General features: G+C 55.9%; 41 protein-coding genes and 1 tRNA gene (1 of these 42 running past the window's edge). 22 read left to right on the plus strand and 20 right to left on the minus strand.

Annotated elements, in window-relative coordinates; translation table 11 throughout:
- The first annotated feature begins 201 nt into the window (after nt 1-201).
- Nucleotides 202-765, plus strand: a complete 564-nt coding sequence (locus C5Y96_RS20500) for a hypothetical protein (RefSeq protein ID WP_105357261.1) — start codon at nt 202-204, stop codon at nt 763-765.
- Between the two features lie 130 nt (nt 766-895).
- Nucleotides 896-1,843 carry a methyltransferase domain-containing protein gene (locus tag C5Y96_RS20505; RefSeq protein WP_105357264.1) on the plus strand — a complete coding sequence of 316 codons (948 nt, stop codon included), beginning with the start codon at nt 896-898 and terminating at the stop codon, nt 1,841-1,843.
- Here C5Y96_RS20505 and C5Y96_RS20510 read toward each other — a convergent pair.
- Nucleotides 1,840-2,097: a hypothetical protein gene (locus C5Y96_RS20510; RefSeq protein WP_105357267.1), complete on the minus strand. Its 258-nt coding sequence runs from the start codon at nt 2,095-2,097 to the stop codon at nt 1,840-1,842. The genes C5Y96_RS20505 and C5Y96_RS20510 overlap by 4 nt on opposite strands.
- 25 nt (nt 2,098-2,122) lie before the next feature.
- On the minus strand, nt 2,123-2,779 hold the full coding sequence (locus C5Y96_RS20515) for a nucleoside triphosphate pyrophosphatase (RefSeq protein ID WP_315850663.1): 657 nt from the start codon (nt 2,777-2,779) through the stop codon (nt 2,123-2,125).
- Between C5Y96_RS20515 and C5Y96_RS20520 the strand changes: the two genes are divergently transcribed.
- Together C5Y96_RS20520 and C5Y96_RS20525 are read left to right on the plus strand one after the other, a co-directional pair.
- Nucleotides 2,679-3,395: an RluA family pseudouridine synthase gene (locus C5Y96_RS20520; RefSeq protein WP_105357271.1), complete on the plus strand. Its 717-nt coding sequence runs from the start codon at nt 2,679-2,681 to the stop codon at nt 3,393-3,395. The genes C5Y96_RS20515 and C5Y96_RS20520 overlap by 101 nt on opposite strands.
- 200 nt (nt 3,396-3,595) lie before the next feature.
- Nucleotides 3,596-4,939: a serine/threonine protein kinase gene (locus C5Y96_RS20525; RefSeq protein WP_233199040.1), complete on the plus strand. Its 1,344-nt coding sequence runs from the start codon at nt 3,596-3,598 to the stop codon at nt 4,937-4,939.
- Between the two features lie 9 nt (nt 4,940-4,948).
- Here C5Y96_RS20525 and C5Y96_RS20530 read toward each other — a convergent pair whose 3' ends face one another.
- From C5Y96_RS20530 to C5Y96_RS20565, 8 genes are read right to left on the minus strand one after another with little or no spacing between them, the layout of a single operon-like run.
- Complete coding sequence (locus tag C5Y96_RS20530) at nt 4,949-6,499, minus strand: hypothetical protein (protein ID WP_105357276.1); 1,551 nt, start codon at nt 6,497-6,499, stop codon at nt 4,949-4,951.
- A 10-nt stretch (nt 6,500-6,509) separates the two neighbouring features.
- Nucleotides 6,510-8,855: an ABC transporter substrate-binding protein gene (locus C5Y96_RS20535; RefSeq protein ID WP_105357279.1), complete on the minus strand. Its 2,346-nt coding sequence runs from the start codon at nt 8,853-8,855 to the stop codon at nt 6,510-6,512.
- Nucleotides 8,852-12,259: a PQQ-binding-like beta-propeller repeat protein gene (locus C5Y96_RS20540; protein WP_105357281.1), complete on the minus strand. Its 3,408-nt coding sequence runs from the start codon at nt 12,257-12,259 to the stop codon at nt 8,852-8,854. Before C5Y96_RS20540 ends, C5Y96_RS20535 begins: the two co-directional genes overlap by 4 nt.
- A 59-nt stretch (nt 12,260-12,318) precedes the next feature.
- Nucleotides 12,319-13,026, minus strand: a complete 708-nt coding sequence (locus tag C5Y96_RS20545; protein WP_114322197.1) for an ExbD/TolR family protein — start codon at nt 13,024-13,026, stop codon at nt 12,319-12,321.
- On the minus strand, nt 13,023-13,535 hold the full coding sequence (locus C5Y96_RS20550; RefSeq protein ID WP_105357284.1) for an ExbD/TolR family protein: 513 nt from the start codon (nt 13,533-13,535) through the stop codon (nt 13,023-13,025). The genes C5Y96_RS20545 and C5Y96_RS20550 overlap by 4 nt, the downstream gene beginning before the upstream one ends.
- A gap of 16 nt (nt 13,536-13,551) precedes the next feature.
- Nucleotides 13,552-14,235: a MotA/TolQ/ExbB proton channel family protein gene (locus tag C5Y96_RS20555; protein ID WP_105357286.1), complete on the minus strand. Its 684-nt coding sequence runs from the start codon at nt 14,233-14,235 to the stop codon at nt 13,552-13,554.
- A 26-nt stretch (nt 14,236-14,261) separates the two neighbouring features.
- On the minus strand, nt 14,262-15,152 hold the full coding sequence (locus C5Y96_RS20560) for a hypothetical protein (RefSeq protein ID WP_105357288.1): 891 nt from the start codon (nt 15,150-15,152) through the stop codon (nt 14,262-14,264).
- Between the two features lie 32 nt (nt 15,153-15,184).
- On the minus strand, nt 15,185-16,813 hold the full coding sequence (locus C5Y96_RS20565; protein WP_105357290.1) for a prenyltransferase/squalene oxidase repeat-containing protein: 1,629 nt from the start codon (nt 16,811-16,813) through the stop codon (nt 15,185-15,187).
- A 452-nt stretch (nt 16,814-17,265) separates the two neighbouring features.
- On the opposite strand from C5Y96_RS20565, the gene C5Y96_RS20570 reads away from it, so the two are divergent.
- Nucleotides 17,266-17,338, plus strand: a tRNA-Phe gene (locus tag C5Y96_RS20570).
- 116 nt (nt 17,339-17,454) lie between these two features.
- On the opposite strand, the gene C5Y96_RS20575 is transcribed toward C5Y96_RS20570, so the two are convergent.
- Nucleotides 17,455-17,793 carry an HU family DNA-binding protein gene (locus C5Y96_RS20575; protein ID WP_105357292.1) on the minus strand — a complete coding sequence of 113 codons (339 nt, stop codon included), beginning with the start codon at nt 17,791-17,793 and terminating at the stop codon, nt 17,455-17,457.
- A gap of 479 nt (nt 17,794-18,272) precedes the next feature.
- Between C5Y96_RS20575 and C5Y96_RS20580 the strand changes: the two genes are divergently transcribed.
- The 13 genes from C5Y96_RS20580 (at nt 18,273) to C5Y96_RS20640 (ending at nt 42,054) form a co-directional block, all read left to right on the plus strand.
- Nucleotides 18,273-22,961, plus strand: a complete 4,689-nt coding sequence (locus C5Y96_RS20580) for a PQQ-binding-like beta-propeller repeat protein (RefSeq protein ID WP_158261343.1) — start codon at nt 18,273-18,275, stop codon at nt 22,959-22,961.
- A 160-nt stretch (nt 22,962-23,121) separates the two neighbouring features.
- Nucleotides 23,122-24,168: an AAA family ATPase gene (locus C5Y96_RS20585; protein ID WP_105357304.1), complete on the plus strand. Its 1,047-nt coding sequence runs from the start codon at nt 23,122-23,124 to the stop codon at nt 24,166-24,168.
- Entirely contained in the window at nt 24,137-25,039 is a 903-nt protein-coding gene (locus C5Y96_RS20590; RefSeq protein WP_105357306.1) for a DUF58 domain-containing protein, read from the plus strand. Before C5Y96_RS20585 ends, C5Y96_RS20590 begins: the two co-directional genes overlap by 32 nt.
- A 16-nt stretch (nt 25,040-25,055) precedes the next feature.
- Entirely contained in the window at nt 25,056-27,371 is a 2,316-nt protein-coding gene (locus tag C5Y96_RS20595; protein ID WP_105357309.1) for a vWA domain-containing protein, read from the plus strand.
- Entirely contained in the window at nt 27,368-30,130 is a 2,763-nt protein-coding gene (locus tag C5Y96_RS20600; protein ID WP_105357312.1) for a hypothetical protein, read from the plus strand. The genes C5Y96_RS20595 and C5Y96_RS20600 overlap by 4 nt, the downstream gene beginning before the upstream one ends.
- Nucleotides 30,127-32,451, plus strand: coding sequence for a hypothetical protein (locus C5Y96_RS20605; protein ID WP_105357315.1), 2,325 nt, complete (start codon nt 30,127-30,129; stop codon nt 32,449-32,451). The genes C5Y96_RS20600 and C5Y96_RS20605 overlap by 4 nt, the downstream gene beginning before the upstream one ends.
- A 57-nt stretch (nt 32,452-32,508) precedes the next feature.
- Nucleotides 32,509-34,521 carry a hypothetical protein gene (locus C5Y96_RS20610; RefSeq protein ID WP_105357318.1) on the plus strand — a complete coding sequence of 671 codons (2,013 nt, stop codon included), beginning with the start codon at nt 32,509-32,511 and terminating at the stop codon, nt 34,519-34,521.
- Complete coding sequence (locus C5Y96_RS20615; protein ID WP_105357320.1) at nt 34,518-35,585, plus strand: hypothetical protein; 1,068 nt, start codon at nt 34,518-34,520, stop codon at nt 35,583-35,585. The genes C5Y96_RS20610 and C5Y96_RS20615 overlap by 4 nt, the downstream gene beginning before the upstream one ends.
- 36 nt (nt 35,586-35,621) lie before the next feature.
- Complete coding sequence (locus C5Y96_RS20620; RefSeq protein WP_105357328.1) at nt 35,622-36,866, plus strand: NPCBM/NEW2 domain-containing protein; 1,245 nt, start codon at nt 35,622-35,624, stop codon at nt 36,864-36,866.
- Between the two features lie 17 nt (nt 36,867-36,883).
- Complete coding sequence (locus C5Y96_RS20625; RefSeq protein WP_105357330.1) at nt 36,884-38,674, plus strand: S1C family serine protease; 1,791 nt, start codon at nt 36,884-36,886, stop codon at nt 38,672-38,674.
- Between the two features lies 1 nt (nt 38,675).
- Nucleotides 38,676-39,701, plus strand: coding sequence for a S1C family serine protease (locus C5Y96_RS20630; protein ID WP_105357333.1), 1,026 nt, complete (start codon nt 38,676-38,678; stop codon nt 39,699-39,701).
- Nucleotides 39,702-41,651 carry a PDZ domain-containing protein gene (locus C5Y96_RS20635; protein ID WP_105357336.1) on the plus strand — a complete coding sequence of 650 codons (1,950 nt, stop codon included), beginning with the start codon at nt 39,702-39,704 and terminating at the stop codon, nt 41,649-41,651.
- A 58-nt stretch (nt 41,652-41,709) separates the two neighbouring features.
- Nucleotides 41,710-42,054, plus strand: a complete 345-nt coding sequence (locus C5Y96_RS20640; RefSeq protein ID WP_105357338.1) for a hypothetical protein — start codon at nt 41,710-41,712, stop codon at nt 42,052-42,054.
- Here C5Y96_RS20640 and C5Y96_RS20645 read toward each other — a convergent pair.
- The 4 genes from C5Y96_RS20645 to C5Y96_RS20660 form a co-directional block, all read right to left on the minus strand.
- Nucleotides 42,023-42,868 (minus strand): sugar phosphate isomerase/epimerase family protein, encoded by an 846-nt coding sequence (locus C5Y96_RS20645; protein ID WP_105357340.1) that lies wholly within the window; start codon nt 42,866-42,868, stop codon nt 42,023-42,025. The genes C5Y96_RS20640 and C5Y96_RS20645 overlap by 32 nt on opposite strands.
- A gap of 164 nt (nt 42,869-43,032) precedes the next feature.
- Entirely contained in the window at nt 43,033-44,805 is a 1,773-nt protein-coding gene (locus tag C5Y96_RS20650) for a Gfo/Idh/MocA family oxidoreductase (RefSeq protein WP_105357342.1), read from the minus strand.
- Nucleotides 44,806-44,807: 2 nt separating this feature from the next.
- Complete coding sequence (locus C5Y96_RS20655; RefSeq protein WP_105357344.1) at nt 44,808-45,620, minus strand: DoxX family protein; 813 nt, start codon at nt 45,618-45,620, stop codon at nt 44,808-44,810.
- Between the two features lie 262 nt (nt 45,621-45,882).
- Nucleotides 45,883-47,301 (minus strand): MATE family efflux transporter, encoded by a 1,419-nt coding sequence (locus tag C5Y96_RS20660; RefSeq protein WP_105357346.1) that lies wholly within the window; start codon nt 47,299-47,301, stop codon nt 45,883-45,885.
- A gap of 191 nt (nt 47,302-47,492) precedes the next feature.
- Between C5Y96_RS20660 and C5Y96_RS20665 the strand changes: the two genes are divergently transcribed.
- Together C5Y96_RS20665 and C5Y96_RS20670 are read left to right on the plus strand one after the other, a co-directional pair.
- Nucleotides 47,493-48,461 (plus strand): D-2-hydroxyacid dehydrogenase, encoded by a 969-nt coding sequence (locus C5Y96_RS20665; protein ID WP_105357348.1) that lies wholly within the window; start codon nt 47,493-47,495, stop codon nt 48,459-48,461.
- A gap of 177 nt (nt 48,462-48,638) precedes the next feature.
- Nucleotides 48,639-49,766 (plus strand): serine/threonine-protein kinase, encoded by a 1,128-nt coding sequence (locus C5Y96_RS20670; protein WP_105357350.1) that lies wholly within the window; start codon nt 48,639-48,641, stop codon nt 49,764-49,766.
- A 25-nt stretch (nt 49,767-49,791) separates the two neighbouring features.
- Here C5Y96_RS20670 and C5Y96_RS20675 read toward each other — a convergent pair whose 3' ends face one another.
- Entirely contained in the window at nt 49,792-50,790 is a 999-nt protein-coding gene (locus tag C5Y96_RS20675; protein ID WP_105357353.1) for a Gfo/Idh/MocA family protein, read from the minus strand.
- A gap of 470 nt (nt 50,791-51,260) precedes the next feature.
- Here C5Y96_RS20675 and C5Y96_RS20680 point away from each other — a divergent pair, with 470 nt between their 5' ends.
- A complete protein-coding gene (locus C5Y96_RS20680; RefSeq protein ID WP_105357355.1) occupies nt 51,261-51,692 on the plus strand; it encodes a thioredoxin family protein in 432 nt (143 codons plus the stop codon).
- Between the two features lie 190 nt (nt 51,693-51,882).
- Here C5Y96_RS20680 and C5Y96_RS20685 read toward each other — a convergent pair whose 3' ends face one another.
- Nucleotides 51,883-52,407 (minus strand): chemotaxis protein CheX, encoded by a 525-nt coding sequence (locus C5Y96_RS20685; protein ID WP_105357357.1) that lies wholly within the window; start codon nt 52,405-52,407, stop codon nt 51,883-51,885.
- Nucleotides 52,408-52,592: 185 nt separating this feature from the next.
- The gene (locus C5Y96_RS20690) at nt 52,593-54,617 is read right to left on the minus strand and encodes a sigma 54-interacting transcriptional regulator (RefSeq protein WP_105357359.1); all 2,025 of its coding nucleotides are present in this window, start codon (nt 54,615-54,617) and stop codon (nt 52,593-52,595) included.
- Nucleotides 54,618-55,126: 509 nt separating this feature from the next.
- Between C5Y96_RS20690 and C5Y96_RS20695 the strand changes: the two genes are divergently transcribed.
- The gene (locus tag C5Y96_RS20695) at nt 55,127-56,485 is read left to right on the plus strand and encodes a DUF1598 domain-containing protein (protein WP_105357362.1); all 1,359 of its coding nucleotides are present in this window, start codon (nt 55,127-55,129) and stop codon (nt 56,483-56,485) included.
- 57 nt (nt 56,486-56,542) lie between these two features.
- Here the strand turns inward: C5Y96_RS20695 and C5Y96_RS20700 are convergent, their stop codons facing one another.
- Both C5Y96_RS20700 and C5Y96_RS20705 read right to left on the minus strand, forming a co-directional pair.
- Nucleotides 56,543-57,145 carry a hypothetical protein gene (locus C5Y96_RS20700; protein WP_105357364.1) on the minus strand — a complete coding sequence of 201 codons (603 nt, stop codon included), beginning with the start codon at nt 57,143-57,145 and terminating at the stop codon, nt 56,543-56,545.
- A gap of 4 nt (nt 57,146-57,149) precedes the next feature.
- A protein-coding gene (locus C5Y96_RS20705; protein WP_105357366.1) for a hydantoinase/oxoprolinase family protein crosses the window boundary here: on the minus strand, nt 57,150-57,671 show its 3' portion. 489 nt of this gene lie beyond the right edge of the window; only the last 522 of its 1,011 coding nucleotides appear in the window; the start codon falls outside the window, past its right edge — the gene reads right to left on this strand; it ends in the stop codon at nt 57,150-57,152.

Raw genomic sequence — 57,671 nt, forward strand, 5'->3', positions numbered from 1 at the left:
CCCATTCCGAACACAGCAGTTAAGCACAACCAGCCGATGATAGTGCCCACCAGTGCGAAAGTAGGTATCGCCGGATTCATTTACACTTCCAAAGCCCCGCTTAACTCAAGCGGGGCTTTTTTATTGCGCCGTGTCAAAGTACAACTGCTGCATCACTGCTTCTAGGTAAATCACTGGTTAGGGAATCCCGAAGGTACTTCTATGTCGATGGACCGCACACGCCGCTCGTTTCGTACCGGATCCAGTAACAATCCGGTCCTTATTATCTTAGGCGTGGTCGGCGCGATTACCGTGATTGCCTGCCTCGGGTGCGGCGGCTGCATGCTGGGTGTTCTCGGGTTGGGAGCATTCTCCGATGGTTCTGGGCTCTTCTTTATGGAAGAGATGGAAGTCGAGGTCCAGCGTCAACTCAAAGACCATCCCGATGTCAAACGCGAACTCGGAGAGATTGAATCCGTCAGCGCCAACATCTTCGACTCCGTCGAGGCGGATGACGAGTTCAAGTCCGATGACTTTTGGTCCTTCGACGTCAAAGGGAGCAAGGCCAGCGGTGAGATCATCGTCGAGGCACCAGGTTTGACGAACGAATCAAGTTTCACTCAGCGAATTCTGAGGACCTCCAATGGAGAGTTTGATCTGGGGCCGACTCCTGACGATTACGTTCCGCTGAGCGAGGCTCCTGACGAAGAGGATTTGGAACCCTCTTCATCGTTAGAATCGGAAGAACCGGCTAACGTTTCTGGGGTCATCGACGGGAACAACTAGTAAAGCGATCTTTGTTCCCACGTCTTTGGCTCCCTGAGGCCAGATTATCGTCATCGTATTTCGAATCCCAACCTATCCTTGAATCGATTTCTGGACTGATTTTGTCCTCGTATTCAAGGATTCGCCGCGCATGGCAACGTTTCTCGATTGGCAGATTGCCTCGTGCCCTAAATGTCATGGTGGGTTAGAGCTGCGCGGTGATACGGTCGTTTGCACTGATCCCCAGTGTCGCTCGGAGTTCCCAACTACCGAAGGGGTCCCGATCCTGGTCCGCGAAGACAACAGCATCTTCGACACCCAATCGTTCCTGAAAAAGGAAGACACGTTCTTTCGATCGATCCCCAAATGGCGTGAGTGGATCAGCCATCGGATTCCGGACGTCTCGCTGAACATCAACGCCGATCGCAATGCTCAGAAGCTTTTGGATCTGCTTAAGAGTCGTCCGGGGCGAACGCGTGTGCTTGTCGTGGGCGGTGGGGTCGTCGGAGCAGGCCTTGGCGAAGCTTTGAGAGATCTCGATATCGAATGGGTTGAAACGGATGTTTCGTGGGGTCCCCAAACTAAAGTCATTTGCGATGCCCACGATTTGCCATTTCGCGATGGCGTCTTCGATGCCGTCATCGTTCAAGCAGTGTTAGAGCATGTCGTCGATCCGACACGCTGCGTCGACGAAATTTATCGTGTGCTGAAGGATGACGGCGTCGTCTACGCTGATACGCCGTTCATTCAACAGGTACACGGTCGCCAGTACGACTTCACCCGCTTTACCCGCTTGGGGCATCGTCGGCTATTCAGACATTTTGAAGAGATCGACAGCGGCATCAGTTGCGGACCAGGCGTCGCACTGGCCTGGTCGCTGCGATATTTCATGCTGAGCTTCTTTTCTTCGCAGCGAATGCGAGGAGCAGTCAGCTTTGCCTCGCGGATTTCCTTTTTCTGGCTGAAATATTTCGACTACTATCTCGCCAAAAAGAAACAGGCCATGGACGCTGCCTCGGCATTTTTCTTTCTGGGTCGTAAAAGCCCGATCATTTTGTCCGATCGAGAACTGCTTTCCGACTACCAAGGCGGGTTCTAACCTGGCCCTACGGTATTGAACACGTCGACGACCCACCACTCGATGTAATAGTCCAGGGGATTGTCGTGGCCGAGAATGATGATCGGGTAATAAAGCCACAATACCAGGTAAAAGCCATCCCAGCCGGTCGACTCCCGTAGCCAAAATGCCAAACCGATAACAGGCCCGCTGCTCAGCACGTAAATAAATGGCACTGCCAAGATGACAACCATCCACTTTGGCCACGAAGTCGTATGCTGATGAGATTCTTTCATTGATACGCCGTGATTGAAGAAGTGCTTACTCGTTGAACCGACTCAGCATTTGCCTGAACAGTTCCATCGGTAGCCCAACCACATTGGTGAGACTTCCCTCATCGATTTCCACCCATCCGGTGCGGTCCTGGATACCAAACGCACCTGCTTTACCTTCCCATAGGCCTGAATCGAGGTACTCTTCGATCTCGTCATCGGAAAGAGGGGCCATCTTCACCGTCGTTCGATCGACATCGACCAATACTTCGTCCATCGGCCGACGCCATAGACAAATGGCCGACCAGACGAAATGATCGTGTCCCCGTAAAGCTCGTAGAATTTCTCGAGCATGTTCCCGATCGGCCGGTTTGCCGAGAGGTCGACCGTTGAGTTCTGCCAGCGTATCCCCAGCCAAAATGATTCCTTGGTCTACTCGGCTCGCCACGTCTTCGGCTTTTTCTCGGGCGATTCTTAGAACCGATTCCCGTGGCGTTTCGTCTAGACGAGGAGGAGTTTCCGCATGCGGGCTCGGAGTAATTACCGTAACATCGTAGCCCGCCTCCTTTAACAGGAGTTGCCGTCGCGGAGACTGACTGGCCAAAATGAGAGATTCAGCGAATTTCGCCATCATTGATTTACCGGAAAGTGCTGCGTTGGCTCCCTTGGAAGTTCTGTACGAAGATAACCACCTGATCGCCATCATGAAACCTCCAGGCCTCTCGACAATGGGGGTTCGCGAAGGGGAGGAAAGTGCGGTCACTCTCGTAAAAGCGTATCTCAAGCAAAAGTACGACAAACCGGGGAACGTCTACCTGGGCGTTGTGAGCCGACTCGATAGTATGGTGACCGGTGTTTTGTTATTTGCCAAAACTTCTAAGGCTGCCAAACGACTGAATGAACAATTTCGAGAACGCACCACTGAAAAGACCTACCAGGCAATTGTTTCGGGAAGCGGTGTCGTTGAAACCGGCAAGTTGACCGATTGGATCCGCAAAGACGAGAAAAATCACCGCATGATCGCTTCCCGGCATCAAACGGCTGGTGGGCAAAAAGGGGAACTGCTGGTCGAGTCCGTCGAAGAAGTCCCAACTGGCTATCATCTCACTATCAAACTTTTGACCGGCCGGAAGCATCAAATTCGCGTTCAACTGGCCAGCCGTCGAGTCCCCATTTTAGGAGACCGAAAGTACGGAAGCTCAGCTCCATTTCCAGCCGGTATCGCACTGCATGCCGCGGAATTGGTGATCGGACATCCCGTATCTAAGGAAAAGCTGACGATAACCGCCCCGATTCCAGCAATCTGGCATAACTTCCTATAAATTAAAACCTTACAGCGATCTCCGAGGTAAATAGCATAGAAACAATGTTCTGTTTTTTGGAGAATATTGATCGGCAAAGCCTCCCCAGAAACGGCTGCTGAAAGTTAAACTAATAGAGCCTCAAGCCTCTTCAATTGATCTTAACGGTGTCCAGCTCTCAGACTAAAAAATTTCGAGATTCCGCGCTAGCCAGCGGCCTCGTGACTGCCAAACAGCTCGAGGACGCCATGAAGACGCTGCGCGAAGGCTCCCTCAAGCACGAGTTCTCGGATGAGGAACTTTCTGACTACCTGATCAACTGCAAAATGCTCACGCAGTATCAGGCCGATCAGTTGTCGAAAGGTCTTACCAAGTTAACCCTCGGCCCTTATGTCATTACCGACTGGATCGGGCAGGGGGGGATGGGGCAGGTATTCAAGGCCGAACACAACTTTATGGGGCGTGAAGTCGCCATCAAAGTTTTGCCGCAGCAGCGTTCGACCCCAGAGTCGATTGGGCGGTTTCTCCGCGAAATCCGGATGCAGGCCCAGCTGGATCATGCCAACCTGGTTCGTGCCTACGATGCCGGTCAGGACGGTAACGTTCACTTCCTGGTGACTGAATACGTCCCAGGTACCGACCTCCGCCGCCTGGTCCGAGCTAAAGGGCACCTCAATCAACACCAAGGGGCGAGTATCATTTCGCAGGCCGCACGTGGCTTGGCGTATGCCCACGACAAGAAGCTGATTCACCGCGACGTAAAGCCTGGCAATATCTTGGTGACCCGTGACGGAACATCGAAGGTTTCCGACCTGGGTCTGGCCGACTTCATGAACGACAATTCCGAAGAATCCAAACTCGGAAAAATCGTCGGCACCATCGACTACCTCGCTCCTGAACAGATTCGCGATCCACATGACGTCTCGGCCAAGTGGGATATTTACTCGCTCGGCTGCACGTTCTATTACGCGTTGACGGGCAAAGTTCCTTTCCCTGGCGGAAATGTCAAAGACAAGGCACGTCGGCACTGCGAAGAACCGCCACTGCATCCGCATCGCTTTAATCCGAGCATCGATCGCGAACTGGTCGAAATCATCGCGGAAATGATGGAAAAGGACCCGCTACGCCGCATTGCATCGGCCAGCGAAGTCGTGGCCCGTCTCGAACCGTGGGCATCGGATCATCGCGCTTCGGATTTCACTGGTCAACCGATCAAGTCGGCCTGGCAGCCGCCACCGCCCGTTTACACCGGTGCCGAATCGGCTCGTTTGAACGACACCGAAGCAGGCTCGAATGTTTACGAGCTTTCCGAGAGCGGATCGGGCTCGAGCGCTGAACAAGGCAGCCAGTATTCGCAGTCGACCGTTCAAGCTTTAATGGCGGACCAGGACACGAAGACCATTCGTGACTCGCGCAAATCGGGCGCGATTCCGCCTCCTATTCCCGTGATTACGCGTTATACACGGCGCGAAAAGCAATTGATCATGGCATTGGTCTTCGGCCTGCCAGCTTCGGCGGTGTTTGGAGCGATCGTGGCCTATGTCGCCACCGTGATTAGCCAATAATTACGCCCATCAGCGCTGGGCGTTTTGAGCTTCTTCCAATTGCTTGGCAAGATTTCCTTCGACGAACAAGCTTTTGTCCTGCGCTATCAGGCGCTGGCCTTTCTCGAACAGTTCGTCGATGCGGCGTTTGATCATAGGATCGAGCTTGCTGTCCTTCAGGAACTGTCCCTTAGCCGATCGCAAATCAAACGCCAGTTCATTGACCGTCCGTTCGGATCGAAGTTGAACCAGCCACTTCTTGGCATCGTCGAGTTCGCCAAGCTCAATCTTTCGCTGCACACGCTGCGCGAGAATCTGTCGGCGTGCCATCGTATCGACAAGTTGATCGCGCCATCCCTCGACAAAGCCTTCAGCGAGTAAACGAGGACTGTCATTGGGAATACGCGCAGTAATCGCTTGGTCGTGCCCAGGCACAATCGGCAATCGGGCCAGCAGGTTACCACCGCTGCGAACGTAAAGCGTGCGAACCGCGGATTGAGGATCCTTTACGATCGGTAGGCCTCCACTGGCATCGGAAGCCCCCAGCAGCGTTGGTCCATCGGGATCTTTGGAATAGACTTCGTACCCGGCCAGGGGCATCGCTTCGGTTGACTTATCGACCAGCTTAAGCTCGGTGTCGTCGTAAGCGGGGCGCACCCCCAGAGCCAAACGCTGCGTGCGAACGTTTCGCCGGCCTGGCAGGGGCTGGGTGTAGCCAGAGATCATGGTGCCACGGATTTGCAAACCATCGTTCGCGTTGCAACTTACATAGGTCCATGGCATCACCACGATTCCGTTTTCTGGAACCAGGTTGCCCTGACGATCGTTGCGACGCAAGATCGGCTGCATCGCCTCTCCCACGCTCACATGACCAGGAATCTGGCCAGGGTAAAGTACCTCGGAGGATCCCAGGGGGGGCAGCTTACTCCAATCAACCTCGTCAACGGGCGGAGCGAATGCCACAGCCTCGCGGATGCGTTGCTCACGCGAGCGGCCTTCTTCCTCGACCAGCGTGGTTGCTTTCAGGGCCAAAGCCACATTGGGCTTCTCGACATCGGTTATTTTTGCCAGCGGCAAGAACTTGTCGTACATGAGCCGTAACGTGGCTGTCGACAATAACGAACGCTGGCGAACCGATGTGCGATGGACACTTCCCCAAGATCGCGTGAGGGTATCGAACTCGCGAAAAGCGATTGCCCAATCTCCGTCATGTTCGATAGAAATCAGCTGAATTCGATCGTACTGCTCGACCCCAATTCCAAGGCTTTTCAGGCGAGCCGTGAATGAAGTGGCAGTGACGTTACCGGTAAGCCACCGCGCAAGCGGTAGCGGAGCATGTCGAATGTCGGTCGCCAAAACTGCTCCGCTGGTCGCGTAACGCGTATCGTTGAGCGTTTGGGTAAAACGTGTGAAAAACGCGTCGTCCCAATGGCAGTCTGGCTGTGTCTCTATCCAGACCAATGTTCGATACGGAGCGATCTCCCACGGCAAGTTCTCTGCGGCTTGAGCACACGACGCCCCCCAGAGCAGTGCCAGGCACGCTCCGCAAAGCCATCGAAATGTCTTCAGTCGTAAATTCATATATGGAGAATCAATTCTTCGCGACATCCCAAGCGGGTGCGAGGTCCCAACGTTCGACCTGTTGAAACAACGTCATCGGCTGATACCCAACTCCACCGAGCGACCGTCGGTAGACGAAATAATCTTGGAGTTGAAATAACGGGAGAATCAGCAAGTCATCATGAGCCAGGCGGTGCAACGACCAGAATCGTTCACGAACATCCTGCCAGCTTCGCGATTGCCCTATCTGCCGTAAAGCCAGTTGAAAGTATTGCGTTTGATGGACGAGGGGGATGTACCGGTCGAACATCCGGGGAACGTCGACCAGCGGTTCGGCGATTTGAACTTCGACGTAAAGCAGGTCGACCTCGACGGCCGCTGGATCGGTTACCTCGGGACTTACCGTCTTTAGCTCGCAAGGAAGTCCCAAACGTTTGTAATACTGCACGATTGCCAGACAGGTTTGTCGAGAAACTTCGGAATCGGGGTGCCCAATCACCAGCTTCGACAAGGGAACCAATGCCTGATTGTTTTCCTCGGCATCTTCACGCAGCTTGATTTCGGCCAGCTTCTGCAGCGCGATGCTCATCTGTGGCTCGTAACTGCGGGGGGCGATCGACAGATCGTATCCGTACGAAACGGGATCGTCAGGACTTACCCCATTGGGTATCGGAGCACTCACCAGCCGGCATCCGTCCAGTTCCTTGCCCCCTAGAAGTCGTGACTGCAAAATCTCTTGACGATTGATTCCATACAATAGCCCACGGCGAAAGTCGCGATTCTTGAGATGGGGATTGTTCAAATTAGGAACTAAGACATGCAGTGTCGGAGCGCGATAGTGATCAAGAACAAGATCCTCTGGAGTTTCCACTGACAATCGAACGGCTGTCGCAGGGTCTAATCGGTCGACCATGTGAACGTCGCCAGCTTCCAGGGCGAGCATCGCATCAGATGTTGTCCCAAAAGGAATTAGCTGGATCTCACTGGGGGGGCGATTCGCCGCGAGGCCTGAATCCTTTTCCGGAACGAAGTATTGCCCGTCTTCTTGGACCGTTATCGGGCGGTAGGGGCCATTCGGTGGAATCGGGAACTGCGAGACGTCTCCTTTTCGTGGAACAAACCCCAGTAGCGCCTCTGGCCGAACATGGGGCAGCCTCAATCGCAGATCGACTTGCCGGATTTCACGGACGGCAATCTTTTCGATCAGGGGTGTCAGTTCCGCCAAGATTTCGTCCTGCCGCGAAGCGGGATCTTGAAGCTGGCGGGAAAGGTCAAAGCCAGTCACTGGCGTCAGTCGATCCCGCAACACAATCGACAGCTCGAACCGATCGACCGGGCGAATGACCGAACCGAACGGTGATATGTACTCGCCCCCTTCGGGACCATAGCCGACGATTTCAGTAAGGTCGCGATAGATCAGCCGTTTGTTGCGTCGACCACTCCAAGTTAAAGTCCCATGAGGTGGCATGGCATCTCCGGTGGCCAGTGTGGCGATCCGGACCTGCGGGTAGCGTCGAATCAGCTCTTCCAGTTGTTCTTTCCCCAAGGGGATCGTCGGATCGATCGCCAACGCCAGATTGGTGGCTTCCAATGCTGCTCGGTATTCCTGCTTGGCGATTTGCTGCTTGGCGCGATCGATCTGCTGCTGAGCTCGCCGGGCCAGATCCGCACGCCACTTGCGGATACTGTCGGCGAATTGGTCTCCGTAGACGCTCTCGAATCGATCGATTAATTTCCGAGCAGATTGCCACTGACGATCATCGATCTCCTTTTGCACCAGACGCAGGCCGACACTTTCAATCGACTTATCCATGCCTGATTTTTTCGGAAACTTGCGTTTCGCTTCTTCGAGCATCCCCAAAGCTTCGTCGAGTGCTCTGGCTTGAAATCGCTCTAACGCATTCTGAACGAGTAGCTCTTCAAGAAGTCGCTCGGTACCGGGGTAGCCGGCATACTCGTCGTTGAGACGCTGCAGATACCGAAAAGCCAGATCAAAGTTCTTATCGCTCAGGTTCTTTTTGGCTTCGTCGACCAGCAATTGCGGAAAGGGCTGATACGCGAGCACATCTCGCCACGCAATCTGAAACTTGCGGCCAGGCATATCGGCCAGTTCTACCGTTATATGACCACCTCGCTCGGTTCCCCCGGCACGAAATGCCGGTTCGTTGATGGACATGATGCGCAGCGGCTTGCCATCCTTCGACGATACAACCGTAACCAAATCGTACGGATCACGCTCGATCAGAGGCTTGGTCATCTCGACCGGAATCTGTTGCTCGTCGGGCTGATCACCATTTTGCGCCGTTAACGGCGCAGCGAATGCCAGCATCAGCACGAATGCCCATGCAATTCTCGCTTGTTTGGCAAAACGCATCATGGCACCATTCCTTCCAACGAAATACCATGCAGCGTCCCATCGTAGCCATGGGCCCAAAGCTGCCCGTCGAAGTACGACAGGCCGTCCGCTAGAGGTTCACCTACGTTGAACTCGGTAACCAGTTCGCCCGTCGCTTCATCGATCAGCCATACCTGACCTTGGGTAAACGAAATAGCCAACAGGTTCTTCACCGGCACCGGCCCACTGGCAATTGCCATCTCCTTCAGTGGGCACTTCCAAGCGATCGAGAAGTCATCTCGGATCGCAATGAGCCCATCCTTGGAGGTTGCACAGTAAACGCGTCCTCCCACAGAACGAGGAGGCATGACGATATCGCCGGTGACGGCGATCGGGGTTTGTTCCGCCATTTCCGGTAGCTGGAACAGGCGAACAGCGTCTTGCTCGTCTTGGCTACCAACGCCGACCAGCATCAGCCCCGCCACGGCCAATTGACCTGACAATGGTTCGGTCAGCTTCACCTCATCTACGGCAGTCAGGTGAGGTTCGGGGCTGGCCTCGACCGCCAGACGAAACAGGCGATTCCCTTGATCGCTGACGACGACCGAGGGTGTCGATCCACCGACAATCGCGGGATACGACCAGTGAATTGTTTCACCAAATGCTAGTTCCGGCTGAAATGGCTGAACATCGGCCGCCCCAGACTTGGCATCAACCACCAGGATTTGCCCGATCTTGGTGGGGATCAAGACATAGTCGTTCCACACGCGCGGGCTGGTTGCTCTGGCGGTGGCCGGAATCTCCCAGGCAACGACTCGCGTTGCCACCTTTCCACCATTGGAACGGACCACCATCGAACGGTTCTCGCCGTCAGGCGGAAAAAACAACTGATTCGAGTCATCTACCTTTTGACCATCACCGAAATGATACGGCTTGGTCGTGACTTCCAGCTTAGACTGCGGCTGGTCGAGGATTTGAACGTTGCCCATCCCCAGCTTGGGCAGTGGATAAACGGCACCACGAGTTGTAGCGACCAAAGGCGAACTTGCGTCTTTGAGCTTGAATGCCTGGCCGGCGGTTGGTGTTCCGATAGTGGTTTGCCAGATGTCTTCGAGCTTGTTGGACTTGATACGCTGGGCCTCAATGACGTAGCCGTCGGCACTGGTACTTCGCCTGGCATGAACGATCATGTCGCCTCGAATGAGAGGCCTGGCCACGAATGTGTCGCCATCGTGATCGACCATCTTTCGCACGACGGATCCCCGTGAAAGCTGCATCACGTATCGGGTCATTCGTCGATCGCACACCCACAAGTCTCCGCGGCTCACTACCGCATAGCCTAAAATGGGTTCCGAGCTATCGGCTTTGGTTGCCGCAACCAGACGCACCGGTACGTCCTTGGCGGCAGTATTAACCTCGTAAACCAGCACCTCCCCTCGATCGTTCGTTGCCACCAGCCGAGCATCGGTAATGACCGGTGCTACCAGCACCTGCCCAGCCTGTCGAACGACATCTTGGGTGACCTTCGCCCCGGTTCCCCCAGCATCGACGCTGAACAGATGCAAAAAGCTGTACTCGAGCCCGGCATTCTCGAAAAGAAACAATTGCCGCAGCGTGCCGGTTGGTTCTACCGTGATCGTGCCCACTTCGTGCCCCACAGGAATCACTTCACCGCAGATGAGGTTGTCTGGGGAAAGCACATAGACGTTCGAATGCTCCGCCACCACATAAACCCCGGCGACCTCCTCCAACATTCCCGGCGGTGCTGAGATTTCTTGGGGGAGCTGAACAGCGGCGATGACTTCGCCTGACTCGCGGGCAAGCTTCCATACCTTGCCGTTACGCTCTGCCACGAGTACGGAGTTCTCGAAAACTTTCGGGCGAAACAAAGGGCTCTCGAACTTCTGCTGCCAGAGTACATCTCCGGTTCGCTGATCGACTGCGAGTAGCGAGTTCTCCCGCGTATCGATTAATGCCGCGACCAACTTATCTCCGTCAGCAGACCATGTGATCGCCTGAGCGTTTTCGTCGAGACCGACGTATCGCCGCCACAACAGTTTGCCGGTATCGATTTCGATGGCGTACGCCGTACCATCCAGGCGAAAGACTGCCGTCTCGCTACTAGCCGACGCCGGCAAGGCTGGCTCACGCTGAACCAGGGTTACCTCCGACATCAAGTTCATGTCGCTTGGGTCTTCGGTAATCGGAGCGGGAAAGTTATCGAGTGGAATAACCTGATCAACTAGCTTCGTAGCGGCTGACGAGACGGCGGCGATCAAGCTTTCATCGGTGCGAAGTCCAGGATAAGAATCGACCAACGATCGTCGCAACTGATAGACCTGCTGAAACTTGCCCTCAGCAGTGCTTTGCTCGATCTTGGCAAGCGTCTCGTTCTTGGCCTGGTCGCGGTCGATTTCGCGCCGAACACGGACCAGATCCATCTCAATCGCTTCGATCCGTGATCGCTGAGCTTCGCGTAGCGAGGTCGGCAGGTAAGTCGGATCGTTGACCAACTCCATGGCAGCACTTGCCAGATCGGATTGCCGCTGCTTCTGCTCGACGCTTCCCGACTGTTGTGCCTGAAGAGTCAAACCAGAGGCAATTTCCGGAAGAATGGTTGCCAACTCGGGTCGAGCTTCATCAAACGCAGGGGACTGATCAATCTCTGGCAGGACCTCCTGTGTTGTTTTCAGCGCTCGTTCCCAGTCACTGGTCCCTTCAACCATGTTCCACAAAGCAGCCATGCCCAGCCGAACTTTCGCCAGGGGAGTGCTCGGATGATCAGGGAAGCGGCGAATGAACTTGTCGTATTCGGCACCGGCTTGAATATACGATCCACTGCGATAACTTTTCTCGGCAGCCTGAAACATGTCGTCGCCGCTGTCGAATGCAAGCCAGAAGTAAAGCAGACCGCCAACCAACAACAACAAAACGAGACTGCCGCCGCCAAACAGGAGCAGGGGAGAGTCCCACGGATTGGTTCGACTTGTTTTCTTTTTGTGAGCCGATGCTTTCCCTTTATGCCCTTTGGCAAAGGGATCTGCTTCGTCTGGTTCGCCGGCGAATCCATCGAGGCCCCCAAGTTCCAGCGGATCGACAGTGGCTTCGTCTTCATCGCGGGGAAAGTCGTCCAATGCAACCAGGTCATCGGGCTCGGTCTCAACGATCTCTTCTTTTACCGGGGCGGCGTCTACCCATTTCTGCTGTGCCCGGCGACGTCCCTCGCTGACGGGGATGGACTCGGCCGTTATGCCCGACCTTGCTTCGGAAAGGAGCTTCTTTGCCTGATACTTGGTCAGGCGTTGTCGATCCAGCAGGAAATGCACCAACTCTTCGATCGAGAGATCCAACTGCCCGGTATTCAATTGACGACGCATGGCAGCGATTTGATTATCGGCCATGTAGTCGTGGGCTTCGATCAGGTCGATGAATTCCGAAATGTTCATCGTGGCTTAATTCTCTGCTAGTGAACGAATCAGTTGAGTTCAGGCTGGTTACCGAGTTGTCACAAATCTTCCTCGGTCGACAACAACCGAATCGAATCGACTCCGGCATCCGCGCCGGCATCGAGTGCGGTGATCACTTTTTCGTGCAATGCTTCGACGTGGGCAATCACCAAGAGCGTTCGAGGGGGCTGCGAGGGATTCGAGGCCCGGGCTTCGCGAATCTGGCGATACAGTTCCTGCTCGCTCGGTGCTTCGCGTTCCTGATCCCACGCCGCGCATCCGACGTAATACGTGTTAAACGAATCGATCCGCACCAGAATATTGTCTGGATCATCCTCGGGATCCTCATCCTGCTGCGCAACAGCGCTGGGAGCGTTGTCTTTCGGAGCAGGCACCTCCATCGACTTTTGAATTTGAAACGAGGCCGTCACCATGAAGAAGATCAACAGCAGGAAGGTCACGTCGACCATCGGTGTCAGGTCGAGTTCTCCGTCCGCGCCTTCTCGGTGCGAGGCAAATTTGACCGGCTGTTCCTGGGCAACGACATTTTCGGACGCCCGAGGTTTCGGCTGCGGCTCGACCACATCTTCCGTGGTCAGTTCCAGAAACTCTTCTTCCTCGTGCGAGTCGCTCAGGCGTGCCGGCTTGGGGACTTCCAACCGCGTATCGCAGTTCGAGCAATAAGTGGTCCCGCCAATCATGTCGACACTAGCCGACAGAAGGTCGCTACACGCGGGGCATCGGAATCGAAAAACGCCGGTGCTCACTTCTTGTCCTGCACCCCCAAATAGAGACGTTCGACCGTATCAACGACACCACCTCGCGTCGCGGCGAGGGCTACCCGCTCGACTTCACCATAAGGAACCCTGCCATCTGCTTTAATCAGCAAATGACGTTTGGGAACCTTGCTTTCCGACGTGCCGGCAAAGCTGCGTTCGATGTATTCGGAAATTTCCTCTTCCTGGCGATTCAAATCGTTCTCTTCTGCCCTGGATTCAGGCGAGACCCCATCCGACAAATAAACAATCGCTCGCCCCTCGGCCTGGCTGGCGGTCATCGTAATCACGGCCGACTCCAGGGAAGAAACGGTTGTACCATGCTTCGCTGGCGGCATCTTGGCGGCAGTCTGCTGCTGCAGATTGGACGTCACGATGAAGAAGATCAACAACAGGAAGGTAATGTCGATCATCGGTGTGATGTCGAGTTCACTTTCCTGCGGCCGCCTGCGGGCCGGCATGATCTCGCCTTCCTCGAGTTCAATCAATTCGTTCGACATGACCACTTTTCGCTTATTATTCCGAGGTGCTCACCGGTTGAATTTCTTCCAGCTCGCTCATCGCTTCCGTGGCGATGGCCTCGCGCAAGCTTCCCATGAAGCGAGTCAGTCCGACCGCGACCAGGTCTTCCATCTTGCGAATGCGAATGTTCACGCTGTTCAAACAGAAGGTCAGCGGAATCGCGATCACCAGTCCCAAAGCCGTGGTGACCAGTGCCAAGCTAATGTCGTTGGCCATGTCACTGGCCTTAACTTGCTCGGCCGCGGCCAGTTTCCCAAACGCCCCCATCATGCCGGTCACCGTACCCAAGAGACCAACCATTGGTGCTCCCTTGATCACCGTGTTGACCCAACTAATGCGATGATCGAGATCCGCCAGCACATCTCGTTGGAAACGTTCTACGACCAACTGCCTTACCTGCGCGTAACCAATTTCTCGGTTCTCGATGGCCAGGTAGGCGAGTTGGGGCAGGGCACGCGGATCCGACTCGCAGAGCTCACTCGCCTCTTGAAAGTCGCCACGTTCGAGCGGTTCTTCCACCGCATCTAGAAACGCATCTTGCTGGGCTTCGCTACGGAATCGTTTCTGTGCTACGCGAACCCAGATCATCGTCACGCAGTACGCGCCCCATAACGCAATCAGACCCAGCGCCACGTACATCGACGCAGCAAAGTATTCGGTAAGTTTCGTAATGTCCATCTTATGTACCGCTAAAAATGCGTGGGCTATCTCGTACTGCGTTGCATCTGACGCATGACGTAAAACTCGTACCCGTTTGAAGTCGGGCGGATACCGAACACCGTTTTTCGAATCGAATGCAAAGGGCGATCCCCCATGAACTGCTGCTCGACAAACGCCAGCAGGTTTTCCGTATCTGCAGGATAGAACTGCATCGGAATTCGCCCTTTTGCGTTGACGCCAGCTCGTTTCAGCAATTCCAAATCGGCCTCGCGAAGCGAGCCAGACTTCCAGGTGAAATAGAGCCGGTCTTCCGCTTTGCCAGAACCCGTTCGACGCTTAGGCGTTGTGGCCGTAAAGTTCGCAGCGTAGTCAATCGTTTGCACACCACCACCGGCAGTTCCCAGTTCGATGCCGAAATGATCGAGTTGCTTGGCATAGGTCGCCAGGTCGGAACCGGCGAACTCGATCTGCCAGCGTTCCCACCGGGGGACGATATCAATTCCGTTCCCTTCCGGCCCCAGCGGACGACTATCTCCCTGGCCGGTTCCGCCGTCGGTTGTCTGTGCCGCACCATCCACGTTTTCCAGCGTCGCCTGTTGCGACGTGACGGCATCGGTAACGGCCTGGTAGTTGGCTTCGATCTGTGGTTCGAGAACTTCTTCCAGTTCTTCCAGGCCTGGTGCTTCCAGATCCTGGGCGATCCCTGCGGCATGATCCCCCCGGCCTGGCGTTGGCTCGATGATGACAGGAATCGAGACGTTCGTTTCCCAGTTTTGCGTCGTCAGAAAAATGACAAACAACACACCTACGCCGGTGCCGACCAGTATCAACACCGCCACCAGCAATCCTGAAACCTGATCGTACGCCGACACCTTGGCCAGGTTGGCGTGAACCGGCCTCTGCTTGCTCTTATTGTGGGGTGCGATCGACGCCATGGACCAGGCATTTTTTCTTTATGGTGAGCGTTTTACGGTTCGACGAACCGGGCATCAGGGCGGAGCGAACGATACCATTCTTTCCATTTCTTGATGGCTAATTCTCGCTCAGGAGGCGTAGGATTTAACGGCATCTGAACCCCATCAATCTTGCGACTTATGAAACGCAACGTGTTGCGGGCCTCGATCACGATACGAGGATCAGGATCAGACAACGCGAAGATCAGGTACGGAACACTGTCGAAATCTTTGGTATCGCGAATGGCCCGAATAGCCATCAGCCGTGCTGCGTAACTTCCTTGGCGTAGCTTTCCCCGAACGGCCTGCAGCGCGATTTCGCGTTCGGTGCCCGTCAGGTTCATGTCGAAGGTGACATCCGTGTCTACCAGATTGTCCAGCGAGCCGTCATCTGACTTGAGTAATTCCAGAAAGCGGTCCGTCTCAGGGACATCCTTCACGTTAATAACTTTGCCGTCTCGCAGTTCGGCCTCGGCCAAATCCTCTGGCAATCCACGACCGCCGGCCAACAAGCCGTTGTCGAAAGTCCGGACGTGCTTCTTGATTGTCTCTTGCGTGCCGCGGACCAGGAACAACACGGCAAACGCGGTCCCAACCGGTTCTCCTTCGTCCGGTGCCTGTATCGAACCGTTACCATTTTGTTTCGACTTGATGTACTCGAATCCAGCGGCGTACCATTTCGGATCAGGATCGGGGCGTCCTTCGTCCAGTTCCTTGAACGCCTGAAATCGCTCCAATGCATACAGAAAGTAGAGGGGCCAACGCGTGCCATCCACCTTGGCGTTCTGATGCATCCATTGATTGCCCATTTGCTTGACCGAATGCAACGCCTGGCGATCGACCAAGCCACGAGCCTTCGTCATGCTCTCGCGACGAGGGTCTTGGGTAACCTCAATAAACTCAGCCGGAAGATTGTTCGCGACCTTACTGCGGCGATTGCTTAGATCGAGCGCATCGGCAGAGACGTACACCGAACAGAGGCCTGCGGTAGTCAGACTAGGGCGGACATCACTTTGAGCAACGCGGGGCTTGCCGCGTTGTGAGACATTTCCCTGATACCCAAAGCCGCCGGAAGGATCTTGTACCGACATGATGTAGTTGGTCAGACTGGCGATATTCTCCAACGGCACCTCAAAGCGGTTCTCATGAGCGAGCCATAAACCGAGCGCTGCGTACTGGGTCATCGAGTTGTCGCCAGTTTGCCGCTCGGCATATCCAAATCCACCATGCGGGCGTTGGTTCCTGATGAAGAAGGTAACAAGATTCTGGATCTCGCGGTTGTACGTGTAAGGATCCAACTCGCAGAGAAAAATGAGTGCCAGGCCGGCGTCGTAGACAACATCACCTTCGTACTTCGGCACCTCCTCGGCAAACTTCTGGCAGGCTCTGACGGCACCGGTGATCTGCGGGTGATCTTGCGGGGTGCCAGATTTCAGCAGAGCCAGGGCGATGACAGATTTTCCACCGACCCGAGAATGGCTTCCCGAGGTAGCGAGGTATCCGCTGGCCGCTTTTACAACCTTCTGGACTTCTGGTGAGTCAGGCGTCAGCGCACTGGCAGACTGAACCGCACCCCAAACGAGTCCTAAAGCTACGAAGCAGCGTACGACTACCAACCGGGTTGGTTTCGTTGGCTGTGACATTGAATCTTTAATCTGTTCCTGAGAAGAGTTGCGCGTAGAGACTGCCCGGTATCGTTGGAAAAGCGCACCACATCTGAGACGCAAATTACCACCAGAAAAGCCGAGAAGAGCTGCTACACGGGGACATAATCCCCCTCTTAAGAGCGAACGCAAAGCATACGTAACTCTTAATCAGCATTGCCGTTAAAGCTAGGAATGTTAACTCAACTTGTCAAGCAAGTGGATAAATTTCACACGGTCCGTGCATATCGAGGGACTTGTCCAGCGTGTTTTTGTACCTCAATACAGGCATAATAAACGGCCCATCCGCAGTGTATTAAGAATTGCCGTGTTGAGAATTAACTCTTTGCGAAGGTGAACCAATCCTTCTTTGCGGGGCTCTCTACAAGCATGACGCTGCCCCCAGTTGACAACACTTGGCCTGATATCTAGACTTAGCTCCTTCCCAACGAGGTCAGATAGCTCAGTTGGTAGAGCAATGGACTGAAAATCCATGTGTCGCCGGTTCGATCCCGGCTCTGACCACTTCCAGCAACTGCTCGTCGGTTGTATGTGGACATAAAAAAAGGCTCTTGGAATCAACGATTCCAAGAGCCTTTTGTGTTTCTTGCGTCTACCGCAAGTCCCTAAAGGGTAATGGCTTAGACCATTTCCTTCAGGTTCTTGAGAGGACGAACCTTAACCTTGGTCGAGGCTGGCTTGGCCGGAACGTCCATCAGTTCGCCTGGCTTGAAAGGATTCGGCACACCCTTCTTAGCGGGACGAGCCGGGACCTTCTTCTTTTCGATCTTCACGATGCCTGGGATGGCGATCGCGCCAGCACCGCTACGGCCCAAGGCCTTGCCGATTTCCGAGGACAGCGCGTCCATGACCGCACTGACGTCCTTCTTCGCAATGCCCGTCGATTCTGCGATGTTGGTCAGCAGTTGGGTCTTGGTGAGGGGTTTCTTGACGGTTGCAGCTGCAGCTTTCTTTGCCATGGGGTTTCCCTACTAGAAAGGCTATCCAATGTAAAAATGGGTCACAAAAGTCCGATTTCCGGAACGCGTCGATTAAAGAAGTTTGCCACGGTTTTTCAAGACAGCCAAACGCTAAAACCCCCTTTTTCCCGGGAAATAGTAAGAAAAAGGCTGGAAAAAAGGCCGCTGGGCCCTGTTTCGGGCGATTTCCACCCCTTTTTTGCCCCTCGCATGGGCTCTGCCAGCATTGATTCAGTCCCGTTTCTTCGGGGTTTTCTTGGCCATCATGTCCTCTCGTTTCGTCACCATGGTTGTCACCAGGGCAGGGCACGCATGAAAATCTGGGCTGACCGGTGGCAATTTCTCTGTCCAAGATCACCAAAACTTGTTTTCCTGAGGGAAACTGGAATAGAGTACTATTGGGCAATGCCAAAGACAGCACGGCTGGATGGCCGCTGATCGGCAACAATCTCCCTTCAACGGAAATGCAGGGCACGTTCATGATTCGGAACACAATTTCCCTTCTTGTAGGCGGTGCAAATCGCTCCCGAGTCTTCCACCGGTCTATACTCGTCGCCCTTTTGATATCTGGCTGCCTGATTCCCAGTGTTGCCGTCGCCCAAGATGAACAGTCCGACCTGGAATCCTCCTTCTTCTTGCCCATTCCGCGAGAAGCACGCCTACGGCTCGATCGGATCGAAGAGGCTTCCGATCAGGAACGTTGGACCGATGCCGCTCAAGATTTGATGGTTTTACTGGCCGGAGAGAATGCCGAGGACTTCCTCGTCCCGCTCGACAACGGCAAAGAGACCACCTCCGACAGCGTCAAATCGACGACGCTGCAACTCGTCCAGAAGCTTCCGCCTAACGTTCTGGAAGCCTATCAGTTGCTCGTCGGTACTGAACCCGAGGCACTTCTTCAGGAAGCGTTGGCCGAAAACAACCAGCGCAAACTGTCGGAAGTCGCTCGACGATTTTTATTCACCACGGCCGGCGAGAAAGCCGCCATCATCCTGGCCCGCAAATCGATGGATGCCCGCCAATGGGAAGGAGCACTCCTCGACCTAGGGCGGCTCGACTACAAACCGCAGCAATCACGCAAATACCAAGAAGAAACCGATCTGATGCGTGCGATCTGCTTGCGGGAAGTAGGACGGGAAGACGAAGCGAAAACCATCATAACTCAACTGAAAGACGACAAGGCACTCGATCGATTACTACCCAGTCTGAAGATTGTCGGCAGCACGCCGCCTGAGAAGATTCTCGCGCAGCTCGCCCAGGCCGAAGCCAATAACGAACATCCGCCCTATGCCTGGAAGATGTTCCAGGGTTCCGAAACACGCACGGCTCCTTCCCGGGGCAGTGAACCGCTGCAAGAGGTGCAGTGGAACGCACGCATGGCGGCAAGTCGTCAGCAGCAGGACGAAATTCGTGGGTCGATGCAGCGATTCCAAGACAATCGCGTGCCGGTGTTTCCGGCGATTCATCCCGTTATCGTCTCGAACCAGGTCATCTTCCGTACCCCGGCTGGTTTGCTGGCGACGGATATCAAAAGCGGCAAAGTCCTTTGGAAGTTTCCGTGGGATAACCTCGATCTCGACCTATCGGATCAAGAGTCCGATCTGCTGAGCAATATCTTCCCCGCCTTGGGGCGTGAATTCGAGCGGGCCATCTGGGCCGATGCTCGTTCGGGACATTTGTCGTCCGATGGAAAGCGTTTGTTCTATGTTCACGACGAACGGCCACCGGGGGACGATTTGGGGGCCCTGCTGGCCACTGGCGGCCTCCGCAGCACCGGCGGGCTCTTCGCCGGCCAAGAGAACCATCTCTACTGCTTCGATATCGCTCGCGAAGGGGCCATTCTCTGGCAACTAGGGGGTGCCAATGCCGACGAAGATCAGGCCAAAAATCAACTTTCCGAAGCTCGTTTCCTGGGCCCACCTCTGCCGATCGGTAAAGACCTGTTCGTGTTGGCCGGAATCATCGACGAGATCCGTCTGCTATGCATCGACGCCGAGACAGGCCACATCAATTGGTCGCAGCAATTAGCTCGCCAAACGAACGCCAGTCCGACGGAAATTCTAGAGTCGTATCTGCAAGCTGCCACTCCTTCGCACAAGGGTGGCATCCTGGTTTGTCCGACCAACTCGGGTTCGATCGTCGCAGTCGATCTTTCCAACCAGGCCCTGCTGTGGGGCTTTCAATACAAAGAGCCCGATCGCAATCGTCCCGGCCGCCGCGTTACCAACCGCGACCAGGGAGGAGACTTCATGGCCCTGGCCGATCGCTGGAACGACGGCACGCCCCTTTTGCACCAGGGGAAAGTGCTCGTTACGCCGACCGACTCCGATTTCCTTTACTGCCTGGATCTGTTGACTGGCGAAAAGCTTTGGGAACGCCCACGACGCGACAACGTGGCCCTGGCAACCGTTGAAGGGAATCTGGCTCTGATCATTGGCAAAACATCCGTCAGCGGAATCAATATCGAGAACGGCGAGCCCGCCTGGAAAACGCCGGAAACGACCCTGCCGGAACAATCGTTGCCCAGTGGCTATGGCTTCCGACTCCACGAAAAGTACTACCTTCCAACGACTAAGAACGAGATCATCCCGATCCACCTGGCCGACGGCAAACTCGATAGCCCGATCGAAGCGGTCGGCGAGTTGGGGAATCTGGTCTGCTACAAAGATTACGTTATCTCCATCAGCCCGGAATTCGTGACTGCGTATAAGCAGATCGACGCACTCCGCCGTGAAGTAACCGAGCGTCTAGCGAAGGACAAGAACGATGCAGAGGCTCTGCGGATGCTCGGCAAGCTGCAGAAGCACGACGGGGATCTGGCCAGCGCACTCGCTTCGCTGCAGCGTTCGATGGATATCGAAGCCAACGATGAAACGCGCACTCAGTTGGTAGCAACCGGTCTCGCCGCCCTGGGACAAAATTTCACGAAGTTCCGCGATATCGTCGAGGAAATGGAACGTCTCGTGAATTCGCTCGACGAAAAGATGGCCTTAGCTCGCCTCACCGCACGGGGACTCCACTCCGAAGGCAAGCACGACGAGGCTCTCAAGCGATATTTCGCCTTTCTCGATCTGACAGACGAATACCTGTCGTCGCAAGTCGGTTCGAGCGAGATGCTGATTCACGACTTTGACCCCGATGTGGAAGTGAGTGCCGACCGCTGGGCCCGTGGCAAAATCAGCCAACTTCACGACGCGATGACGGCGGAAGAGCAAACGCAAGCCGACAAGGCCGTTCAAGAGCGACTCGACATGATTCTGGCCGCCGAAAAAGCGGACAGCAAAGAACTGGCTCGGTTCGTCAACCGTTTCCCGCGATTTCCTGCGGCGAAAGAGGCTCGCGTCCAACTGGCAGGTGCCCTCCTGGAAAAGGGACTTATCCTACAAGGCGAGAGCGTCCTGCGCGGCTTGATGACCGAAGATGTCGCAGCCGAACAGATGGGACCACTGGTCTTCAAACTGGCCACTGGGCTTAAAAAGGCCGGCCTGGAGAACGAATCGGCTCAATGGTTCAGGGAAATCTCGAGCAACTACAACAACGTGGCCGTCGACGGTAAACGCACCGGTCGTCAGGTCGCCGCGCTAGAGCAATGGACTCCCGTTGCGGCGGCTATCGTGCGCGAGAAGAGCATCTGGCCCTACTCCCAAGCCACGGCAGAAGTGGAACAGCATCCCAGCCAAGGTTTCAGCCGAGTCGACTATCCAATCCGCCTGAAAGAGGCCAACGAGGTCGCCCCGACCGACTATTCACTGCTTTTGGATAGCGACGCGAACCTGGTTATCGTTCGCGATTCGTTCGGCGGCCCGATTGTGCGGATCCCATTCACCACGCAAAGCGGCCGCAAACTATACCAACCGCAGATCGGAGCACTGCATGCCCAGCAGTTCGGTCACCTGTTGATCTTGTCGCTAGGAAGCGAACTTCAGGCATTCAACATGATGCCCAATTTACCGAGTGAAGACTCGTCGCGTCTGATTTGGACCAGCGATCTGCAAAACGGCGTCGCGGGCTCGAATCGCCGAACGCGTGAGTTCGATGTTTACACCAAAAAAATGAACCCGTTTGCCGAGATGCCGCGTACGGCTCGCGACGTAACCACACACAAACCAATTGGGCAGTTTGCCGGCAACCACGAGTTGATCTGCTACCAGATCGGTTCGCGAATCATCTGTCGCGATCCCATCTCAGGCGGCATTTACTGGGAACGTGACGGGGCCCCGCTTGGCTGCGAATTGGTTGTCACAGACAAACACGTGATTGCCATTCCCGAAGACGAAGATCACGAACGGGGCGAACTGGGTACAACCGTCAACGCCACGGTTTTATCAGCAGACAACGGCGAATTGCTCGCTACGGTCGAACTCCCCAGTTCCGATCGGATCTGGACCATCCGCGATGGCGTAGTGGTTTCGTGGCATACCAAGGAAATGGATCAGGCCCCAAGCCTTTCCGGTTTCGATGCCGCGACCGGTAAGCATTTGTGGACGCACGACTACGAAGCCGCGAGCGTTACCAAGGGGGTCTTGCTCCGCCGCAAGCCATGGCTGGCAACGCTCGACAAGTTCGGCCAGTTGAAGATCGTGAACATTCCCGACGGCAAGATCGTTCATCAAAAAACGCTTCCTCGCGACGGCGAAGCTATTCAGTTGAAAGTGGTCGAGTCCGATGACCAATTCCTGCTGGCCGTCTACCGCGACATCAACCCCCGGCCTCATTTTCGCAGCATTCCCTACGACAATAGCGAAACGCTCCTGCGAGGGGAAATCTATGCCATCAATTCCGAAACGGGAGAAATGGTGTGGGAAAACCCAGCCCTTGTACACGATAACTACTTGCTAGAAGACTTCCAATCGAGCGGCTTGCCGGTGGTCGCCCTGGTGGCAAGGCTACACCGCCCCGATGCCCGAACACCACAGATGAACTCGGCCCTGGAAGTCTTGCTGCTGGACAAACGGGACGGACGTGTCCTGTTCCGCAAAGAATTCAGCGAATTAAGCGTTACCTTTTCCTTGTCTGGCAACCCAAGCGACAAGTCCATCCAGCTTCAACTGGCGGCTTTGGAAGTAAAACTGAAATTTGACCCCGACCAACCTCCTGTGCCGGCCCCACCGGCAGCTACCGAGATCGATTTTTCTTACCCCCCATCGTCAGCAAAGAAAGCCCCCTAGGGCCCATGCCTGGTCTTCGGGCTGCCGCTATTTATGTTGTGAAATCGCGCATAACAAGTTACGATAAGCAAGGTAAGGTTTAACGGATTGGTTATCCATTTTGGCTGACGAAACTTTACCTCCTCCTCCCTGATTTTCTTAGATAACAGAAAGATCCTGGATGTCTGAATCAGAGTTCGCCTCATCGGCGATCGAGAAAATATCTGTCGCGCGAGCGCGAATCCTTGATCAATTAGGCCAAGTCATCGTCGGGCAATCCGACGTTATCGAAGAATTGCTCATCTGTTTGATGAGTCGAGGCCACTGCCTTTTGGAAGGGGCCCCAGGGCTCGCCAAAACCCTCATGATCAGCACGCTGTCGAAGGTGCTGGAATTGAGCTTCAGCCGTATCCAGTTCACCCCCGACCTGATGCCGGCCGACATCACCGGCACGGAAATCATCGAAGAGAACAAATCAACCGGTTCTCGCGAGTTCCGCTTCTTGCAGGGGCCGCTCTTTTCGCACGTCATTTTGGCGGACGAAATCAACCGAACGCCCCCCAAGACCCAGGCCGCGTTATTGGAAGCGATGCAGGAACGCACCGTGACCGTGGGCCGGGTGCGTCACGAACTGGCCGATCCGTTTTTCGTGCTGGCCACGCAAAACCCGATCGAACAGGAAGGGACCTACCCACTGCCGGAAGCGCAGCAAGACCGCTTCATGTTCAAGGTCTTCGTGAAGTACCCCAGTTTTGACGACGAATTTGAAATTGCTCGCCGCACCACGGCCAAGCAGAACGTCAAGCTCGAACCGGTTTTGACCGCGGAAGAACTGATCGAACTGCAAAGTCTGGTTCGCGATGTCCCGGCTTCCGATCATGTCATCCGTTACGCGATCACGCTGGTTCGTCAGACTCGCGTTGGTGAGCCAGGCATTCCCGACTTCGTCACCGAGATGCTCTCTTGGGGTGCCGGCCCGCGTAGTGTTCAGTTTCTCATTCTCGGCGGTAAGGCTCGGGCATTACTGCATGGACGTACTCACGTCACAACCGACGACATCCAGGCACTCGCCAAACCTGTGCTGCGACACCGCATTGTGCTGAACTATGGTGCGGAAAGCGAAGGAGTGTCGGCCGACGACGTGATCGATCGGATTCTGCAGGAAACGCCCGCCAAAGAGGATCAGCTAACCAGCGATGCCCGATTCCAAAAAATATTTGCATCCTGAGACGCTCGGGCGGATTTCCAAACTGGAACTCAGGGCCCGGCACGTCGTGGAAGGATTTCTCTCCGGTACTCATCGCAGTCCCTACTTCGGGCAGTCGATCGAGTTTCTCCAGCATCGCGAGTATGCGACCGGGGACGATCTGCGCCATATCGACTGGAAAGTCCTCGGCAAGCACGACAAGTATTTCATCAAGCAGTACGAAGAATATACCAATCTTCGCTGCATGCTGATGGTCGATGCTTCAGCCAGCATGAGCTACGGCGATGGTCCGATGACCAAGTACGATTACGCCTGCACCATTGCGGCATCGCTGGCGTACTTGATCCTGAAACAACAAGATGCCGTCGGCTGTGCCGTGTTTGACGACGCCATTCGGTATCGCGTGCCGGTACTCAGCAAACGGACGCATCTGAACACGGTGGTCGACGCGCTGGCCAACCAGTCGCCACGCGACAAGACCGACATGCAGACCATCTGCAAGCAGTTCGCCGAAGGATACACCAGCCGCGGCTTGGTGATCCTTATTTCCGACTTGTTTGGCGATGTTGCCGCGACAGCCAAGGGACTCCGAATTCTTCGTCAGCGGGGACACGACGTGATGGTGTTCCACGTGATGGACGACGACGAGCTCGACTTCCCTTTCACCGGTTCAACCCGCTTCGAAGGGCTGGAACTGCCTGATCATTTGACCTGCAACCCACGAGCACTTCGCGAAGGGTATCTGGAAGCGGTAAACGAATTCACGGCTTCCATGCGTAGAGAATGCACCAAGAACACGATCGACTATGCCCTGGTTCGTACGCGGGACTCCCTGGCGACGGTTCTGACCACGTACCTTTCCAATCGACTGGGAATGCACCACCGCAATTAAGTAAGTTTGAGGCGTAATGCTTTTCGTCTATCCAGCTCTGGCTTGGGCGTTTGCCCTCGTATCGCTTCCCGTGTTGATCCACCTGATCAACATGATGCGGCACCGGCGCGTCAAGTGGGCGGCTATGGACTTCCTGCTTCAAAGCCACAAGCGGATGAAGCACTGGGTCATGCTCCGCCAGCTTCTACTGCTGCTCACGCGCATGGCCGCGATCGCGTTGATTGTTGCCATGCTGGCCGGTTTGATCACGACACAAAGTTGGTCGAATATGATCGGCGACCGGGTGACTCATCACCTGATCCTGCTGGACGACACCTTCTCGATGCGCGAACGCCTGGGGGGCGACACGGCCTTCGAGTCGGCCGTGAAGACCACCAACCGCATCATCGAGAACCTGGCCAATCAAGATCGCCCGCAACGCATTTCCGTGGTGCTTTATTCGGACATCATGCGCGGTGACGCCGACGCCAAGGCCCCGAATCTCGAGTCCCGTATGCGGGTCGACATGGATTCGACCAGCATCACCAAGCTCCAAGAACTGCTGGCCAACACCTCCCCAACCGAGCAAACCATTCCGCTGGCCGAAGTCCTGCAGCGTGGCAGCGAAATCGTGACTGAGTTCGACCAATCCGAAGTCGCCCAGGTTTACATCGTTTCCGACTTCCGCGAGAAGGACTGGGGATCGGAAGCCATTCTTCGTGACCCGATTTCCCAGATCGAACAGCGTTCGCTCGAGCTGAACTGGATCAACTGTGCCCGACTTCCGCAAGACAACCTAGCCATCACCGACGTGACCATTGGCAGCGGAACCGTCGTTGCCGGCATCCCAACCATCGTCAAGGTTTCCGTACGCAATTTTGGCCAGCAAACGGCCGTCGATGTCCCGGTCAACATCGAGCTGTTCGGTTCCAACTCAGGCATGACCGACATTTCCCAGGCCGGCAATGCACTTCAGCGATTGTACGACCAACTACCGATCACCTTCGACGAGATTCCGCCCGGCGATCAAGTCACACGGCAAACCCAAATCATCTTCCCTGCCGAAGGTTCGCACGTCCTTTCCTTCCGCTTGCCGGAAGATCCACTGCCGCTGGATAATCTTCGCTTCGCCACCACCAAGGTCGAGTCGACCATTCCGGTGCTGATTGTCGACGGCGATCCCAAGCTGACCAATGCGTTTTACCTGCAATCGGTCTTCAATCCTGGGCCGAACGTCTCGACTGGCATCAGCCCGACCACGACCAGCAGCAGCTTTCTGACGACGGCTGAACTGAAGGACCTGGCGAAGTTTGAGACAGTGTTCATCATCGATCCACCGATGCTGGACGAACGAGTTATCACCACGCTTAAACAGTACGTCGAATCAGGCGGCGGGATCGTCTGGTACTGCGGCCCTGGCACGAATGAACTGGGGCTCGACGAACTCGCCAAGGCGGATCTCTTGCCATCTGGTCTGCAGGGACCTGCCGAGCTTTCACAGAACACGCCGGATGGTCCCCCCGATTTTGATCCCGGCGACAACCCGGTATTCAAAGTCTTCGCTGGCGAAAAGAATCCTTTCCTGCGACGGCTGGTCGTTGGGAAATACTTCCCGGTCGTCCCTGAGTTCGCCACCGAGAAACCTGACAATGTTCGTATCCTGGGCAGCTTGAGAAACGGCGATCCGCTGGTGCTCGAACACGGACTGGGCAAGGGGAAGGTCATCACGTTCCTCACTTCGCTCGGTCCTCAATGGAACAGTTGGGCCACGAACCCCAGCTTCATTGTCGCCATCCTCGAATTGCGGAACTACGCCAGCAGTGCGGCAAGCGGCGAGTCGACGTTCCCGGTTGGGTCACCGATCTCGGTGATCGCCCCGACTTCCGACTATCGCGCGGACGTTCAGTTCTACAGCCCAGGTGCCACGCGGCTTCCGACCGATCGAAGCGAGCGTCTGCAGATGGAAGCGGTCCCTGGCACATTGAATGGCAACGCGGAATTGGGCGGGGTCGATTCGGTTACGGGACGCTTCCTGACCGGCCAGTCAGGCGTGTACGAAGCCTGGCTGACAAAGATCGACGGGGCGAACGAAGTCCGACGCTATTCGCTGGCTCCTGAGATCACCGAAAGTGATCTGCTGAGCATGAACGAAACGAACCTGCGACAGCTGTACCCATCGGTGACCTTCAATTACTTTGCCGCCGATGCGTGGCAATACGATAACGCTGCCCAACAAGGAACCAACTGGCAAACCATTCTGCTGGTGCTGGTCCTCGGGGCACTGCTGCTGGAACAAGTCTTGGCCTATTACGCGAGCTACCACCCAGTGGCTCCAGGAGCATCTGCCGCGTGAACCAGGCCGCCACAAATACCGTTACCGCTTATCAGTTCAGCCGACTATCGGAACTGCCATACTGGTCGCAGTGGGCCACGCTGGTCGCCGTCATTGCCGCTATCGTCACCTTCGTCTGGTGGTGGTCGCGTCGCGATTCGCACGCGTTGCCATCGATTAGCCGGCTGGTCCTGTTCGGCTTGCGTACGGCAGCACTACTAGGTCTGCTGTTTTTCTTCTTCAACCTGGAAAAGAAAACCCAGCGTGAAGTCCGCGAGAACTCGCGTGTAGCCGTGATGGTCGATACGAGCCAAAGCATGGGCCTGGCCGATGCAACGCCAGGAACCGGCACCGATACCACTTCGCGTGCCGATCAGGCCATCACACTCCTCTCGCAAAGCGAACTCCTCAAGCAGTTGCGCGACTCGCACGACGTCAGCGTGATGACCTTCGACGACTCCTCGCCCCCGCGAAACGTCGCGTTCTTCCCTCGCACCGGCGAGAACGAAGTCGAACTGGAGCAACAACATTCAGCCACGTTCGATCAACAGTGGTCGCAAATGACGTGGATCACCTGGACCGGCATCGGCCTGGTAGCGGTGGGGCTGATCAGCCTGGCGGCAGGCGGCTTGTTGGCTTCGTCCAATGTCGCGGCACCGCTCAATTTCGTCAGCGCATTCTGCCTGCTGGCCGCTGTGGTGCTGGTTGCGTTTGGTGATCTGAAAAACGACGAAGTGCGTCCCTGGGACATTGTCCTGGGCGAGCCTGATCCCCAAGCCGAGAAGGCCGAAGCTACCGCACCGGTCGAGCTCAGCGGAGAAGACGCCACCGAGATCGCCGATGTCGACTGGGGCAAGTCACTGCAACCGACCGGTCTGGAAACCCGCATCGGCGATGCCGTGATTCAACTGGTCAATCAAGAACGGGGTGGTCCATTCGCTGGCATCTTGCTGGTAACCGACGGGGCCAACAACGAAGGCACCCCTCCGATCGAAGCGGCACGCATGGCTCGCGAAATTGGTGCACGCATCGTCACCGTGGGGCTCGGTTCTGACCAGCAGCCGCAAAGCGTACGGATTGTTGACCTGGAGGCCCCGGCCAAAGCCTATCCTGGCGACCAGTTTCAGCTCCGCGGCTACATCCAAGGTTTTGGTATGCCCAACAAGTTCGTCACGCTGCAGGTTGCCTCCGGCGTGATCGACGACGAAGGCAACTTCAAAGAAGAAGCTATCGATATGGCTTCCGAGCCGATCCAACTGGGCAAGGATGGCGAAGTCATTCCGGTCGACTTCCAGATCACGCCGGAGAACATCGGCACCCGGGCCTACCAGCTGCGGATCGTTTCGACCTCGGAAACCGACATCGATCAGTCCGACAACCAGAAAGTGGTCAAGGTACAGATCGTGCAGCAGCGTAATCGCGTGCTGCTACTAGCTGGCGGCCCGACGCGAGAATACCGCTTCCTCCGCAATCAGCTTTACCGCGACAAAGATGTCGAACTACATGTCCTGCTGCAAACAGGAGAGCAGGGGATCTCGCAGGAATCGGACGAACTATTATTCGAGTTCCCTAGCGATCCGACAGAGCTATTTGAAAACTACGACTGCATCGTCGCTTTCGATCCCGATTGGTCGAAGTTATCGCTCGACCAAATTCAACTGCTGGAACGCTGGGTAGGCGAAAAAGCCGGCGGCTTGATCGTTGTGGCCGGTCCAATCTACACCCCTGAGTGGGCAAGCTTGCGGCGTGGCAATGACGCGGTCGACATCATCAAAGATTTACACCCTGTCACGTTCTTCAGCCGCGGTACTTCGATCGGCCTGGGACGTTTCGGCTCGGAGACGGCCCGCAAGGTGATCCTGACTCCGGAAGGTCAAAAGGCGGAAGCCCTGCGAGTCGACAGCTCTGCCGATGTCAGCAGCCGCATCTGGCAACAGTTCCCTGGCGTCTACGGCTACTTCACCGTCAGCGGCGTGAAGCCGGGGGCATCGGTCTGGGCCGAAGTCGACGCCCAAGGAGGGCTGGGAGACAACAAGTCGCCAGTCTACATGGCCTCGCACTTTTACGGTGCAGGGCGTGTCATCTTCCTGGGCAGTGGCGAAATGTGGCGAATCCGCTCGATGGATGTCGGCTACTTTGAAGCGTTCTATACGAAGCTGATCCGCTATGCCTCGCAAGGGCGATTGGCGCGTGACTCCAGCCGCGGTCTGCTGCTGGTCAGTGCCGAACGTGTTTCGCTCGGGGAAACGGTCGAAGTGCGTGCGTTTCTCACCGACTCGCAGCACAATCCACTCTCTGACCCACAAATCGAAGGCAGTCTGATCTTGCCCGATGGGACAGAGCAGACGCTGATCCTTCGCCAACTCCCTGAGTTCGAGCAGGGGCAATACGCTGGCCAGTTCACACCGCTGCAAGATGGCGAGTATCGCATTGAAGTCTTGCTTCCAGGTGGTGGGGACGACAGCTTACTGACGCGTGAAGTCAGGGCCCGCATTCCCGATCGCGAAATCGCCAACCCTCGTCGCGACGACGCCGTACTGACAGCGCTCACCGGCGAAACCGGCGGCAAGTCGATTGTGGGTATCAACGACTTGATGAAAAGTGAAAACCTGCCGTCGTATATTGGGCCTGAAGTTTTACCTCCACGCGACATGTACACGGCACTTCCCGATTTAACTGACCGCAGCTTCCAGGAAATCCTGCGAGGCTGGCTGATGGCCTTCATTGTATTGGCTTTGAGTGTGGAATGGATTCAACGGAGGTTCGCAAAACTGGCATGAGCACTCCGCGCGAGCCACTTCCCGATTCGATTATTCAATTGCTCTCGGCACTTCGTAGCCGCATCCGACGGTACGTCATCATCGAAGGCATCGCCGCCATCGTCATTTGGCTGGGGATCGTCTACTGGGTGGGTCTGGGCATCGATTACCTTCCGGTAACGTTTGGGGCCAGTGAAATGCCGGTCGAAGCCCGCGGCGTGCTGCTGGCGATCGGCGGCATCGGTACCCTTTGGATTGCGATTCAACTGATCTTCCGGCGGCTTGCGGTCAGCATGCCCAACCGCAGCCTGGCCCTCTTGATTGAACGTCGCTTCCCGCAGTTCGGCGAAAGCCTGCTCACGACAGTGGAAGCGGCCGAATCCGAGAACGTTGCCGACGCGTACGAGCAAGAGATGCTCGCTAAGACGCGGCACGATGCCTTGGCCGCCTTACCGGAAGCCAAGCTGACCGACTTGTTCGATCCCACCCCTTTGTGGCGCAAGGGGACGGCAGCCGTGGCAGCCCTGCTCAGCGTGGCATTGTTTGCTCTGATCGCGTTTCCCGCGTTTCAAACCTGGATGAGCCGCCTGGCATTGAGCGAAGCGACTTGGCCGCGACTTGCCCGCATCGAGGTCGTTGGTCTCGAGATTCTGCAGCGCAACGAAGCTGGCGGTCAGGAAGGATCGACCACGGTCGTGATTCCTTTCACCGACAAAACGGTGAAGATCGCTCGCGGTAGTTCGGTACGGTTGCTGGTCGCCGCCGACTCGAGTGCCTCGTACACGCCGCGGTACTGTACGCTCGTGTACCGTACCGGCGATGGGATTTCCGATTCGGTCCGCATGCAGCGTGTCGGTTCGGCCAGCGAAGAGGGCAAGCTGCCGTTTGTTTTCGATCGCAAACCACTTACCGGCATGACCACGTCGCTCGCATTCGATGTCATTGGCTACGATCATAAGCTGTCCGATTACCGTATCGAGGTCGTCGATCGTCCGTTCATCACCAGCAGCGAAGTCGACGCCGTGCTGCCCGAGTACACCGGTCTTCTGCCACGTAAAGAAGTTGTTTCCGGTGCCACCCAATTGCCGGTTGGATCGCAAGTAACCTTGAACATGACGACCAGCAAACCGGTTGTTTCCGCAACGCTGTTCGATCTCTCGACGCAAGAATCGCAGGAACTGACCTTCGATCCTCCCGTCACCACGATCACCCAGCAGTACGCCAGCATTTCGCGCGATCTTCCGTTGGAGGTTTCGCTGCACGATATCGACGGCGTCACCAACGAGATTCCCTACCGCCTGAAAATTGCCGCGGTGCCTGACTCGCCGCCCGCGGTCGAAATGCGACCGGTAGGCATCGGCTCGGCAATCACGCAGAACGCGCAGATCCGACTGGAAGGACGCATTCAAGATGACTTCGGGGTCGCTCGCTCGTGGGTCGAAATTCAGGTCATTGGGGGAGCAAAAATGGAGCTTCCCATCACCACCAACGCCGAAGGGGCGTTCACCACGATCATCGACCTGAAGAATCAACAGACGCCAGATGGCATCTTACGCGTCATCCCTGACGACAAACTGACCATTGCCATCTTCGCCCAGGACAAGTGCGACCTGGACGGGGAGGGGAACATCGGCACGGCGGATCGCCTGCAATTGGATGTGGTGACGGCCGATAAGCTGCTTTCCCTCTTGGAAGGACGAGAACTCGACCTGCGTCGCCGCTTCGAGCAGATCCGCGACGAGACCATGCGACTGCGAGAGGAATTTGCCCGTATCCAGATCGACGCCAAACGCTTTGCCCTGGGGGCTGACAAGTTCGCCGCCTCGGAAACCACCCCCGAGAGGGGAGGCGAGCCGCAAGATCCACAAGAATTGTTCCGTAAGGCACTCGATCTGCAGAGATTACGCATCCAGAGGGCCATGCAAGCCAGTAAGAAGGCCGATGGCGAACTCGTCGGAATTCGAGTTGGTTTCGAAGAAATCCGGGTAGAACTGACGTCTAACCGGATGGATACGCCGGCTCGCAAGGAACGACTCGAGAAGATGATTATCGAGCCGATTGCGAAGCTATCCAACCCAATGCATGCTCAATTACAGAGCACAACGCAACAATTGGAGGCACTTTACGAACAGCCCGAACCGTTTATGCCGGTCGTAGAGGTTGCCCTGGAGCAAACGGACGCAATCATTCTCGAAATGGAACGTATCTTAGAGAAGATGTTTGATTTGGAGAACTTCAACGAACTTATGGAAAAGATGCGTCAACTGATCGACGCTCAGACAGATCTTCGCGAAGAAACGGAAGATTTGCGGAAGAAGCAGATCCTTGATCTGTTAAAGTAAATGTCCTCAGGTGGTTACAATGTGATCATCTGCTTTTCTCATCCTAGGGAGAACACGATGCCTAAAAGTCCTTCGATACGAAGTGCGCTGTTTGGACTGCGAGGGCTGATTCTCCTTACTTGCCTGGCCACTGTTCCTGGGCTTCTCTATGCCCAAGCCCCGGAAGGTGCTACCAACGCCGGGCTGGCCGAACGGCAACAGCAACTCAGCGCCAATTTCGACGTGCTCGAAAAGCTGATGCTGAAGATGGCTGATATCGACGAGGCCAATAATCCCCAACGAGCCAACCTGCTACGTGAAGCCGTTCGCAACAGCCGTAACCTGCGCGTGTTGTCGCGAATGGAAGAAACGTCCGGATCGCTTACCGAGGGACAACTCAAACGCGCCACCGATCAGCAAACCCTGATCGAGAACGATCTGCGGACGCTGCTCAAGCTGCTGCAAAGCGAAAACCGCGACGAGCAAATCAAAGACGAAGAAGAGCGAATCAAATCGTATATCAAGTCGGCCCAGAAGTTGTTGAATCGCCAGCGTAGTATTCAAGGTCGGACCGAAGGGGGTGCTCAGACGAAACCTCTCTCCGACGAACAGGCCCGTCTGGCCGACGATGCGAAATCCCTCTCCGATGAAATCGCTGAGCAGGAAGAAGGCGGTCGCCCGCAAGACGCTTCCGCTGATGGAGATGCCGACTCGAAAGAAGGCAAGTCGGGTGATTCCAAGGACCAAGAGGGCAAGCCCGAAGACTCCGATAAAGGTGACAAGCCTGAAGGAGAGTCTGGCGATAAAAAGCCCGGCGACATGAACCAATCCGACAATTCCCAAAATGGCCAAAACAAAGAGGGACAATCGAAGGAAGGTCAGTCGAAACCAGGCGAGTCAAAGGAAGGCCAATCGAAAGACGGGCAATCCTCGGAATCTGAGGGGGAACCCAAAGAAGGTAAATCGTCCGACCAGGAAATGAAGGAAGGGAAGCCGAAAGAGGGAGACTCTGACAAATCCGACTCCGAAATGAAAGAAGGAGAATCGGAAAAGAAAGAAGGCCCAATGGGCGAGTCCCCCATGAATGGCCAGCCTCAGGAAAGCCAGGAAGGGGAAGAGGGAGAGCAGAGCCAAAAGGGACAACAAAACCAACAGGGCCAGCAGAATCAGCAGCAGCAAGGACAACAAGGTCAGCAGGGGGAACAAGGCGAGCAGTCGGACCAGAACCAACAACAACAGCAGCAACAACAACAAGAGTTCTCGCCGCGCAAACGCATTGAAGAAGCCCAGCGTCGAATGCAAGAGGCCCAAAAGAAGCTCGACGACGCCGACAAAGAGGGGGCCGTTCAAGAGCAACAGGCGGCACGCGATGAGTTAGCGCAGGCAATCGCCGAACTCGAAGAGATTTTGCGTCAGCTGCGAGAAGAAGAGATCGAACGCGTTCTGGCTCGTCTGGAAGCACGCTTCACGAAGATGCTCGAAATGCAGTTGCGTGTGAACGACGATACCGAACGCCTGTCGCAGATCCCTCTCGACCAGCGAGGCTCAGCCGAAGACGCGGAAGCTGGCAAGCTCAGCTTCGCTGAAAAGCAAATCGTCGTGGAAGCGGACAAGTGCCTGGAACTGCTCAAAGAGGAAGGCTCTTCCATCGCATTCCCTGAATCGATGATGATGGTGCGGGAAGACATGCAGGAAGTGGCCAATCGCCTGGGACAAGCCAAGCTCGACAGTTTGACTATCACCATCGAAGAAGATATCGTCGCGGGGCTCGAAGAACTACTTGAAGCCCTGAAGCAAGCTCAGAAGGAACAGGAAGAACGCAAACAACAACAGCAGCAACAGCAACAACAGCAGCAGCAACAGGGTGAAGAGCCGCTTGTCGACAAGATTGCCGAGCTACGCTTGATCAAGTCGATGCAAGTTCGCGTCAATCAACGAACCAATCGCTACGCTCAAATGCTGGACGATGCCGACGATGAAGTCGGTCAGGCGACCAGCGACGATTTGAGGAATCTGTTGCGGGATTTGGCCGAGCGCCAAAGCCGCATTTACGACATCACTCGGGACAATGTTCAGGGGAAGAACCAATGAGTTTTCGCCGAATTGCCTGCTGCTTGTGCAGCATCGTCGCTCTCGGGGGACTTCACGTTTCCGCAGGATTTACCCACGCGGAATCGGGTCTCGCCGTCGCCGATCATTGGGCCTCTCCCACGCGTGAACAGTTGGCAGAAGAACTCACGGCTTGGAGCCAGATCACCAACGCCCCGTCCGATACCAAGCAGAAACTGCTGACCCTCTGGATGGACGACAGCAACACGTCGCTCACCGTTCGTCAGTTGCTCGATCAATCGCTCGAAATCAGCTCTGACGACATCTGGCAGCAGCTACAAGCCTTTCAAGACACCGGCGTCTATCAAGGTCCTATCGAACTCGACCCGAGCAATCCGGATGCCTGGCCCCCAGGCTTCCTCGTAAATCACGCCAAATTCGTCTACGGCAAGTGGCTCGCAGAGAAGGGCTTCTATGACGAAGCTCTCAAAGAACTGAGCGTACCGACGCCTGACCAGGTGGTCGACCCGGCCGCACTGCTGTTCTTTGAAGCCGCTTGTCAGCATTACTTGCTGCAAAAGGAAGAGTGTGTCGCCACGCTGAAGCAACTGCTGGCCCGCTCGGAAGGCCTTCCGGCCCGGTACCTAGCGTTGTCGCAGATGATGCTCAAAGACATCGAACCGCTCGAAACCGATTCGTTGGATGAAGTGGCCCGTATGATGCGCGACATCGAACGCCGTTTGGATCTCGGCCGGGCGGGCAAAAAGGTCCGCCAGACCGAAGAAGACGTCGTGGCCAAGCTCGACAAGATGATCGAAGACCTGGAAAAGCAGCGTCAACAACAACAGCAGCAACAGCAGCAATCCCAACAAGGCGGCGGCCAAGGCTCGCAGCCTCAGCAAGACAGTCAGCCTGGTGCCGAAAGCGGCCCCGGCAATGTCGACACCAAAGAAATCAAGAGTAAGGGAGAGTGGGGCAACCTACCTCCGAAAGAACGCCAGGAAGCATTGCAGCAGATCTCGAACGAGTACCCTTCGCACTATCGCCGAGCGATTGAAGAGTACTTCCGCAAGATTGCTCGCGATCCATCCTCGGCCAACCAGTAACTACCAGACCTTTGTCGTCGTAAGACATGAAGCCTCATGAAGACGCTTTCCCTCATCCTGCTTTCGTTCCTCGCCGCTGGGCCAGCGGTCGAGGTTCAGCAATTGGACGGAACCAATACGAGCGGCGAGCTCATCGAGTTGTCGGCCGACTCGCTTGAAATCAGGCTTGCCGATGGCAAGACTTCCGTCTTTCCCGCCAAAGAGATCATCAGCGTTCGCCCGCTCGATCAAACCGAATCCGTCAAACCACAGCCTGTCACGAAAGAGTTGTTCTTCGCGGATGGTTCGCGGCTACTTGTCGGAGACATGCTGGTTTCGTCCCGCAATGCCGAATTGATGTTGACCTCTGGGGCACGCGTCGAAATCGGCCGAAGTGCTCTCAAAGGAGTTCGATTGCTTCCGACTGATCCGCAGTCTCCTGGCACCAAACTCCCCGACGATGACCCTCTGCGCGAAAAGTGGCACGAACTGGCCCAACAGCACACCGGTGGGGACGCGATCGTTCTCAACCGGGAAGGGATGCTAACCGTGCAAGAGGTCGTCATTCATGGAGTCACCGCCGAGGGGGTCAAGATTCAACTCGACGACATCACGACCACCGTCAATCCTGCGAAACTGTACGGACTGCTCTTCTACCAGCGTACCGCCCGAGAGTTTCCCGCGCCGCTGTGCGAGGTGCACCTGAATGATGAGTCGACGCTCGTTGCCCGGTCGATCAAGATGAATAACGGGCAGACACGAGTGACTATCCTGACCGGCACCGAGATCCCAGTACCTTTCGACCGCATCACAAAGCTCGACTTCGCCGCTGGCAACATTCAGTTCCTGGACGAGCTGAAACCGACGCGTATCACTTGGTCTCCTATCCTGAAGTCCGCGATCGCCGTCGATGACTTCTCGATGGTCTACGCCCCGCGTATGAACCAATCGTTCCAGGGCGATCCCATTCAACTGGAAGAAGATCAGCAGCCGCAGTTCTACTCGCGCGGTATCGCTATGCATGCCACGTCTGAACTGCTTTACCAGTTGCCGTCCGGCTTCCGCCAACTGCAATTGCGCGTTGGCATTGCCCCCGAAAGCCTCGGGATCTGCACTGCCAAGCTGCAGGTCATTGGCGATCAGAAGATTCTGTTTGAAAAAGAATTCGACCATCAAACCACGCCGGAAGATATCGCCTTGAACATCTCAGGCGTCAGTCGACTCAAGATCGTAGTCGACGCAAGTGACGGCGAAGATTTTGGCGACGTGCTCCATCTCGTCCAGGCACGTTTGCTCAAGTAATTCGAGAAGAAACCCGCATGCTTCGCACTGCCACCATAGCCCCACTGATTGCCCTTTCCCTCCTGTTTGCCGCTGGTGCAAAGGGAGCAGAGATGGATCTGGTACTCAAGGCCGAACAGGCCCGGATCGCTGCCGTCGCAAAGGCCTCGGCATCCACGATCTCGGTCTTCGCCGGAGCCGCCGGTGGTGGTAGCGGCGTCATCATTAGCGCCGATGGCTATGCCGTCACCAACTTTCACGTGGCTGATCCTGCCGGCAACTTCATGAAATGCAGCATGCCGGAAGATGGGGGCAAGGTCTACGATGCCGTCATCGTCGGCGTCGATCCTGTCGGCGACGTGGCCGTTATCAAAATGCTCGGCCGCGACGACTTCCCAGCGGCCGAAATCGTCGACAGCAACTCCGTTCAGGCAGGCGACTGGTGCTTTGCCGTGGGTAATCCGTTCCTCCTGGCAACCGACCTGCAACCGACCGTTACCTGGGGCATTGTCTCTGGCGTTCACCGCTATCAGTACCCAGCCGGAACGCTGCTGGAATACACCGACTGCTTGCAAACCAATGCCGCCATCAACCCAGGCAACTCAGGCGGCCCCTTGTTCAACGACAAAGGCCAGTTGATCGGCATCAACGGACGTGGCTCGTTCGAGAAACGTGGCCGTGTGAACGTGGGGGTCGGTTACGCAATTTCGATCAACCAGGTCATGAACTTCCTGGGCTACTTGAAAAGCGGCCGAATCATCGACCACGCCACGTTGGGTGCCACTGTTACCACCGACACGGAAGGGCGCGTCGTGGTAACCAATATCTTGAGTTCGTCGGACGCCTACCGACGAGGATTGCGATACGGCGACGAGATCATCAGCTTCGGTAACCGCGAGATCACCACCGTCAACGGCTTCAAAAATATCCTGGGGATTTACCCACGCGGTTGGAGCATCCCGCTTTCGTATCGCCGCGAAGGGAAGCGTTACGACACGGTCGTTCGTCTGGCCGGCGTTCACTCGCGAAGAGAACTGCTCGAGAAAACAGGCAACGCTCCGATTCCTCCCAGCCCGGAAGAAGCTCCTCAGCCAGAAGATGACAAGGACGCCCCAAAGAAAGAAGGGGAAGAGAAACCCAAGAAGCCAATTCCAGTGCCGGGACACCCACAAACCGAAGAAGCCCAACCGCCGGAAGAGTGGAAGCACTTGTTCCAGGAAAAGACCGGCTACGCCAATTACCACTTCAACCAGGAGCACCAGAATCGACTCCGCAAGGCGCTCGATTCCCTGGGTGACTGGTCGAAGACTTCCGACAATTGGGAACTGCAGTACTCGCTGGTCGACAACGACAACGGCGTGATCCACATCGGCCCCATGACCGTCGAAGGGAAGATGGCTGGCGTGAATCACAACATCGAAATCGCCGGCGACCTGACCGAGAAACTCGAGCCAGCCGGCAGCGGTGGCCTCTTCCTGGCCCTTTATACCTGGAAGCGTCTACTCCGCGAGAAGTTCGACACCTTCGGCGAAGTCTATTACCTGGGTACCGCCCCGCGACGCGACTTCGGCGTCCAGTACGATGTTCTGGTCGGCCTGTACGATGCTCTGGAGATCCGAGCTTACTTCGACCAAACCACCGGACAGTTGATGGTTCTGGAGATGTTCCCCGAGACCGACTCTGACCCGTGCGAAATTGAATTCAGCGAATACCGCGAGACCGACGGCTATACGCTTCCGCATCGCATGGTCGTCCGCTATGGCGACGATCCATTCGATATCATCACAGTGAAAAAGTGGTCGGTTAAACCGGCTGGTGAAGGAGCGTAACATGAGCCGCAAGCACTTAACTCTGATGCTTCTGGCGAGCGTCTTTACCCTCTGCCTGCTGATCCCCATGCAAACGGCCAATGCCGAAGCACCCCTTCGTGAAGTGACGCGTGACGTTCAGCGGAAGGTCGTGAAAATCTACGGGGCAGGGGGTCTGCGCGGTCTTGAATCGTACCAGTCAGGCAGCCTCATTTCCGACAAAGGGCATGTCCTTACCGCGTGGAGCTATGTCCTCGACTCGAGCGTGATCACCGTCGTTCTCGACGATGGTCGTCACTTCGTAGCCGAGCTTGCTGCGGCGGATCCTCGCTTTGGCATTGCCTTGCTCAAGATCGACGCCGAGAACCTGCCGTTCTTTAGTCTGGATAAGGGCGTCTCTCCGAAGGTGGGCGACCGCATTCTCTCGTTCAGCAACCTGTTTAGCATTGCTGCCGGAGACGAGCCTGCCAGCGTGCTCAGTGGCTACGTCTCAGCGATTACGCCGCTGGAAGCACGACGCAGTACGTTCCCTTCAGCCTACCAGGGTCCGGTGCTGATCGTTGATGCGATCGTCAACAATCCCGGGGCCGCTGGCGGCGTACTGACCGACCAGGAAGGTAACTTTGCCGGCCTGCTGGGGAAAGAGCTCCGCAGTTCACGCAATGACCTCTGGCTGAACTACGCCATTCCCATCGCACAGCTGCGTGAACCGATCGAAGACCTACTCGCTGGGCGATCGCGACCTGCGGTTGATCCTGAAAAAGAGAAACCCCTCTCACCACTGACATTGACTCACCTAGGGCTGGTACTGGTACCTAATGTGCTGGACAAAACGCCTCCCTATGTCGAGCGAGTCGAACGTGATTCCCTGGCAGAAGCGGCCAAGCTGCAGCCAGATGATTTGATTTTGTATGCTGATGGAACGCTGATTCCTTCCCAGAAGGCACTGATCGAAACGTTTAGCTACAAGGATCGAGACGACATCGTCTCGCTAACGGTGCTGCGCGACGGACAACTGGTTGAACTCACTCTGAACGAACTGAAATAAATGTCGAAGCCGTTATCCATCCTGTCTTGCCTACTGCTGTTGGGCATTGCCTTCACCGCTTCACCGGGACAGGCTCAGCAGTTGAATGTTGCCGAACAACAAGCGATTCAATCCGCCGTTGAACGAGTCGCCGCGAGTGTCGTGCAAATTGAAACGGTCGGTGGCTTGATCGAAGGTGGGGGCCCTATCGAAGGAGCCAGCCGCACCACTGGCACGATCGTCTCGCCAGATGGCTTCATCCTGTCGAGCCTCTACGGCTTCATCCAAGAGCCCTCCGGCATTCTCGTAACGCTACCCAACGGCAAACGCGTCGCCGGCAAGATTATCGCGAAGGATACCCAACGCAATCTGATCCTTTTGAAAGTCGAAACCGACGCCGAACTGGCAGTGCCAGAAGCCGTTGCTCGCGAAGAACTACAGCCTGGCCAGTGGGCGATCGCCCTTGGCAAAACGTTTGCCAAGGATGTGCCTGCGGTGTCAGTTGGTATCGTCAGCGCTACTCATCGCGTGTGGGGCAAGGCGGTTCAAACCGATGCGAAGATCTCCCCGAACAACTATGGTGGTCCCCTCGTCGACATTCAGGGACGCGTGATCGGCATCCTCACGCCACTATCCCCTCAAGACCCCGGTGCGACCGGCGGGTTTGAATGGTACGACTCCGGCATCGGGTTCGCCGTTCCACTGACCGAGATCCAGCGGCGGCTCGATACGCTGAAGGAAGGCCAAGACCTAAAGCCAGGGCTCCTGGGGATCAACCTCAAGGGGAATGACATCGTCGCCGATCCCGCTGAGATCGCCGCCGTGCGGTACAACAGTCCCGCCCAGGCTGTCGGCATTCAAGAGAAAGACATCCTGATCGGAGCCAACGGGCGACCGATCGAGCGTCAGGCACAGCTCAAGCACATCCTGGGGGAAGCCTACGCAGGGGACACGCTCGAATTCAAAGTGAAGCGTGGTGAAGAAGAACTGACGTTTAACGTTACCCTGGCAGACGAGCTCATCCCATACGAGCGTCCCTACCTGGGTATTCTACTCGACCGAAACACCCTCGACTCAGCAGTTGTCAGCCACGTGCTTGACGACTCAGCGGCCAAAACCTCAGGCGTTCAAGTTGGCGACAAGATTATTAAGTACAACGACACAGAAATCGACACACCGCAAACGCTCCGCGAAGCAGTCGCTACGGCGGAACCGGAAGTTGCCCACAAGCTCGTAATCGTGCGCGGCGACGCGGAGCAGCCCCTGGAGGTTACCCCGCAAGGCGTGCCATCCGAATTTCTGGCCAACGTGGCCACGCCCACGGCTCCTGAAGGGGTGGAAGCCCGGGAAGACATTATTACCGGCGACAGTGATTTCCAACTAGCCGAAGAGAAGAACAACGCTCGGCTGTTCGTCCCCGAATCGGCTAAGAAGCTTCCATCGCTGGGTTTGGTCGTTCTGCTGGGAGACGCCGAGTTCAAGCTTGAGAAGCAGTGGGATACGTGGAAGAAATTGGCCGACACGTTTGGTTACGCTGTCCTCGAAATCCAACCGGCCAGCGAGTCGCGTTGGACGCGGCCTGAGATCTCGGTCGTGCGAAAAATGATCGATCGCGTTCGCGACAACTACAACATCGACGCCACACGTACGATTGCCGTGGGTGGCAAGTCAGGCGGGGCAATGGCCTTGCTGCATGGCTTTGAAAACCGCGACGTCCAAACGGGTGCCGTGGCGATCGAAGCAGGCATTCCTCGTGGAACGAACATTCCCGACAACGAACCGCTTGAGCGTCTGGAAATCGTCTTCATGAATCCCGAAGAGTCGGATTCAGCCAAGACAGTTGCCCCACAGATCGAGGCACTGCGGAAGATGAAGTTCGCTGTCATCGAGTCGCAGGTATCGGGTAGCGAGCTATCCGAGGCGGAGATCGAAGCCATTTCCAACTGGCTCAACACGCTCGATCGCATTTGATTCGCTCGCCGTCACGCCCCTTCCTTTGCCGCCAGCCCCGCTTGCCCCTGCGAGGACGATGCTCTCGAAACGCTCGCAAATCGGATTGATCTCGCTAACCACGTTAACCGCCGCAGGTGCTATTTGGCTCTTTGCCGAGGACCAGTCTTATTACGGACCTATCCAGGCTGTGCTTCTGCGCATTGGCTTGGTTCTGGGGGCCATCTGGATTGGCTATCCGCAGATATCGAAGCTGCCAGTCTGGTTGGCCACCATCGGCATTGTTTCTGTGCTGACGGTTCTGCTATTTAAAAAAGCGGCGATCGTTGTGATCCCGCTTTTCATCTTGATCTGGTTGTTGCGGCCGCGGCCGTCGAAGAAACGAAACTCGCCTAACCGAGGATCTTCGTCTTCAAACCGTTAAGCAGTGTGACGGCGTGCCCCACTTCGGCCTTTTGACGCTCAGGCTCTTGGGGAATTTCTCGCTCGATGGTCAGTGCCCCTTCGTAGCCAACTTCCTGCAGGGCACGCAGGTAGGATTCGATGTTAACGTCCCCTTCGCCCAGCGGCACTTCCTGCCCCCATTCCTGACCAGGGTTGGCCGCCCACTTGGCGTCTTTGCAGTGGACGCTTCCCAGGAACTTGCCGACCTTCTTGACCGCTTCGATCGGTTCGCCGGTCCCGTACAGAATCATGTTCGCCGGATCGAAGTTCACCTTCAGGTTCTCACGACCCACGTCACCAATGAATTGCAACAGACCATCGGCCGTTTCCTGTCCCGTTTCCAAGTGCACGCTCTGGCCCATTGCCGCGCAGTGATCGCAAAGTTCCTGGGCCACGGCGACGACCTGTGAGTACTGCGGATCGCTCGTGTCATGAGGGATGAAGCCGATGTGCAAGCCAATGCACTTGCAGCCGAGCAAGTTCGCGAAGTCGGCAATCTCTTTCATTTCGGCCGTGCGAGCAGCACGCGTCTCAGGCGGGACCAGACCAACCGTCTTCTGCGTGGTTGGGATATCGGCGTAGCTTTCGTCTTCGAAACCGCCAAACACGCAAGTCACTTCGATGCCATATTCCTTCAGCTTCGCCAGAACCTTATCGGCACCCTCTTGGTTGCGAGAGGACTGATGGGGAGCGTGAATCTGAATTGTCTTGATACCCAACTCTTGGGCCACATCCAAGTCCACGCCGAGTCCGGCATCAATGCTGGTGAACACACCAATCGCCCACTTTTCCACAGTCATCTCCTTCTAGGCAGGGTTAATAGGAAGCGTTTTAGCGGAATGTAAAGGACGTATCCTGAGATCGCAACCATGCGCTTTGGTATACGTGCAAAAAAAGACCCAGTAATTGAATCACTGGGTCTTTTCTTATTTTTTTACGCTTGAGCGAAGGGAAGGCCCTACGCCAAATCGTTTTCCGGAGTGGCGTCGCTGTGGATGTCGAACCATTCTTCTTTGAATGGAATGTAACCACCTTTGCCTTGGTTCGAGCGTTGGATCGCCAGACGAGCCGTCAGTGCGATCACCGCGTCCCCCATGGCGACTTCCGGGTGACACTTCGGCTTGTTTTCTGGCGCTGGGTTGCGGATGCAGTATGCCCAGTGTTCGATCTCTTCCGTGTAACCACGGCTGACCGGACCTTGGGTCGCTGCGTTGGCAAGCGAAGCTGCTTTCGTCTGACCGCCGCTGGCTTGGGTATCCATGGTTGGGCCGCCAGAATCCTTCTTAACGCTCAGCTTGGTATCAGCCGACACGCCGTTCTTGTAAAGGGCCACGTCCTTTTCGTTGTGCAGAACGAGCGAACCCTTGCTTCCCATCACCACTTCCCCGTAACCACCAAAGCCGTTGCCGTTGATGGAAGAGTAGGTCACCACGACCTTCTTGTGTGGATCGTCCTGGTAGGAAGGAACGCCCTTACCCTTTGGTGGCCAATTGGTGACGTCGTCGTAGTAGCCAACGTCGAAGGCCGGGTCGTAACCGCTGCCTGGGAATTCGAACATGCAGTAGACGTGATCGTCAGCGTCTCGGTCGTAACCAAAGATGTGACGTCCACCGGTGGCATGCACGGCCAACGGGTGAGCCTTCTTCCCATCCTTACGCAGGGCACTGATAAAGATCGATGCCGCGTCCAACTGGTGGCTACCTAGTTCTGCCATCAGACCGCCACCGGTGCGGTCCCACAAACGCCAGCGACAAAGCTCTTCCATTGCCGAAATCGGACGTTCTTCGCCCTGACGATTACGGATAGTGAAGTCTTGGTAACCGTACTTGGTCGGATCGATCTTTTGATCTTCGTTCCAAGCAGCATACTGAGCGTACATGGCCTTGTACTGAGCACGACGGGCCGGATCGGTTTCGGTGTCGGCACGCTTCTTGAAAGCGTCCATACCCTTCTTGATCTGATCTTCCATCTTACCGTTGGCCAGCTTCTCGCCACCGGGGATCGGCTGCTGCCAACTGTCGCCACCTGGCAGATTGCCGCGGTGCCACTGGGCACGGATGTGGTGAATTTCACCCAGCACGCCCCACTGGATCAGATTCACGGCATTGTCATACAGCACGCTGTAATGTCGTTGGTGACCGGTGGCCAGGTAGAGGTCTTTCTCCTCGGCCATACGTCCCATTTCCTTACACTGCATGACCGTGTGGGCCATCAGCTTTTCGGTCAGCACGTGCTTGCCGGCAGCCATCGCGTCCATGGCGACTTGCTTGTGAATGAACAGCGGCAACGCACAGATCACGGCTTCGACGTTCGGATCGGCCAGCAGTTCTTTGTAGTCGGTGTAAACCTTGACGTGCTTCTTAGCTTCGTCTTCGGTCTTCCAGCCGTAAACCGACATCAGCCCCTGACGGGCTTCCAATGCGGCAGGGCTGGAATGATCTCCGTGGAACGCACGATGCACGTTGTAGGGGCGAATGTCAGAGATCGCGACGACGTCAACGTACTCGGGATTGAGAGCTCCGATCAGCACGCTTCCTTCGTCACCGGTACCGATGACACCGATGCGAACAGGATCTTTGACCTTCGAGTAACCAAAGTACATGGCACCCAGGCCAGCACCGGAAACGGCACCTGCAGCGACAACACCCTTCAGGAAGTCACGACGATTCACACCGAGTGCTTCGTTGAAGTTTTCCTTGCCGACGGCGAGCTCTTCTGGTTTCAAATTCATATTTACTCCCCTTTATTGGATGCACCGCGGCTGCAGCACTTGCTAAATGAGTTCCAAAGAATGTAATCCAGCCCAGCGAATCTGCCTGCACCGATCGCGGCGATCAACAGCAGCGCGACAAACTCGACCGACTGATAATAGACATAGGTAAGGTCCGCCCCGTGGGCAAATGGCCACTGAGCGAGCATCACTTGGAGCAAAAATCCGGCAACGCCCAATGCGGCTAACCGTGTAAAGAGCCCCAGGATCAACAAAATACCGCAGACGAAAAGGACCCAGGTCACGATCAAATCGACAGGTCCCTGGTTGGGATTCACCTGCTTCACCCGAGCATCACTCTGCGTAACCGACTGCCCAATTGTATTGAGGTCGTCAATATAGTCGGCCTCGAATTTGGCGATGTCGCCCGTCCATTTGCTCAGGCTCTTGAACAGTTCTTTGTCCTTGTCGGCCAGGCGATCCTCGTAGTGGGCAACCCCCCGGTATCGCTGATCCTGGCGTTTCTCTTCGTAGACCTGAAGCTCATTGAAGTACTTCTCCATGTCTTCAGCGTTCTCATCGAAGTAGTAATCGATTCGGCTACAGTAGCGTTCCCAGGCTTTCTGGAACTGACCGGCAGGCTTTTCACCGAATTTATCGAGCGCCCAGCCGCGGTAACCATCGGCACGGCCTTTGATCTCTTTCTTGTTCAGCCGCTGCGTTCCGTACAGGTCGAAGACCATGCCCCGGAAGTTGTCGGCGAGAGGGCCTTTGGCGTTACGCAGGAAGCCTGCCGACGAAAAGTCGCCGGTTTGAACCTTCTTGGAACCTTCCATAAAGAAATGCCATCCGGTGACGCACCGGAGGACAACTAAAATCACAATGGCAGTCCAGCCAAGTTGGTATTTCGAGGTAGACAGGGAACTAGCTCCTCAAAAGATATGTTCAGGGTGTGCGGATCGTGGAGGGAAGGCACTTTGCAGTAACTACGTGCCGGGGGTTTATGGATATGCATCCAATATTAATTATTGCCAGAAATGGGCACTTCGCCAAGAAGTGGCGTCGCAATTCCCCGAAACTACGCCCCAATCCGCCAATTTAGGCGGTATCGATCACCTTCTTGCTACGCCACTGCCCGGTGAAGAAGCGGGCAAGGTGCGTTAGCGCCAGACAGATCACCCAGGTAGTCATGGCCACCCACAGGCCCTGCACGTGAACCCGGTCCAACCACATGCATGTCACCGCCAACAGCAACAGTACCGACGAAAAGATCAGGCCGACCGTCAGAATGAACCGCACGTCGCCGGCACCTTTTAGGGCACTGACAAAGACCAGATTCACTGCGTCAAATACGCAAAAGAACGCGACAAACCGCAACAGGACAATAGCGAGAACGCGAATCTCTTCGAATTCCGAAGGCTCCATCCCCAGCGCATGGGCCGACAGAAAAAAGTCGGGCAGAAGAAAGTAGGTCAGCCCCATTCCACCAGCGTACACCAACGCGATGCAAAGTCCCGACCAGGTTGCCACGGCGGCTCGGGCCGGGTCGGCATGGCCGATTTCTCGTCCAACCAGCGTGCTGATTGCGATCCCCAGTCCAATTAGTGGAACAAATGTCAGGGCGTTGATATCAACCGCCAGCGTCGACGCGGTCATTGCCGTGATACCCATTCGCCCCATTAAGAAGGTAAAGCCCGTGAAAGTCCCCACCTCTAGCAGCACCTGAAAGCCACTCGCCGAACCATACTGAAAGATTCGCCGCAACAGCCCCGGTTCATCGTTCGACCAATCAAGGAAGCCAAACTGGCCACTCACCGCCGGTCGATACAGCAGAATCAGGTAGGCGACGACCTTAAACCACTGGCTCAGCGACGTTGCGATCGCCGCCCCTGTGATCCCTTCGAGCCACTCGCCGCAAAATCCAAAGATAAACAGGCCATCGAGCACCACATTCATGATGCACGAGCCGATTTCGACAAACATCACGGTCGTCGTCTTGCCGCGCCCCGTGAAAAAGGTCGACATGGCCGCGGATACGACCGATGCCCCCGCACCAAACGTGAGAATCTGGAAATAGCGGACTTCCAACTGCTGAACTTCCGCCGAATGTCCTACCAGCGAGAACGCCCAGGCGGCTAACGGAATCGTCAGAAAATAGGCTGGGATCATCAGCGAACCGAACTGGATCCCTTTACGGACGACCGCTCCGATCTGCCCTGGGCGACCGGCACCGTCGTACTGAGCAACGAACGTATTCAAGTACGATGCCAGGCCGATCGGAAAGCAAAGCAGCGTGAAATGCAGCATTCCCGCAGGCAGGGCAGCGGCCATTGCTTCCGGCGAATACCAGAACAGAAACATCCGGTCGACGAAATTTGTCATCGACCACGAGGCCGTCGAGGCGATCAGCGGCAGTGCGATCCAAAGCAGTTCGCGGATACCGCACGGGCGACTCCACCAATTTTCGTCGTTGCTGATTGTCGCAATCGACTCAGCGTGTTGTGATGGTTCCGCCATGAAATCCCAGGGAGAGGTGGGTAGAAACGAATCGAATTTCTATTATTCGCCAAGGTAACTTCCAGACAATCGCAAACCGGCCAGGTTCGGAATTCAGGCAAGGAAAGTTAACCCAATAGTCTGTATCTGTGAGTTGAATTACGATAGCTCAACGCATTCATTTCGCATCCCCTACTGTTGAGCTATCGCCCATGAAAATTGCGCTTTGCTACCAGACACAACCCGAGTTCGTCGAGGCTATCCAACAAGTGGCCCCCGACGCCGAAGTGATCGATGCGGGGCAAGAGGGCATCGCCGAAGCCATTCTGGATGCCGATATCTTCTGCGGCCACGCCAAAGTCCCCATGCCATGGGCCGAGGTCGTGCAAAAAGGGAAGCTGAAGTGGATCCAGTCGTCGGCCGCCGGCATGGACCATTGCCTGGTGCCGGAGGTGATTGCCTCGGATATTATCGTTTCGAGTGCCTCGGGGCTGTTTGCCAATCAGGTCGCAGAGCAAACTTGTTCCCTCTTATTGGGCCTGATTCGCAGTTTACCGGTTTTCTTTCGGGCGCAAACGGTAAAAGATTATACAAGAAGACCTACCCATGACCTGCACGGCAAAACGGTTGGCATCGTGGGACTGGGGGGAAATGGACGTCGAATTGCGGAAATCATGTCGGCGTTCCGAACCCGCATCCTGGCGACAGACCTCTTTCCTTATGATTGCCCACCTCATGTCGAACAGTTGTGGCCGGCCGATCGACTGGACGACCTGCTCGCCCAGTCGGACGTGGTGATCCTCACATTGCCCCTCAATGCGAGCACGTACCACATCATCGACGAAGGCCGCTTCGCCGCGATGAAGCAGGATGCCTGGTTCATCAACGTGGCCCGCGGTCAGGTTGTAAAAGAGTCGGCCTTGGTCGAGGCACTTCAGAGCAAGAAGCTGTTGGGGGCTGGCGTCGACGTGGCTGAGATCGAACCCTTGCCGGCCGAGAGTCCACTATGGACCATGGAGAATGTAATCATTTCCCCACATGTTGGGGCCCAAGGAGCCACACGCAACGCCGACGCAACACAGCTGTTCTGCACGAATCTGCGGCGGTATTTAAATGGCGAACCTCCCATCAATTTGGTTGATAAGCAGCTCGGTTTCCCGGTACGTAAACCGACAACGTAGCGGCACAATCCAGTACAATCAGCCTTTACATACCAATAAGATGGAAGATATTACCACTGACTAGAAAATTCAGTTTTTGCGGGAAAGAATCTTTACCCACAGATTCCCTCCCTCCTATCATGCACAAGGAAATCCTGCGTTTTGAACCCCGATGACGCCGACAGGAAGTCGCCACTCATGCTAACGACAACGCAACAAAACCTTCAGCCGACTCTTTCCTTGGATGGCGATGCCACCGAGCGGAAGTGCCCCATCGAGTTGATGCAGCGTTACGAATCGCTTATTTCGGCTAGAAGATCGAGTTGGACCGAACACTACGCACTGCGCCGGCTGCTCGGCTCTGGCGGACAAGGTTTGGTGTTTCTGACTGAGCGACGCGGTGCCAATGGCTTTACGCTTCCCTTGGCCATCAAGATCTTTTCACCTGAGCGTTTCGATAGTGCCACGCACTACAACGAAGCGATGGCCCGAAGTGCGCGAGTTGCTTCCCGCGTTGCCCAGATTCAGCAGCACAACCTGCTAGAGATCCACAATTTCCTCGATTCCAGCACGATCCGCGTGATGGTGATGGAATGGGTCGACGGATACGACTTGCAGAAGCTTTCGACACCTGGCATGGTCGAACGGATCCGTCCTCAGGTGACCGACCAGCGATGGGATTACATCAACCAGGTCGTGGTCACCAAGGGTCCGCAGCAGCCTCGCTTCAAGCCCGGTGTCGCCGTGGCGATCGCTCGCGACTGCCTGGCAGCGCTTGCGGCGCTCCATCGCGATGGAGTCGTTCATGCGGATGTGAAGCCGTCGAACATTATGCTCAAGCGAACCGGTACGGCCAAGCTGATCGATATTGGTTCCGCCTTCGAGATCGACAACGCCCCCGATACACGGACGTGCACGCCAGCGTACGCGGCACCGGAAGTGTTGGAAGGAGAGGAAGCTACGCCGCGCAGCGACCTGGCCAGCCTGGGCTATGTCTTGATCGAGATGCTCTCGGGAAGGTCCCTCTTCGGGCACATCAAGAATTTCCGAGAACTGCTCGAGACGAAGCGATTCCTCGCACAGCGACTGCTGGAGATCCTTCCCGACGAAGTGACCTGCAACGAGTTGCTGATGAACTTCTGTCGACGCTTGATTGCCCCTGATCCATCGCGCCGCTTCCCTTCTGCGGAAGACGCCGACCTGCGATCAGGCGGAGCAGCTTCGTTCCATCGCCAATTGGTCAAAGGAGACCTGGCGGTCGAATACGACAACGAGATCCGCCTGTGGATCGAAGAGCTTCAGCAAACAGAAGAAGATCTGTCGTAACTCTCGGACTCTTCGAAGAGATCGGCTAAAAGCTAACACGGCGGTTCTCGGCAATGCTTTGCCGAGCCGCCTGGATCACGCGGGTTGACTCGCGGAATTCGGTCAAGCAGTCGAAATGGTTATTGCCGTTTTCCAGCAAGCGGTGGAAAGCCGAGAACAGGCGTTCTCCCACCGGGCGTTCTCCTTCCAGCGATTCCATATGACGTCCTGCGCCGTTGAACCAGATCAACGTGTTGGGCAGGTCGATAAATGCGATACCATTCTCGCAACATACCTGCATCGCAGCCGGCGGGCGAAACGAAACGGCTTCCGGCCAGTCATTACGCAGGTATGTGCCCGCACTAATCTGGGCGACGACACGCTGACTCGGATCTTCCTTCGACTGGAAATCGACGCTCAGCATCTGATATTCCATATCGCTGGGATCATCGGCCCGTGGATAACTGACACTCATCAGCGACTCCGGCTTGCCGTCGACAATGTATCGGCACCAGTCGAAGATCTCGGCCAGGAAACGCTGAATGATGAGCCATCGCGGGCTGTTGGCACCTTGGGCCGGCGTGATTCGGTGGTGACAGAAAATCAGCTTGGGGCGTCCCAGCTGCGTCGCGATCAATTCCTTCAGTCGAATCGTGGCCGGGGCAAATCGCCGCGGGAATTCGATCATGAAAGGAACCTTGGTCGACTCCACAAGTCGTACCACTTCGCTCTGGGCCTGGGAATCGAGTTCAAGGGCCGTATTCAAATAAACGGCTTTTCCTGCAGCACAGGCCGATTGAAGCGGCAATAAGCCAGACCACTGTTGATCGAGCAGAAAAACCGCATCAATATGCTCAGCGGAAATCGCTCGGCGGAAACCATACGGGGAGAGCGCATTGAACTGCGACGCAGCATTCTTAGCCCGTAAGGCCACCTCATCGCAGATGAATTCGACCTTATAGCGATCTTGGAGAGAGTGAAGGGCAGGGCGGTGACGCGATTCCCAATCGCTTCCTAATCCGACCACGCCAATATGTAACACCATACAGGGATACGTCCTTGAAATCGTCCAGGCATTTGCCCCGGCAGGTTCGCCGTAACTATTGGCTATTGAAGCATTTCTGCTAGCACAACTCTAGTCGGAATTGCAATTTCTTTTCCGTACTTCCAACCTGCGGTCTACAAGCAACTTGTTGCGCTTACCCGAAAAGTCTTTGGGAAGTTCTCATCTTGGACACTTGCCATCGACTTCTGAATCGTTAAACTTGGCCCAAACCTCAGGACCGGTCACCGCACAAGACCCATTGTGCTGCGTTGGGTGGTCAACCAAACGAGTTCATCTCGTTACCACCGTGTCGCACTGAGTTGCGACTTTACCGCAAAACCGACTGGATCCAAAACGACAACCACACCCCACCCAAGTTTTCTGGACTACGTGGTCTGTTTGTTCACCTGTGACCCAAGGTGCAGGCCCAATTCAAGCTAACGGGCAGAATTAAGTAAGGAACGAATTTTATGCTCGGTATTACCATGGCCATTCTGTTGCAAGTTTCCGCAGTTGGCGACACGACGGTCGATTACAACTCGGCATTCAAAGACGCCTCGGAAACTGGCAAGCCGATGCTTGTCCTCGTCGGCACAGATTGGTGTCCAGCATGCGTGACGATGAAGCAATCGATCATCCCACGCCTTAAACGTGCTGGCCGTTTGAGCGGTGTCGTCTACACAGAAGTCGATGCCGACGCCCAACCTCGCATCGCCCACCGCATCATGTCGGGTGGAGGCTACCCGCAATTGGCTCTTTACCGCAAGACGAAAGACGGCTGGCGTCGTCAAATTCTGGTTGGCGTTCAATCCGAATCTACCATCCAGACGCTGGTAGACCGTGCTGTTGCCGCCCAAGAATCGGAAGCCGACAAGCTCGAAGTTCTGCCGATCTCGCAGTAGTCTCTGCGGTACGCTTTCCCACCGAAAGCAATTCAACAAGCGCATTCCTGTTGGGATAGCCAGCCCGCACTGGCTCATCCCGGCAGTTGCCTATGCACAATGCAATAAGCCAGAAGTCCTTCGACTCCTGGCTTATTTTATGCCCCAGCTATAGCGCCGTGCGATTTCCGATTTTTTGCCAATCGGTTTCTTACAGTTTCAAGAAGCACATGCTGACCGATAGGAGTCGGTCGTCGAGCATGATGGCTTCCGAGTTTTCGTGTTCGAAGGTCGCGCTCACGAATTCAAGACCGCGAGCGAACGCCATCTGGTAGCCTTCACCCACGATCACCGAAGGAACGGTAATCCCCTGGAACGAGAACGAAGTCTTCGCCAGGTTCGATTTGATGCCGCCGCAAATCATGTTCGTGACTTCGCCGGCTCCATCGACAACCTGGCTGGTGAGTTTGCCAAACTCTTCTTGTAGCAACCCTTCGACGACGTTGATCGCCAGCATCTCCGACATGTTCACCGTGATGAAACCGGAAACGCGTCCGTGAACACCAATGATGCCCGTCACCAGGCCGTTCTCTCGGAGCGGCACTCGAGCCACGCCCACGCAGCGTGCGGTCGTACCGCACATGGTAAGTGCCTTTTCCACAGAAGTAACCACAGCTTCCGCGAGAACCGAGTTGGTTCCGGCCAGGCTCGACGTGTTTTCGATAACGGTTGACATGTTTGCCCCACCTACTGGTATTCAGTGAATGATTTGTCGGCGTCAGTTTGCCACGTAAGTATGGGACAACTTTGCCAACAAATTCTGACAGGGGGCAAGATGGCGAATCTTGATCGCGTTCAATGCCAGGCGGGAACGGCATAACCGTTACAAACCGCACGGAATCTCGATGCCTGACCAGGCAATTATGCTTCTGCTGGGGGCTGAATATGATATCGGCGAATCTTCCGATCGAGCGTCGATCGTTCAATTCCCAGAATTCCCGCCGTCCGGCTCTTATTCCAGCCGGTCGCCCGCAGCGTGGCGTTGATATGACGCTTTTCGAGGTCGGCCAGCGAAAGAGGCTCGTAGCCGCTCTTGGTGGCGTTCAGTTCGGCCGTATCGCCACTGGCTGTCAGATTTGAAAGGGCGAGGTCCTCGGAACTGATTCGTTCCGATTGAGCCAACACAACCGATCGTTCAATCACGTTCTTCAGTTCGCGTACGTTCCCTGGCCAGCGATACTTCTGCAAGTCGTCGATCGCCGACTGGGTGAAGCCGAGGATCTTTCGCCCCGTCTCCGCGTTGAATTTCTGCACGAAATACGACGCTAGTTCCAGGATGTCTTCAGGCCGCTTACGGAGCGGGGGGACGTTTACTTCCACCACTCGCAATCGGAAGAACAAGTCGCGGCGGAATCGGCCGCGTTCGACTTCCTTCTCCAGGTCTCGGTTGGTGGCGGCGATCACGCGTACATCGACCTGTACCGCTTCGTTACCACCGACACGCTCGAACGGATGTCCTTCAAGTACGCGGAGAAACTTGGCTTGAATCGCTTCGCTCATTTCGCCGATTTCGTCGAGCATGAGCGTCCCGCGGTGGGCGGCTTCAAACTTACCGACCTTGCGATCGGTGGCCCCGGTGAACGCACCTTTCTCGTGACCGAACAGCTCGCTCTCCAGCAGAGACTCGCTCAGGGCGGCACAGTTCAAACAAACGAACGGGCCTTTCTTACGTGTGCTGGCAAAGTGAACAGCCCGGGCAACCAGTTCCTTACCGACACCACTTTCGCCGGTAATCAAAATGGTCGCACGGCTCGGGGCGACGCGGGCAACCTGCTTCTGGACGTCGAGAATCAGCGGGCTGCTACCGACGATATTACTTTCTGCTCCGAGACGTTGACGCAGTTCGTCGATTTCGACCATCGACTGCGAGATGGTTTCAGTCAGTTCCTGTTGACGTTCAAGATTCTTCAAAGCCAACGCGACATTTTCGGCCACGGCCAGCGTGAACTCGAGATCTTCCGGGTCGGGAATCCTTCCGGTATCGGTCGAGTAAAGATGAATCAGGCCGATCACTTTGCCGTTCTGTCGGATGGGAGCAGCCAACACGCTGGTCGCGTGAATATCCCCCTTACTGTCACGGCTACCAAAGCGGCTGTCGTCGGTCACGTTGCGAGCCAGCACGGCTTCTCCTTCGCGGAGCACCGTGTTGGCCAGGAACCGCGAGATGCGGTGATAGACCGGCAGTTTGTCGGTACGCGAGCTGATCAGTTCCAAGTCTTTTTCGGTCGCAGGTCCCTTGAACGTGCGAGGAATCAACAGCACGGCCCCCGAGTCGACTTGCGTGCTTTCAAACAGACCTTCCAGGGCCAGGTTCGCCACCGCGATCACATCGGCCTGTTGAGCGAGTTCAAACGCCAACTGACACAAACGAGCTGCTGCCCGACCGACACGTGGGACAACGGTGCTCTCATTTGGGTCTTGAATTTCCGGCTTCAGAAAACGGGTCTGTTGCCGACGATGCGTGATGTTCGTCGGCTCGGCGATGTCGAGCACATGCTCGCTGTCGTAGCCGACAACCGTTTGATCAACTTCAGCGTTCGAGTCGAACAGGTGATTACTGCTGGAAGAACCATCGGGAAACGCGGTGGACAGATCGTTCACAAACGCCAACTGCGTATTGGCGACGCGAATGATGTTGCCCGGGGTCAGCGCCTGGTCCCCACGGATAGGGGAGTCTTCCACGGTTGTTCCATTCCGCGAGTCGAGATCGCGGATGGTCCAGACACCTTGCGAGAGAAAAATTTCAGCATGATAACGGCTACAGCGATCATCCTTGATGACAATCTGATTGGTCGGCGCACGACCGATCGTGACATTTTGCCCTTCAACGAGCCGAAAAACGTCCGTCCACTTCGACCCTTCACGAATAATCAAATACGCGATCATTCTGTTTTTTTTGCTGACCTTGCTAACCAGGACTCGCCACCTGCGAGTAACCAAACGCTCTGCAATGAATGTATCGTAATAATACACTTATACGCACGAGTTTGTTCGAGGCAAAATGGCTGGTGGTCAATTTTGCGCCAGTTAAGTGCGAATGTCCCCAGAGGTTGGTGTTTCCTTTCTATAGGAGAACTAGGTAGAATAGGCAGGCACCCCTGGGGGTTAACAATCCCCAAAAAACGCACAGCCGGACCTTGAAGATTCGGAAAATGGGATTTCAACCGAATCCTTGCAACCGATTTCAGGCCGAACTATTGTAGATTGAATGGAAATCCCAACTTGCGCGGATTTTCTCACCTTGTCGGACTAGCCGATGTGGGCAAATTTGGCCTGCACGGGATCATCATCCTTTCACAGACCGAGCTTTGAAACAGCTCTTTTAGACCGATCGATGTTTCACCATTGGGTGACATCCAAGGCGGTCTATCGCGATAAAACCGGAGATCTTTCGAATGAAAGCCTTTGTGCTCCCGCGTGTTCGCTTTGCTCTACTGTTGGTACTCGGCATCAGCATGGCTGTTCCGTCTGCGAAAGCAGGTCAGGTCGGCTTCGCTCGTAATGCCGTCGGTGGTGTTTCCATCGATGCCCAGGGCCAGCTGACATCTGCTCCGGCAGAAGTGAAGAAACAGCTTCGTCAGGAAATGATGAATGCTTTGGAAAAGGTGCCCGGTGATCTGGCCACCCCGGTCAAGATGCGTAAGGTTTCGCTTCGTGGTTTGAATGCAGCAATCAAAGCTTCGCAGGAAAACAACGGCGGCAAGCTGCCGGATGCAGTGAAGTACATGGCCGGCCTGCAGCGTATCGAGTATGTCTTCGTTGACGAAGCCAACAACGACGTTATCCTCGCTGGTCCTGCCGAAGGTTGGACGGTTGACGAGTCGGGCAACGTCGTCGGTGTTACCACCGGTCGTCCGGTTCTGCTGCTGGAAGACTTCATCGTCGCCATGCGTACGACCGAAGAAGCTCGTCGCGGTGGCATCACTTGCTCGATCGACCCGACCGCTGAAGGTCGTCAGAATCTCGACAACTACCTGGCCAGTCTGACTCGTATGGATGCCAGCGTCAAAGATGGTGTCGAGCGTGCCATGGGTGCCCAGGTGATCACCATCACCGGTGTGCCGAAAGATAGCCACTTTGCCCGCGTGCTGGTTGCCGCTGACTTCCGTATGAAGCGAATCGCCATGCACCTGGATCCGAGCCCTGTTCGTGGTCTGTCCAGCTACCTGGACATGCTACCTTCGGCTCGTTCGGTTCAAAACGCCATGCCACGTTGGTGGTTGGCTTGCAACTATCAGCCACTGGCCCAAAGCGAAGACGGCCTGGCCTGGCAGCTGCGTGGTCCTGGCGTGAAGGCCATGACCGAAGACGAAATCATCGCCGAAGATGGTTCGGTGTCGCAGACCGGCAAGGTCAGTGCTATTCCCCAGAAATGGGCCGACGCGATGACCAAGAACTACGAAGAGCTTTCGGCAGAAGACAAGATCTTCGGCGAACTACGAAACGTGATGGACATGTGCGTGATCGCCGCTCTCCTGGAAAAGGAAAAGCTCCTCTCCAAGGCCGACCTCGACCTGGACATGATCAAGAGCGATTCGAGCCCAGTTCAGTTGGAAAAGTTCGCCACGCCTGATACCGTGCCGACCTTCTTCAGCGCCATGAAGAAGGGTCGCCAGTGGGTGATCACCGCTTCGGGCGGCGTCGACATCAACTCGTGGGAAGTTGCCAGCCACACCGAAAACGTCGCTGGAATGGACAAGCTGCGAACCGAACAGTTGGCCTCCAACACCAACAACATCTGGTGGTGGAACTAACGCGAGACGAGCGTTCAGCAAGAAACAAGAACGGCCTCCAAATTCGGAGGCCGTTTTTTATTGCGCCCGCAAGTTGACCCACGCGATGCGTTTCACGTACGGGGCGACCGCAGGAAAGGCCTCGTCCACGGCTCCCGCTTGCGCCAGGGCCTTCCATGAGACATCGGCAGAACGGTCGATTGATTTCACCAGGACCAACTCACTTGCGCCCCAATGGGCAGCCAGTGCCGCAGCAATGGAATCGCTGGTTAAACGCCAATCAGATGGAAGCGAACCGCACGTTTGCTCAATGATCGGCTGATGCGTGTTCCAGTTGTCTATCACGTCCCATACTTGAAGCTGGGGCTCACACTGTCTGTTCTTCCAAGCATTGATTGCCGCTTGCTGTGCCTGCGCATCGCTTGTCACCGGCAGTTTCAGTAAGGCGGCGACCAGCGACGCTGAGAGCCGCATCGCGTTGAGCGCTAGATGGTGGCTCTCCAGCGGATCGAGCCCGTGCACCTGGTCCATCTTTCGCACGCCGTCGGCAAAGACGCCGCCACCTGGGATGATTAACACAGGCGAGGCAGGGGAGTGCTCGGCATGTAGCCGGCGAATCCGCTCGGCCAAGTCAGGCAGATCAAACAGGCTTCCACCCAACTTCCAAACGGCGAAGCCCATTCAACTAGTCCCAGGCTTCTTCTGCCAAAATGGCCAATGCATACGCGGGGGCACATCGCGCGGCGTTGGCCCCGATCAGGTCGGTCAGGTACTCGCGGTGCGTCACTACGCCAGCCGAATCGAGAGCAGCTTCGGCCAGGAAATCACCGTGACCGCTGATGACCGTCAGCTCGACGTTCATCTTCAACTCTTCCACCACCTGGCGAATCCCGGTGGCAATCTTCTTGACCATGATCGAGTTCAGCTCGCGAGCCATCTCGTTGATTTCGGTCCAGGTCACCTCGTCGCCGTCGGCACATATCATGCGGGCCAGACGCGTTTTGGCGAACTCACGTGTGGCAGGGCGTCCGTCGGCGGTGCCGTGATTCTCAGGCTCTTCGTCGAACAAACCCAGCGCGAGCAAGATATCGATTGAGGTGGCAAACCACTCGTTCGCCACCGGGACACGCTTGCCGCGGAAGTTGACGTAATCAGTGATGCCGCAAATTGGCGTGCGTTCGACGCCCAGATAAACCAGTTCACCGGC

It is taken from the genome of Blastopirellula marina (assembly GCF_002967715.1).
Lineage (GTDB): Bacteria > Planctomycetota > Planctomycetia > Pirellulales > Pirellulaceae > Bremerella > Bremerella marina_B.

Bases quoted from the DNA above. Each gene is read 5' to 3' on its own strand.
- C5Y96_RS20500 (WP_105357261.1), top strand. From the start codon at position 202: ATGTCGATGGACCGCACACGCCGCTCGTTTCGTACCGGATCCAGTAAC.
- C5Y96_RS20505 (WP_105357264.1), top strand. From the start codon at position 896: ATGGCAACGTTTCTCGATTGGCAGATTGCCTCGTGCCCTAAATGTCAT.
- C5Y96_RS20510 (WP_105357267.1), bottom strand. From the start codon at position 2,097: ATGAAAGAATCTCATCAGCATACGACTTCGTGGCCAAAGTGGATGGTT.
- C5Y96_RS20520 (WP_105357271.1), top strand. From the start codon at position 2,679: ATGAGAGATTCAGCGAATTTCGCCATCATTGATTTACCGGAAAGTGCT.
- C5Y96_RS20515 (WP_315850663.1), bottom strand. From the start codon at position 2,779: ATGATGGCGATCAGGTGGTTATCTTCGTACAGAACTTCCAAGGGAGCC.
- C5Y96_RS20530 (WP_105357276.1), bottom strand. From the start codon at position 6,499: ATGAATTTACGACTGAAGACATTTCGATGGCTTTGCGGAGCGTGCCTG.
- C5Y96_RS20535 (WP_105357279.1), bottom strand. From the start codon at position 8,855: ATGATGCGTTTTGCCAAACAAGCGAGAATTGCATGGGCATTCGTGCTG.
- C5Y96_RS20540 (WP_105357281.1), bottom strand. From the start codon at position 12,259: ATGAACATTTCGGAATTCATCGACCTGATCGAAGCCCACGACTACATG.
- C5Y96_RS20550 (WP_105357284.1), bottom strand. From the start codon at position 13,535: ATGTCGAACGAATTGATTGAACTCGAGGAAGGCGAGATCATGCCGGCC.
- C5Y96_RS20555 (WP_105357286.1), bottom strand. From the start codon at position 14,235: ATGGACATTACGAAACTTACCGAATACTTTGCTGCGTCGATGTACGTG.
- C5Y96_RS20560 (WP_105357288.1), bottom strand. From the start codon at position 15,152: ATGGCGTCGATCGCACCCCACAATAAGAGCAAGCAGAGGCCGGTTCAC.
- C5Y96_RS20565 (WP_105357290.1), bottom strand. From the start codon at position 16,813: ATGTCACAGCCAACGAAACCAACCCGGTTGGTAGTCGTACGCTGCTTC.
- C5Y96_RS20575 (WP_105357292.1), bottom strand. From the start codon at position 17,793: ATGGCAAAGAAAGCTGCAGCTGCAACCGTCAAGAAACCCCTCACCAAG.
- C5Y96_RS20580 (WP_158261343.1), top strand. From the start codon at position 18,273: ATGATTCGGAACACAATTTCCCTTCTTGTAGGCGGTGCAAATCGCTCC.
- C5Y96_RS20585 (WP_105357304.1), top strand. From the start codon at position 23,122: ATGTCTGAATCAGAGTTCGCCTCATCGGCGATCGAGAAAATATCTGTC.
- C5Y96_RS20590 (WP_105357306.1), top strand. From the start codon at position 24,137: ATGCCCGATTCCAAAAAATATTTGCATCCTGAGACGCTCGGGCGGATT.
- C5Y96_RS20595 (WP_105357309.1), top strand. From the start codon at position 25,056: ATGCTTTTCGTCTATCCAGCTCTGGCTTGGGCGTTTGCCCTCGTATCG.
- C5Y96_RS20605 (WP_105357315.1), top strand. From the start codon at position 30,127: ATGAGCACTCCGCGCGAGCCACTTCCCGATTCGATTATTCAATTGCTC.
- C5Y96_RS20610 (WP_105357318.1), top strand. From the start codon at position 32,509: ATGCCTAAAAGTCCTTCGATACGAAGTGCGCTGTTTGGACTGCGAGGG.
- C5Y96_RS20615 (WP_105357320.1), top strand. From the start codon at position 34,518: ATGAGTTTTCGCCGAATTGCCTGCTGCTTGTGCAGCATCGTCGCTCTC.
- C5Y96_RS20620 (WP_105357328.1), top strand. From the start codon at position 35,622: ATGAAGACGCTTTCCCTCATCCTGCTTTCGTTCCTCGCCGCTGGGCCA.
- C5Y96_RS20625 (WP_105357330.1), top strand. From the start codon at position 36,884: ATGCTTCGCACTGCCACCATAGCCCCACTGATTGCCCTTTCCCTCCTG.
- C5Y96_RS20630 (WP_105357333.1), top strand. From the start codon at position 38,676: ATGAGCCGCAAGCACTTAACTCTGATGCTTCTGGCGAGCGTCTTTACC.
- C5Y96_RS20635 (WP_105357336.1), top strand. From the start codon at position 39,702: ATGTCGAAGCCGTTATCCATCCTGTCTTGCCTACTGCTGTTGGGCATT.
- C5Y96_RS20640 (WP_105357338.1), top strand. From the start codon at position 41,710: ATGCTCTCGAAACGCTCGCAAATCGGATTGATCTCGCTAACCACGTTA.
- C5Y96_RS20650 (WP_105357342.1), bottom strand. From the start codon at position 44,805: ATGAATTTGAAACCAGAAGAGCTCGCCGTCGGCAAGGAAAACTTCAAC.
- C5Y96_RS20655 (WP_105357344.1), bottom strand. From the start codon at position 45,620: ATGGAAGGTTCCAAGAAGGTTCAAACCGGCGACTTTTCGTCGGCAGGC.
- C5Y96_RS20660 (WP_105357346.1), bottom strand. From the start codon at position 47,301: ATGGCGGAACCATCACAACACGCTGAGTCGATTGCGACAATCAGCAAC.
- C5Y96_RS20665 (WP_105357348.1), top strand. From the start codon at position 47,493: ATGAAAATTGCGCTTTGCTACCAGACACAACCCGAGTTCGTCGAGGCT.
- C5Y96_RS20670 (WP_105357350.1), top strand. From the start codon at position 48,639: ATGCTAACGACAACGCAACAAAACCTTCAGCCGACTCTTTCCTTGGAT.
- C5Y96_RS20675 (WP_105357353.1), bottom strand. From the start codon at position 50,790: ATGGTGTTACATATTGGCGTGGTCGGATTAGGAAGCGATTGGGAATCG.
- C5Y96_RS20680 (WP_105357355.1), top strand. From the start codon at position 51,261: ATGCTCGGTATTACCATGGCCATTCTGTTGCAAGTTTCCGCAGTTGGC.
- C5Y96_RS20685 (WP_105357357.1), bottom strand. From the start codon at position 52,407: ATGTCAACCGTTATCGAAAACACGTCGAGCCTGGCCGGAACCAACTCG.
- C5Y96_RS20690 (WP_105357359.1), bottom strand. From the start codon at position 54,617: ATGATCGCGTATTTGATTATTCGTGAAGGGTCGAAGTGGACGGACGTT.
- C5Y96_RS20695 (WP_105357362.1), top strand. From the start codon at position 55,127: ATGAAAGCCTTTGTGCTCCCGCGTGTTCGCTTTGCTCTACTGTTGGTA.
- C5Y96_RS20700 (WP_105357364.1), bottom strand. From the start codon at position 57,145: ATGGGCTTCGCCGTTTGGAAGTTGGGTGGAAGCCTGTTTGATCTGCCT.